The following is a 54,462-nucleotide window of genomic DNA, read 5'->3' as shown; positions in this document are numbered from 1 at the left end:
TGGCCCAGGTGGTAGTCGCCGTGGACCCGCTGCACCGGCAGGTCGGCGCCCAGGGCGCCCAGCTCCTCGAAGGCCGCGTGCGCGATGCTCTCGTAGACCGCCTGGGCGATGTCGTCGTACAGCTCGATGAGCAGCGAGTTGTGCGGGGCCGCCACCACCGTGTCACGGGTGGCCTGCGCGAGCTTGGACTCCGGGGACGTGCGGATGACGATGTCGGTGCCCAGCATGGTGAAGTTGACGGGCTGGACCGCGGGGAGCGCATGGTCGGTGAAGACGATGCGGCCGATCGGGGCCTGGGCCAGCAGCCGCAGGCACTCCTCCCGGGTGAGCACCTCCAGCCCGGCCTTGTCGGTGACCGCCGTGTCATGCCCATCCACGTTCATGCGCCTCTCTCCTGGACGTTTCGCTTCCTCCCGGGAAGGGTCAGATCTGGCTCTTCGCGCGCAGTTGCGCGACGAGCACCGCCGCCTGGGTGCGGCGCTTGAGGTCGAGTTTCCCCAGCAGGCTGGAGACGTAGTTCTTCACGGTCTTCTCCGCCAGGAAGAGCCGCTCCCCGATCTGCCGGTTGGTCAGCCCCTCCCCGATCAGGTCGAGGATCTGCCGTTCCTGCGGGGTGAGCGCGGCCAGCGGGTCGGGCTTGCCGCCGTTGCCCCGCAGCCGCTCCAGCATGCGCCCGGTGCTGCGCGGGTCGAGCAGGGAGCCGCCCGCCGCGACCGTGCGCACCGCGCCCACCAGGTCGGAGCCGTGGATCTGCTTGAGCACGTATCCGGCGGCACCCGCCATGACCGCTTCGAAGAGCGCCTCGTCGTCGGCGAAGGAGGTGAGCATCAGGCAGGCCACCTCGGGATGGGAGGACCGGATCTCCCGGCACACCTCCACCCCCGAGCGGTCGGGCAGCCGCACGTCGAGCACGGCCACGTCCGGCTTGACCGCGGGGATGCGGCTGAGCGCCTGCTCCGCGGTGCCGGCCTCGCCGACGACCTTCAGGTCGTCTTCGTCCTCCAGAAGCGCGGCGACCCCCCGGCGCACCACCTCGTGGTCGTCGACCAGAAACACCCTGATCGGGCCGGGCGCGTCCGCCTGCGGCATGTCAGCCTCCCTGCTTCTCTCTCCTCTCTTCGACCGTAACGGCCGCGCTGTCGGGGCGCCTCGCCGAACGGCTCGATTACCCCTGCCGAAAGTCCCGAATCCGACGGGCTGCGGAAGCCTTCGCCCCTCCCGGCGGAGTCCGTGGGGGCGGCGAGAAAAGAGAGAAAAAATCCACTCAACGGGAATCCTGCCGGGGCGCCCTCCGTTATACAGGGTGTGGATCGGTGCGGTAGCAAGTGTCCCCCGGGCTCCACTCATAGCCTTCGCGGAATACCGCGCTCGGACACCACCTCGGTGGTGGCCCGGGCGGTCCCGGAGCCGCGTTGCGCACCGCGCCGTGAGGCGACCGCCGTACCGCTCCGCAGACGTCGAAGCCCTCGCCGGGCCCGCCCCGGCGGGGGCTTCTGCGTCGCCGCAACGGATCAGAACCCGCCGATGCCGACGTACTTGACCTCCAGGTACTCGTCGATGCCCACGCTGCCGCCCTCACGGCCCAGCCCGGACTGCTTGACCCCGCCGAACGGCGCCGCCGGGTTGGAGACGACGCCCTGGTTGAGGCCGACCATGCCGCTCTCCAGGTTCTCCGCCATGCGCAGCGCCCGCCCCAGGTTCTCCGTGAACACGTAGCTGACCAGGCCGTACTCGGTGTTGTTGGCTTCGGTGAGCACCTCCTCCTCGGTGCGGAAGGAGATCACCGGGGCCACCGGCCCGAAGATCTCGGTGCGGGACACCTCGCTGTCCTTGGGCACGTCGGCAAGCACGGTGGGCTGGTAGAAGTAGCCGGGGCCGTCCCCGGCCTCCCCGCCGAGCAGCACCCGCGCCCCGCGGGTCACCGCGTCGTCGACCAGTTCCTGCACCTTGCCGCGGGCCTTGTCGTCGATGAGCGGCCCCACGTCCACCCCCGCCTCCGTGCCGCGGCCCACGCGCAGCGCCGCCATGCGCTCGGCGAGCCGGGCCGTGAACTCCTCGGCCACCCCGGCCTGCACGTACAGGCGGTTGGCCGCGGTGCACGCCTCGCCGATGTTGCGCATCTTCGCCTGCATCGCCCCGGTCACGGCGGCGTCCAGGTCGGCGTCGTCGAACACGATGAACGGCGCGTTGCCGCCCAGCTCCATGGAGGTGCGCAGCACCTGGTCGGCGCTCTGCTTGATGAGCGCGCGGCCCACCGGGGTGGACCCGGTGAACGACAGCTTGCGCAGCCGGCCGTCGCCCAGCAGCGGCCCGGTCAGCCCGCCCGCGTCGGTGGTGGGCAGCACGCTGAGCACCCCGTCGGGCAGCCCCGCCTCCTGGAGGACGTCGGCGAGCGCCAGCGCCGACAGCGGAGTCTGCTGCGCGGGTTTGAGGATCACGGTGCAGCCCGCCGCCACCGCCGGACCGATCTTGCGGGTGCCCATCGCCATCGGGAAGTTCCACGGGGTGATGAGCAGCGACGGCCCCACCGGCTGCCGCATGACGACCAGGCGGCTCTGCCCGTTCGGCGCGACCGAGTAGCCGCCGCCGATGCGCACCGCCTCCTCGGAGAACCAGCGGAAGAACTCGGCGGCGTAGGCGATCTCCGCCTTGGACTCGCCCACCGGCTTGCCCATCTCCAGGGTCATCAGCAGCGCCAGGTCGTCCTGGCGATCCACGAGCAGCTCGTAGGCGCGCCGCAGGATCTCCCCGCGGTCGCGCGGCGGGTACCCCGCCCAGAAGGGCTGCGCGGCGGCCGCCGCCTCCAGCGCGTCCAGCCCGTCGGCCCGCCCCGCGTCGGCCACCTCGCACAGCACCGACCCGGTCGCCGGATCCTCCACCTTGAACGTCGCCCCCGACCGGGCGTCCCGCCAGTGCCCTCCGACACACAACTGCTTGGGCACCCGCTCGACAACCCGCGCCTCGCGTTCCGTCGTGGCCATGACCGGACTCCTCTCGGTCGCGTCGGTCCTGCTCACCGTCTCGCGGTACGCCTGCCCTCCAGTCCTCACGGCTAACGGCCGCCCGGGACGGTCCCGGATTAATCGGTCCAGGCCATCCCCGGCGCTGTGCTACAGTTTTTCGTGTCGGCGAGCGGAGCAGCGCAGCCACACACAACCCAGCACTCGTAGCTCAACGGATAGAGCATCTGACTACGGATCAGAAGGTTGGGGGTTCGAGTCCCTCCGAGTGCGCGCACGTCAAAGGGCCGTTCCTCATCGAGGAGCGGCCCTTGTGCTAACGCTCTTGCTCACAGCTCTCCCGCACCGCCTGGGCGAAGGCGTCGGCCACCGCGGCCATCTGCTCCCGGACCACGTGCGCGTACACCCGCAGGGTCACCGACGGGTCGGCGTGCCCGAGGCGAGCGGCGACCAGGTGCACGGGCACCCCGGCCAGCAGCAGCGTGGTCGCGTGGACGTGCCGGAGATCATGCAGCCGTGCCGGCGGAAGCCGCTCAGCCGGTCCCGGTCCCTGCGCCGGTTCGTTGTACCTGCGGATCAACTGCCTCATCAATGAGGACACCGTGTCGGGGTGAATCGGCTCACCCCATGCCGTGGTGAACACGTAGCCGTCGGGGTCGCCTTTCCACGCCTCTCCCAGGACCTGACGTTCTCTGTCCTGTTCGGCACGGTGACGACGGAGCACGCCCACCGTCTCCGCGTCGAGGCCCACCACCCGGGACCGCCCGCTCTTGGGTGGAGCCTTCCACTCGCCTGCCGTCGATGACGGAGACCGAACGGGCGATGCGGACCTCCGCGGAGTCGAGGTCGACGTCCGGCCAGCGCAGGCACAGCAGTTCCCCGCGCCGAGCCCCCGTGTAGGCAGCCACGTGGAAGAACGCCCACAGCCGGTGGCTGCGTGCCGCCTCTTCCAAGAACACCTTCAGTTGGGCAGGTGTCCACACCTCCCCCGGCTCCGAACGCTTCTTACGAGGCCGCTTGGCCCGCTCCACGGGGTTGCTGGGGAGGAGCTGTTCAATCTCCACGGCGTCGCGGAACGCCTTGCGCAGCACGGCATGGACGTACTCGACCGTACGCGGCGACAGTCCTTTGCCGTCGCGCCCACCACTTGCCGAAAGATCTCGGTAGAGCTTGGTGATGGTTGCCGGACGGACCGCTTGCAACCGCATCTCCCCGATGCGGGGAACGACGTACCGATCAACGAGGAACCGGTACATCTGCAACGTTTTCGGCTTGATCTGCACAGAGTGCGTGTCCAGCCATTCGGTCAGATAGTCGGTCACGGTGACCTGGTTGCGTTCGATGTATTCGCCGCGTCGGGCTTTGACTCGTGCTTCGTCGCGGGCGGCTTTGGCTTCGTCTTCGGTGGCGAAGCCGCCGACCCACTTGGGTTTGCTCACTCCGGTTTCCGGGGCGGGGACGCGGATGACGTAGGACCAGGTCTTGCCGCGTTTCATCACGCCGTCGCGGAGCTTGCCCATCAGGCTGCCTCCTCCTGGTCGAGGAGGCCGGAGACGTAGTCGTCCAGTGCGGAGACGGGGATGCGGCGGGAACCGCCGATGCGCAGCGAGCGCACTGCCCCGGAGGCGAGCAGTTCGTAGAGCTTGCTTCGGGAGATCGCCAGCACGCGTGCGGCTTCGGGAACGGTCAGGAGGAGGCGTGGGGGGGTGGTCATGCTGCCCTCTGTTCAGTTGCTGAAAGAGTGGTCTGTTGTGCCGCGTGGAGTGCTGCGCGGCGTTTCAGCGTCTCGCCGACGGCCCGCAACAGGCGGTGTTCGCGGGGTGGCACGTCCGGGTCGGTGGGTCGGGCCAGTTCCCAGGCGATGCGGTCGCCGTCGCCGAGGAAGCGCAGCGGGAAGGCTGCGGGGTGGGTGTTCTCTCGGTCGTTGGTGGGGTCGAGGCCGAGGGTGCGCAGGACCCAGGCCAGGCGGTCGGCCTTGTGGTCGGCCAGGGTCTTGCCGGACCACTTGCGCGAGACCAGGACGCGCCGGCCCGCATAGCCCAGGTACTCGCGCCGGTGGGCTTTGGAGGCACAAAACCCCGGGCGCAGTCCTGGTTTGGCTGCTTGGGGTTGGATGCCGTAGCGCAGCCAGTTCGCACACCTCGGCGAACACGGCTCGAACCGCAGCGCGTCCAGGAGGCGTTCGACGTGCTGTTCCTGCGCCACGGTTTCGACGGTGTGGCATTCGGCGATGTCCTTGGTCAGGTACTTGGCCAGGTACCGGATGCACCGGTCGGCGTCGGGTGATCCGGCGAGCACGCCTTTGGCGTCGACTTGGGGGCCGAAGCGGACCACGTGCAGGGGTTGGGCGTGGGGGTCGGCGTCCAGGGCGTCGAGGGCTTGGTCCCAGGTGGGCAGGATTTCCCCCGTGGCCGGGTCGAGGTAGGAGCTGGTTGCTTCGTCCCAGATGGGCAGGTGGTCGCCGTCGAAGACCACCCGATCAGTCGGAGGCCACCACACCTGGTGGTAGGTGGCCGCCGCGATCTGCCGCAGCTCCGCACGCGGGATGGTGCCGCGGATCGCCATGTGCAGATGCGGAGCAAGACGCCGTTGCGGCTCCACGGTGGCGAAGTACTGCACCTCGAACCCGGCCACCCGGCGGAGGTTCTGCACGAACCGGTCCACCAGCTTGGAAAAGTGCAGTGCGTCGCGTGCGGCCCGCCGGTAGTCGTAGGAGGCCGGGTCCACCGGTGTGCCGTCGGAGCGCACCCGCCCGTAGGAGTCACAGGTCAGCGTGAGGAACAGCGACGGCCGAAACACCCTGCCCGACTCCGGGTCGGTGAAGGCCCGGCCCACGGTGCGGCGCACCATCGGACGCTTGGGCAGGTCGGGCGCGTCTTGGCGTCGCCGGGTCGAGCGCACCCGCCGAGGCCTGGTCTTGGCCACCGCCGAGGCAGGGGGTGGGGCGATTCGGCCGCGTAGCCCCGAGGCAGCGATCTCCTCATCCAGATCAGCAATGGCCTGGTCCAACTCGGCCAGGACCCTCGGGTCAGCGCCGAGGGCGGCCAGCCGGTCGCGTTCAGCCGTGACCACGGCCCGCTGTTCGACCCAGGCCCGCTGCACCGTGGTCGGTTCGTTGGGGGTGATGACGGGTTCTTCGGTCAGGTGCCAGCCTTCTTCGCACTGAGTGCGGCGCAGGGACCGCTTGCGGCGCGCACACGCCGGGCAGCGAGACTCCAGTGTTGCCCCGCACGGCACGTCGACGACCTCGCTGGCCCCGGTGACGGTGTCGATACGCCGCAGGGCCACCGGGCGGATGCACACCCCGTGGTCGGCGGCGACCTGTTCGGCCACCACCCGCGCCAACGGCTGGGCCAGGCGTTCAGCGCGGGTGGTCTTACCGGTCGGCGTGGGCATCTACGCGGCCTCTCCCACCACGTGGAGTTCCACTGTCGCGGCCGAGGTGTGGTCGGCAGTCATGGCGTCAATGTCGGCATCGGACACATACGCCGCCCGCACCCGTACCGGCATGGGCGAGCCCTCCAACCGGACGAACGCCACCCCAGGAAGGGCCGGATCGATCAGGTGAGCATTGGCGCCGCGGTCGCGTGCGCCTTCGCCGAGCACCATGTCGACCTGGGCGGCCTCATCCAGGCGCAGGGCGATCTTGTCGGGAAACAGGTTGCGCAGGTTCATGACCTCCTTGCGCGGATCCTGTAACGCGGCCAGGACGCAGAACCCCACCGAACGCCCCTGGGATGTGAGCGTGGCGATCGCGTTCTCCGCGCGACGCCGCACGTCCCGGTCGGGGTGGTAGGCGGTCAGGAACGCCACCTCATCCAACACCATCACCACGAACGGGTCCTCCGTGGTCGGGGTGTGGGAGCGTCGGTGTCCGGCGTAGCGTTCGGCCCGGTTCTGCATCTCGGCCACCGCGTCTTCCAGCAGGGCCACCGCCGCTTCTCCCGTGTCGGCATACCGGGCGAACAGGGAGCGGCCGTAGGACAGTTCCATCCGCTTGGGATCCACCGCCCACACCTGCACCGTCCCGTCTTCCAAGGCGGGAAGCATGGCGCGAATCGCCGACCACAGCACCGAGCCCTTACCCGAGCCGGTCACCCCCACCACCAGCACATGCGTGCCATGCAACCTGAGCCGCCACGGCGTGCCGTCCTCCTGAAGCCCCACCGGCAGCGCTCCCAGATCGACCGCCTCGGGCACGTCCAGGGCGTCGATGGGGGTGGCGAGGGTGTCCCAGCGCGGGAACTCGCACACGATGTCACGCGGGCCGAGCACCACCACCCGGCAGGAGGGCGCGCCGAACCCGTGCGCCAACTCCACCACGCGATTCTCAAAATCCGCCGGAGTCGTCCCGGCGACCAGGCGCACGCGCACCCGGTCGGCCCACTCCGAACACGTCACCCGCCGAATCCGGGGCAGGTACTGGCGCTCTTGGTAGGTCTCAGCCAACCCCGCCACCACGAGCACCGGCTGCCACTGACGGGCATACACCCACCACCACCGCCAAGCGGCCAGCATGCGCAGCCCCACCCAGCGGCGAAACGAGGAAGGCCAGCGCCGCCACCACACCAACAACCCCACATCCACCAGCGACCAAGCCACCGCCACGACCACCCAGCCGAAGAGGTGCCACACCGCCAGGGAAGCGGCGAGGAGAGCACAGGCGATGGGGAAGCGGAACGGCAGCCCCACCACCAGCACCAAGGCGCGGGCCAGCCAGCGGGCCACGATCAACGCCACCGGCGTGGGCAGCACCGGAGCGGCGAACCGGAACGCCTGCGCCGGAACCGGCGTGGTCACCGACACCTGCTGGGCGGCCGGGCGAGGAGACCACCACATCAGCACCCACCCCCCGCCGAGTCGGCCAGGCGGGAGCGGGCCGCGTCGAGCTGGGCCCGGGCGATCGCCGCCACCTCCACCGCCTCGGGGTCGAAGGAGTGCACGGCGATCCGGGACAGCAGGTCCGCCTTGCGCTCGAAGAACACCACGTCCTCGGCCGGAGTCGACGGGACGCGGTTCGTGGAGCGTTCACGGACCAGGGCCAGGAACTCGGAGATCTCCCGGGGTGAGACGGGAGGCGGCTGGTCAGCCATAATCAGACACACCTCTTCTGTGGTTCATCGGTTGGCAAGCCGAACGGAAATACGGAGGGGTTGAAGGGGCGGCTCGGTGTTGCAGCACCAGGCCGCCCCGCTTGCTTGTCAGGAGCTAGGCGGCGTCCTTGGCCGCACCACGGCGCGCACCAGCGCCGGGAGCCTTCAGGCCGCGCGCCCGCAGCGAGTAGGCCACCCGAGGACGACGGCCGTTGTCGTCCACGTAGGGCATGACCGACATGCCCTCGAACTCCACCGGCCGGAACGGCAGCCCCGCCACCTCATCGGGCAGGGTCGGGCAGACCTCGGCCGCCACCTTGACCTTCACCGACTTGGCCTTGCCCCGCGCGTTGGGGTCGGCGTCGATCACCTCCACCGCCCACAACGGCAACCCGGTCTCCCGGTCCACCTCCGGCCGCTTGGTCTCGAAGTTCGTCACCGCCTCCACCCCCAACGCGAACGCCCCATGCGGAAACACCGTCCCGAACTCCACCGGCAACGCACCCTGAATCGCCATCTAGCAGCACCTCTCCAGGACATCCACTCGATCACTTAGCCACTTGTTTGACTAAGTTGAAGCCAGGATAGCCCGCTCAACTTGACCAAACAAGTGGCTAAGTGATCGAGCTTCCCTGGCCCCTACACAGCCGAGTAGGAGTCTTCCAGTTCATGCAGGTCACCGGGGAGAACTACTTCGGCGACGGCAAGCACTTCTCCCGAGGTGTCCACTATCCGCGCGACGATCCCGAGCACTGGGGTCCCCTTTTCGAGTCCGAGGAGTTCATTCTCCTCATCGGTGGCCAGTCGTGCGCTGAGCCGCTCGAAGACCAGTGAAGGACGGAGTTGCTTGACACGCTGGATGTGTTCACGGGCACCGATGCTGATCGGGGTGGGGTCCCCAAGGTCCGTTCCTTCTGCCACGTCCAGAGGAAACCACAGCGTCACCAACTCGCTTGGTTCGTCGTCGACGAGCACCAAGCGCCGCCGCATGATCGCCGGAGCGTTCTCGGGTAGGCCGATCGTCTCAGCGATGGTCGCGGGAACGGACATCCGTCCCGCACAGACGATCTGGTCGCTCTTGGAGTTCTCCGGAGCTTCAAAGGCACTCGCCCCGGCATGCGAACGTTCGACAGCCTGGTGAGGAACGCCCTTGACGAACGAACCGCGCCCGTGTTCGCGTTCGATCCATCCCTGCATGCTGAGGATCTGGAGAGCACGAACAACCGTAGACCGACCCGCGCCGAACTCACGCACCAAACGCGTCTCGGAGGGCAGCTTCTCGCCCACCGGGTAGGTACCGTCTTCGATCCGCTCTTGGAGCGTTCGGACGATCTGCGCGTATTTAGGAGGCGTAAACTCCAGACCTGACATGTCGACCATCCGGTTGGTCCATCGCTCGTTTGGTCAAGTTTACCTGCGAACTTGATCCAAGTTGATCTAACCCACTCGCGTTTATGACTCTGTGCCTCGACAAGCGTCAGAGGGCTTGCCAGTCCACCGCGCGTTCCACCGTGTAGACCTGCAGACTGTCCACAGTAGCCCCGCAGGTCGCGCGCCGTTCCATGTCGACCAAGGCACGAGCGACCAGCACCGCATCATCACGTGCTGCTTCGTCACCAGACGACAGGATCGGAGAGACAACCTGGCGGACGTGGTAGCACGACGCTCCGTCGACTTCGTGCCACAAGCCCACGATGTAGGTCGCCCTGAGCCGTCGTAAGGCTATGGCCTTGGGCAAGGCGCACTGATAACGCCTGACCACACGTTCACCGTTCGACTGGGTGAACTCCGCCTCGTAGGTGATGGATCGCCAGTCCTCAGCGACGACACGAACCCGCGCTTCCCCTGGACGCATTCATTCCCCCCGACAACTCCGGTCTTGGCTCTGAGGCCCATACCTGGTCACGACTGAGGAAGTTGGGCGATCCCCGTCACCGCAACACACCCTTTCCTCGACACGCGGAGCAAGAGACGACGCGCGTCAACGGCTTGCGGGTGGTGGACGAACGTACGACGACCAGTCGTCGAGGGCGGACGGTCTTCCAGCCACGACCCCGGCAGGCCCGGCAGTGTTGCGGAGCGGAGGCAGTCACGGAATTGCTCCTCGGGGGACTGTGGTGGTGCCCTTTGCCAAGGGATCGAGGGCACCACCACACCAGCAAACCCAGAAAGCAGCTCATCAACATGAGATGAGCTCATCTACTCATGTACATGAGTTGCATGGACAAGGGTGCCCCACCTATGTACATAAGTCAATCCTCCTGAGGGGAAGGAGAAGAGAACCCGCCGGTTAGTCCGTCGCAGGAATCCGGTAGTCGAGCACGAACTGATCAGCTGCCATGATCGTGTCGCAGACCTCCACCACGCGTCCTGTCGTGGTCACCGCGTTGCGGGTGAGGTGGATGACCGGGGAGCCGGGACTCAGTCTCAGCGCGGTGGCCTCCTGCTTGGTCGCGATACGCGCTCGAATGGTCTCGGTGTACTCCGCGAACTCGTGCCCGTGGTCCTCCAGTCGCGCGTAGATACCGCCGCCACCCGGATTCTCCTCGAACAGCTCGGGGATGTCCCGAGCCACGTCCCACGGCAGATACGACGTCGCTTCCTCGGTCGGGGTCCCGTCACTGAAGTACAGGCGGCGCCGGGCCAGTACCTTGGCCCCTTCCTCCACACCCAGGCGGTCGGCGATCTCCTGTGGAGCAGGAACCGGACCGATCGAGAGCACCTGGACTGTGGGCTTCACTCCCGCCTGTTCGGTCTCCGCGATGTAGGCGGCCTTGCCGGCCCGCCGGTGCGAACGCCGGAAGCGATCCGAGGACTTGCGTGTCACCGGAGGACGCGACTTCACAAACGAGCCCTTGCCCTGGTAGGTCACCACCAGGCCAGCCGTGCGCAGTTCTGCGACGGCCTTGCGGACCGTTCCCGAGGAGACGCCGTAACGCTCCATCAGCGCCGCCTCGCTGGGGATCTCCTCACCCGGAGCCAGACGGTCGGACTTGATCTGCTCCTCGATGTCGTCAGCGATCTGGAGGTACATCGGCTTCGCCGACCTTGCCCCTACTGTGCTCGCCATAGTCCTTGGGTACCTCCTATGCTCCTGTACATGGGTAACAGCACCGGAGAGGCCCCGTCAACGCCGCTGCATTCAGTGTCAGTGGCGGGAGCCGTCATCCGAGACGACGGGCGGTTTCTGGCCATCCGCCGCCGGGACAACGGAACGTGGGAACTTCCCGGCGGCGTCCTGGAGCTGGACGAGACCCCCGAGGACGGCGTCGTCCGCGAAGTGCGGGAAGAGACTGGCGTCCTGGTGAAAGTGGACCGCCTGACCGGCGTCTACAAGAACATGGCCCGCGGAATCGTCGCCCTGGTCTTCCGCTGCCACCCCTCCGGAGGCCGGGAGCACCCTTCCTCAGAGTCGACCGCCGTCGCCTGGCTCACCCCCGAAGAAGTGAAGGAACGGATGACCGAGGTCTACTCGGTCCGCCTCCTCGACGCCCTGGACAGCGACGCACCCCACGTCCGCGTCCACGACGGCAAACACCTCCACCGAGCACGCTAGTCAGAGACTTCGCCTTCCGGCATCGACTGCCGAATCTGGCTGTATGGGATCAAGGCGACGGCGCTGCGCGCCGTCGCGGCGTCTGGGGGTGGCCCCGGCTGCGGGCTGCCGCCCGGTCCGGGGCCACCCCCAGACGGCTCCTGATTCCGCTTGCCGCAGGCGACCGCCCACCGGCCGTAGTCACCGAGCCGTGGTTCCTGACGTCCTCGGTTCCCGTGGCACTCGATCGCGCGACTCTGCCTGTCTGTGGCTGAGGACTCCGGCGCGATCGAGCACCACGACCGAGGACCGTGGTCGCCCGCCGCTGTGGTTGCCGAAATCCCGGGTGGCGCAGGGCTGACCCGATCCCGTAGCGTCGCCGCCCCCGTGCTAACACGGCTGCTCACAACGGCTCCGAACAGGGCTGGACAGCTCCGGAATCATCGCCCTCCCTGAAAGGCGTCCACCCAGGTCAGACGCCGTTTCCGGACCTCCACGGACATCCCGCACACGACTACGGATCAGAAGGTTGGGGGTTCGAGTCCCTCCGAGTGCGCACGTCAAAGGGCCGTTCCTCATCGAGGAGCGGCCCTTGTGCTAACGCTCTTGCTCACAGCTCTCCCGCACCGCCCGGGCGAAGGCGTCGGCCACCGCGGTCATCCGCTCCCGGACCACGTGCGCGTACACCCGCAGGGTCACCGACGGGTCGGCGTGCCCGAGGCGAGCGGCGACCAGGTGCACGGGCACTGGGCGAGGAGGCCGGAGACGCAGTCGTTCAGCGCCGAGACAGGGATGCGCCGAGAGCCGCCGATGCGCAGCGCGCGCACCGCCCCGGAGGCGAGCAGTTCGTAGAGCTTGCTTCGGGAGATCGCCAGCACGCGCGCGGCTTCGGGAACGGTCAGGAGGAGGCGTGGGGGGTTGGATGCAGCCAGTTCGCGCACCGCGGCGAGCACGGCTCATAGCGCAGCGCCTCCAGGAGGCGCTCGACGTGCTGTTCCTGCGCCACCGTCTGGACGGTGTGGCATTCGGCGACGTCCTTGGCCGCCCGACGCCCACCGGCACCAGGAGCCTTCAGGCCGCGGGCACGCAGCGAGTAGGCCACCCGGGGCCGCCGCCCCGAGTCGTCCACGTAGGGCATGACCGACATGCCCTCGAACTCCACCGGCAACGCACCCTGAATCGCCATGAAGAATCCTGCTCATCTGCGTTGATCTGGCCCACGCCAGACCACTCCCTGAAATCGCTACATGTATAACATGTATCGATTCTTGGTGCCAGAGGCTAAGCCTCGATCCGTCGAGGGCGGCAGTTCGGCCGGTCGAGGCCGAACCGCCGATTCCTGCGGGCAAGTAGCAGGATGCGCAAGGAACACGGGACGGGACTACTACATGGCTGGACGTGTTCAGGACGTCTCGATAATGTGAGCGCGTCCCCCGACGTCCCGCGAACACGGATTCCATGCCGAACGAGAGACTGCGCGCTGCACTGCTGAAGCAGGGACTGACCCCGGCCAGTCTCGCCGAGGCCGTCGGCGTGGACACCAAGAGTGTCGAGCGCTGGATCACCCTCGGCCGCGTTCCCTACCGCCGCCACCGCTACGCGGTCGCCGCACGTCTAGGCGTAGACGAGACGTACCTGTGGCCGCAGGCCCTGACCAAGGACCAGCAGAAGGCGGCTTCCGAGGGCGAGATCATCGCGATTCATCCGCACCGCTGGACCGTTCCCAGCGATGCATGGAAGCGTCTTTTCGAGTCTGCCGAGCGCGAGATCGGCATTCTCGTCTACAGCGGTTTCTTCCTGGCCGAGGACGTCAGCGTGTCCAGGATTCTCGCCGCCAAGGCCGAAGCCGGGGTGCGGGTGCGCATCCTGCTCGGCGACCCTGAGTGCGAGGCGGTCGCCCAGCGCGGCGCTGACGAGGGCATTGACGACGCCATGGCCGCCAAGATCCGCAACGTCATCGTGTTGTACCGGCCGCTGCGTGCCGTGGAGGGTGTGGAGTTCCGGCTGCACCGCACGGTCCTGTACAACTCGATCTACCGCGCCGACGACCAGATGCTCGTGAACACACACGTCTACGGCGTGCCAGCGGCGAACGCGCCCGTGCTCCACTTGCGTAAGGTGGCTGGCGGCAGCATGGTGACCACCTACCTGGAAAGCTTCGAACGGGTCTGGGACGAGGCCACGCCCCTCGACTGAAAGAGAGCCCATGGCACGGCGGATCGACTACTACGACGACCCCCACGCCCCCAAAGCCAACAGCCTGGTCCCCTCGGTCAACGTGATCGTGACCAACGACCGCGACGAGATCCTCCTGATCCGCCGCTCCGACAACGGCAACTGGGCCGTCCCCGGCGGAGCCGTCGACCTCGGCGAGTCCGTCCCCCAGGCAGCCGTACGCGAAACCCTCGAAGAAACCGGGATCACCTGCGAGATCACCGGAATCTCCGGCATCTACAGCGACCCCAGGCACGTCATCTACTACACCAGCAACGGCGAGTGCCGCCAGGAGTTCTCCATCGTCCTGACCGCCCGCCCCCTCACCGGAACCCCCACCCCCAGCAGCGAGTCCAGAGAAGTCCGCTGGGTCCCCAAGACCGAACTCACCGACTACCGGATGGACCACTCCATGCGACTGCGCCTCACCCACCACCTCAACGGAGACCAGCAACCCCACATCGGCTAGCCGAGCGCGTTCAACCGGTCCTCCACTGCCCGAACCGCCTTCACCAGTTCGGGTGAGGAGCGGGTGATGGAGCGGTGCACGATGTGACCGGGTTCGTAGCGGGTGAGGATCTCCGCCAGGCGCTGTTCCACCGGAAGGTGTGTCCCGTCAGGGCCGGTCGTCATGTCGCAGTAGGTCAGCGCCTCCAACAGGTCAGGACGTGGGAACCCGAACTCGCCCGTCAACTCGGCTGCGAGTCCTCGCTCCTCGGCCTCGACCACGGCACCGGAATGGTGCGCCACCAGCGCGCACAGCCGCTCGTCCGCCTGCTTGACCCGGCGCAGGTAGCGGGCGCCGTCCAGCGGATGGAACCCCGTCACCGCCAGGGCGGGCGAGTACCCGATGTCGTGCAGCCACGCCGCGGCAACGACGAGGTCGGCGTCCTCACCGAGCACCCCGGCCAGGGTCTCGGCCTGTCCGGCCACGCCCTGAGTGTGCGCCCACCTGCGCGGCAGCGGCTCTTGCAGAAGCTTTCGCGCCAGGGCGCGCGCCCAGAGAACATGACCCACACGGACAGACTAACGTGAGGGCTTTGCCACCCCCAGGACAAAGCGGCCCTTGCCGTGCACCGAGCGGATCAGGCCCGCCCCTTCCAGATCCGACAGCGCCTGACGTGCGGTCCCCCGAGAAACCCCGTACTGCTGGACGATCGCCGCCTCACTAGGTAACGGAGCACCAGGGGCAAGCTCCCCCCGCATGATCCTGTCACGCAGATCAGCGGCAATCCTCCGGTACTGGGGCTGTCCGGAATGCTCCCCGTCGTTACTCGCTGACGGGTCGAGCACGACGCGTCCAGTGCCCGGAAGAGCCCGGATCAGCCGTTCCTTCTCCAGAACCGCCAGTGCCCGCCGCAATGTCGTACGCGCAACCCCGAACTCCTGACTCAGCTCCGACTCCGAGGGAAGAGGGGCATCGGGAGGACACGTCCCGTCAGCGATGCGTTGACGCAACTCGTCCGCGATGCGCACATAGGTTCCCCACGGGGTCGAGCGTGGGACCACAGGCATTCCTTCCGAGTCTTGTTGAGCAGTACAGCTCAATGATTCCAGACGGTGCTTTCCTGCCCCGGGCACGCAGTGAGGAAGCACCGTGTCCCGACATGTGGAAGCCGCGCGACCGATGAGGGGAAGGACGCTCTCACCGGCCGCGCGGCGGTCTGGTCACACCAAGGAACCCCTGCCGTCCGGTTCGGGGAGGGCGTGGACCCTGGCCGGAGGGTCTTCCAACTGCGCAACGAAGCGCTCAACGTCGGACTCGATGATGGTCGGCGCGTACTCGCTGTCGGGCTTGCGGGTGCTTGCGATCCACAGGGTCTGGCTGCGGCGGATGTTCCACTCCTCCCCGTAGGTCTTCCGGAGCAGCTTCAGCAGCGGGTTCGTGGTCTCGCTCATGCGGCCACCACCAACGACCGAGGCCGAGCCATGCCCAGCAGGACCGCCAAGCCCTGGCGACTCTGTTCGTCCCGCTGCCTTTGCCGTCGCCGTTCGTGATGCAGGACGTAGGGACGGACCACGGCCACCTTTGGCGTCACCGGGTAGGCCGGCGGCGGTGGGGTGAACGGAATCGGTGCGTACGGTCGGGGACGCGCCACCGTTCGGGGGTGGATATGGGAGGAATCGGTAAAGTTTGACATGTTCCACCTGGGTTCTTCAGGTTGGGACCACGCCCCCGGAGTGTTCGCCGCACTCGCGGGGGTTTCACATGCCAAAACCCTCGCTTGAGCACGCGGACATGTGTACCTCGTATCGGACTTCTTGAGGGACGTCTTGGGACGTCTTCTGTTATCGTCGGTCCCCCACTCTGAGGAGGACCTGTCGTGAACGAGCCCCTACGCCGCGCCCTGGCCGCTTCACGCCTCACAGACACCGACGTTGCCGCACGCCTTGGCGTGGACCCTAAGACCGTCCGCCGCTGGATTGCCGGAACCAGGCCCTACCCCCGCCACCGCTGGGCCCTCGCCGGCCTCGTGGGAGTGCCAGAACACCAACTCTGGCCCGACACCAAGGCCACCACCGAACTCCCAGCCCAAGCACCGCCAGGAGTCCGCACTGTCTACCCCCACCGCTGGCAGATCCCGCGAGAGACATGGCGCGCATTCTTCGAATCCGCCAAGTACGAGATCGACATCCTCGTCTACAGCGGATTCTTCCTTGCCGACGACACCGGAATGCTCAAAATCCTCGAACGCAAAGCCCGCGCAGGCGTCGCAGTCCGCATCCTGCTTGGCGACCCCGACTGCCCCAACGTCAAACAGCGCGGCATCGAGGAAGGCATCGGCGACGCCATGGTCGCCAAAATCCGCAACGTTCTCGTTCTCTACCGCCCTTTAGCCGACGTCGAGGGCGTCCAGATCCGGCTTCATCAAACCGTGCTGTACAACTCGATCTACCGCGCAGACGAACACTTACTCGTCAACCACCACGTCTACGGAGTCCCCGCAGCAAACGCACCCGTCACCCGTATCGACAACACCATCAATCCGGAACTAACGAAGACTTATCTGAGCAGCTTCGAATTCATCTGGAAAACCAACAGCGCCAGGCGATTTCAATAAGCAGACCCCCAAGGGAACTCAATACAAAGAAGCGTCTTGGTGGCGCTTCTGGTTGCATATTGTCAATTTTAGCAACTCCCACCCGAGTGGCCGACCGCGCAGATATGTCCAATCCAAAGCTTCATCACTATGTGCCACAGTTCTATCTACGTCGTTTTACCGACCCATCTGGACGAATTTGGGCATGGGACAAAATATTCGATAGGGCATTCCACACAAATCCAAGATCGGTTGCAAAGGCGTCGGCACTGCACGCCGCCGCAACGTCTGGGGGTGGCTCCGGCTGCGGGCTGCCGCCCGGTCCGGAGCCACCCCCAGAGGGCTCTTGATTGGACCTGCCGTAGTAGGCAACCGTCCAATGGCCGTAGTCACCGAGCTGTGGTCCCTGGCGTCCTCGGTTCCCGTGGCACTCGATCCGCGACTCTGCCTGTCTGTGGCTGAGGACTCCGGCGCGATCGAGCACCACGACCGAGGACCGTGGTCGCCCGCCGTTGTGGTTGCCGAAATCTCGGGTGGCGCAGGGCTGCCCCGATCCCGTAACGTTGCCGCCCTCGTGCCAACACGGCTGCTCACAACGGCTTCGAACAGGGCTGGACAGCTCCGGAATCATCGCCCTCCCTGAAAGGCGTCCGCCCAGCTCAGACGCCGTTTCCGGACCTCCACGGACATCCCGCACACGACACCAGCTCAGGCGGCGTCCTTGGCTGCCCGACGCCCACCGGCACCGGGAGCCTTGATGCCGCGGGCGCGCAGCGAGTAGGCCACCCGGGGCCGCCGCCCCGAGTCGTCCACGTAGGGCATGACCGTCATGCCCTCGAACTCCACCGGCCGGAACGGCAACCCGGTCTCCCGGTCCCCCTCCGGCCGCTTGGTCTCGAAGTTCGCCACCGCCTCCACCCCCAGCGCGAACGCCCCGTGCGGGAACACCGTCCCGAACTCCACCGGAAACGCACCCTGAATCGCCGTACGTACCCCTTTGCTGGTGACAGACATGAAGAAAGCGTGGGGCTGTCGCCCCTTCCACACACGGAAGGAGTGCAGCGACAACCACACGCCAACCCGTACTTTTTCTATTGCCTGACACTTTGAGTACTAGCTTGCACTCAGAGTACGCCCGCTCTCCGAGCTAGTCCTTGGAGTTCAGGACTGGCCGGGTCCTGAATGATCAGCAGGTCCCCGATCGCCTGACGTGCCAGAGGATGACTGCGTACCTGTTCAGGAGTGATCGTTTCGGCCTGTTCCAGCACCGCCACGGCCTCGTCGATGTTGCGCCGCTGGAGGTGAGCACGTGCCACGTCGATGAGGAACCGTCCCCGCCGCTCCGCCGACAGGCCCGAAGCATCCACCGTCGCCGCCGCACGCAGCGCCACTCCGGCATCGCCCAGGTCCACCGCGGCCGACACCTCATGAAGACCCAGGTTGGTCGGACCGAACTCGGTGTTGAAGTCGTTGCGGTCTGCGCCGAGCCGTTCGGCCAGTGACCGAGCCGAGGCGATGTGCTTGTACGCGGCGGTCGCGTCGTTGCTGCGTGCGGCAGCGATCGCCCGTTGCAGGGTCAGCGCCCCCATCAACGACAGCACCTCCGGACGGCCGTCGGCAGCCAGAGAGGACAGCGCTTCCACCGAGGTGCGCGCCACTGTCTCGACCTGGTTGAAGTGTTTGGCCCCCTGGAAGGTCAGGCACAACCGGAACTCACCAGCCGCCATCAACAGCGGGTCGTCAGCCCGCTCCGCCGCGACGATCGCCCGGTCAGCGGCGATCCAGGCCGCCTCGAACTCGCCCAGCTTGCTCAGTGCCGACGAGCACGCCTGGTAGACCGAGGCCAGCAGTCGGAAACACTCCGCGCGCTGCCCGTTGTCCACCGACCGTGCCGCTGCCTCCAGTTGCGACACCAGGGATTCCAGCAGGTCCGTCAGTTCCAGGTAGCGGCCCTCATGCGTCAGTTTCCACGTCTGTTCTGCACGAGGCCGCAACTCCGCAGGGTCAGCCGGTTGCTTCTGGCCGAGTAGTGCGTTCAGGGCGTGCGCGGCACTGAGCACCAGGCGCAGCCGAGTGCTGCCCGGCGCCTCTTCGACCGTGGCCGCGACGATGGGTGCCTCGGCCGCAAGATCCGCAATCGGCACCTCCAACACCTCGGCCACGGCTTCCAGCACCGACATCCGGTCGACCTTGCGCACCCCGCGTTCCACCTGGGAGACCCAGGCTTCGGAGCGGTTGATCAGACCGGCGAACTCCCGCTGCGACAGGCCCCGCCTGCGCCGGTACCGGGCGATCTTGCGGCCCAGCGCTTTCTGGTACTCCGTGCTCACTTCGTCACGCCCTTGGCATCCCGCAGGCTCAGGAAGTCCACCGAGAAGGACTCCAGGTACTGGCCGCGTTCCTGGAGGAAGCGCCGCACGTGCGGCTGCTCCTCGTGGGCCTCGAAGGCTGCCCGGTCGGCGTACATCTCGTAGAAGACCCGATGCAGCGGCTCGCCGTCCACCTCGTGCACCGCATAGACCAGGGTCCCCGGTTCGCTCTGACGGATCTTGGGCAGTGTCTCGGCCACAAGCGCGTCGAACCCCTGTGCGCTGGCTTCGTCTTTCAGGACGAACTTGACCACCAGACCGAACACGGCGACTCCCTCAGTCGGCTCTATGCGTTTCGCTGTCCGTACTCATCGTGCGGCAAGCACATTCCAAGTAACAGTTACCTGTTGTGCTGCATCTGTACTTTGAGTACTGGTCACGCAGTTCATTCTGGCTGTGGACTGCCCGACGAGAGGGCACATCGCAATGAGCCTGCACGCTGCCCACCCCCTCCAGCCGACGCCGCCGGCCCGCGCCCGCTGGTTCCCCGGCCACCCCGAGTCCCTCAGCGAAGTCCGCCGCTTCATCGCCGAGGAACTTCCCGATCACCCCCGCCAGGACGACGCGATCCTGCTCACCAGCGAACTGGCCACCAACGCCGTCGAACACACCCGCTCCGGCCAGCAGGACGGCGGCTTCCTCGTCGTAGTGGAGCGCACCTACACCGAAGTGGTCCGCATCACCGTCCACGACAGCGGAAGCCGCCAAGAAACCCCTACGTGGCCAAACCCGGAGCTGACGACGAACACAGCCGAGGGCTCTTCATCGTTGACGCTCTCGCCGACTGCTGGGGAAGCCGCAACGGATGGCACGGCCGAGAAACCTGGTTCGAGATCTGAGTGATCTCCACAAGCTTGTGCCGAATCAGGTCCTGGCAGCTCAAGGAGACGGTGTTGCACACCGTTGGGGTGGGGTGTGGCTCGGGTGCAGGATGTCCTATTTCGAGCTATATCCGCACCGCCGCAGAGGCCGAACTGCGCTGGCCGGTATCCCCAACACAGCACGATCCAAGACGTCAGATCACCACGTGGACCGACGGAATTCGGCCACCTCGCCCTTCAAGCCTGCCTGGAGCTGCCGTTTCGTCATAGTGACGCCATTCTTGGCTGTCTCCCTCTTCTCCTGGGATCAGAATGTTCGTCCGTTACGTCCCATGCACCGGGGAGGGAATGGCAAGCTGGCGTGGCGGAGGTGTGGGCATGCGGCGACGTTCGCTCTGGGCATTTCTCATAGCAGGCTTTCTCGCGCTCCTGGCAGTGGCTCCGGAACTGCTGGCCGCCTACCAGATCGAGGTGCCCTGGGCCATCACCGCGGCCACCGCGGCGGCCGCGGTGGCCGCAGTCGCACTGGGAGTGTGGCAGGCCCGCTACGAGCGGGAGGCGGAGCGTCGCGATCAGCAGGCCCTTGCTGTTGCCGAGGGCTGTCTGAGCCTGCCTTCGGGGAAACTCCCCAGGGTCCGCCAGCTCGACGACCCCCGGGACTGGGGCGTGCACCCGGCCGCCGCCAGCAGTAGTGCCGACCCGGTGCCGCCGTTCGTGCCGCGTGACGTCGACGAGGAACTGCGCGCCCGACTCGCCGAGAACACGTTCGTGCTGGTGGTGGGGGACTCCACGGCGGGCAAGACCCGGTGCGCCTTCGAAGCGGTCCGCGCTGTCCTGCCCGACCACACCCTGATCATCCCCGCCACCGCTGGAGGGATCGGGGCCGCGCTGCGCGCCGCCAACGAACAGCGCAGGTGTGTGCTGTGGCTTGACGACCTCAACACCTGGTTCTCCTCGCCCGAGCTGACCCGGGATGCCCTCTCCCGCCTGCTCGCCCTCGGCCGTCGCCGTCACCGGGTCGTGGTGGCCACCCTGCGCGCGGCCGAGGAGAACCGGTGGCGCAGTGTTCCTGAGGACGGTGCGGCCGCCGACACCTGTCACAGGGTCCAGGCCCTGCTGGGGCGTGCCCACCGGATCTTCCTGCCCCGCCTGTTCAGTCCTGCCGAGCGCGAACGCGCCCGGCTTCGTGCCCATGATCGGCGTATCGCCGATGCCCTGGAGCATGCGGAGGAGTACGGGGTGGCCGAGTACCTGGCCAACGGGCCGCAACTGCTGGCCGAGTGGGAGAACGCGTGGAGCGCCAACACCGACCCGCGGGCTCCCAGCCGGCCCCGTGGCGCCTGCCTGGTCGCCGCCGCCGTGGACCTGCGCCGTGCGGGTTACGCCTCCCCCCTGTCTCGGAAGCTCATCACAGAGGTGCACGGTTACTACCTCGACCACCGCGGCGGGGAACGTCTCAACCCCGAACCCCCGGAAGCCGCCTGGGAGTGGGCTGTGCGGCCGCGTCGCGGCACCACCCGTCTGCTCACCCCCCACGGTCCCGACCGCGTGGACGTGTTCGACTACCTGGTGGATGCGGTCCAACGCCGTACGCCTGCGGGCGAGCACGTGCCCGAGCCCGTCGTCACCGCCGCCCTGGCCCATGCGGGCGCGGCCGACGCCCACGCCATCGGCACCACCGCGCATGCCCAGGGCCGCTACCGGCTGGCCGAACGCGCCTACCGCCAGGCCCTCACCGCCCACACCGCCACCCTCGGCCCCACCCACCCCCACACCCTGGCCAGCCGGGGCAACCTCGCCCTCGTCCTGCAAGCCCTGGGGCGCCTGGAGGATGCCGAGGCCGAACACCGCGCTGAGCTGGAGATCTGCCGTCGTGTTCTGGGCGAGGACCACCCCGACACCCTCACCAGCCGCAACAACCTCGCCTCGGTCCTGTGGGCGTTGGGCCGCCTCGAGGAAGCCGAGGCCGAACACCGCGCAGTCCTGGAAGCCAGTCGCCGCCTCCTGGGTGAGGACCACCCCTTCACCCTGAGCAGCCGCAGCAACCTCGCCTCGGTCCTGCAAGACCTGGGGCGCCTGGAGGAGGCCGAGGCCGAACACCGCGCAGTCCTGGATGCTTGCTGTCGTGTTCTGGGCGAGGAACATCCTGCCACTCTGACCAGCCGGAACAATCTCGCCTCGGTCCTGCAAGACCTGGGGCGCCTGGAGGAGGCCGAAGCCGAACACCGTGCAGTCCTGGAAACCCGCCGCCGCATCCTCGGCGAAGAACACCCCCACACCCTGACCAGTCGCAGCAACCTCGCCTTGGCCCTGCGGGCGCTGGGGCGTTTGGGGGAGGCCGAGGCCGAGCACCGTGCAGTCCTGGAGGTTCGCCGTCGCCTTCTGGGTGAGGACCACCCGGACACCCTTATCAGCCGCAGCAACCTCGCCTCGGTCCTGCAAGACCTGGGCCGTCTGGAGGAGGCCGAGGCCGAACACCGTGCAGTCCTGGAAGCCCGCCGCCGAGTCTTGGGCGAAGACCACCCCACTACTCTGACCAGCCGTAACAACCTCGCCTCGGTCCTGTGGGCGTTGGGCTGCCTGGAGGAGGCCAAGGCCGAGCACCGTGCAGTCCTGGAAGCCCGCCGCCGAGTCTTGGGCGAAGACCACCCCGACACCCTGAGCAGCCGCAGCAACCTCGCCCTGGTCCTGCGGGCGCTGGGGCGTCTGGAGGAGGCCGAGGCCGAGCACCGTGCAGTCCTGGAGGTTCGCCGTCGCCTTCTGGGTGAGGACCACCCGGACACCCTTATCAGCCGCAGCAACCTCGCCTCGGTCCTGTGGGCGTTGGGGCGTCTGGAGGAGGCCGAGGCCGAGCACCGTGCAGTCCTGGAAGCCCGCCGCCGAGTCTTGGGCGAAGACCACCCCACTACTCTGACCAGCCGTAACAACCTCGCCTCGGTCCTGCAAGACCTGGGACGCCTGGAGGAAGCCGAGGCCGAGCACCGTGCAGTCCTGGATGCTTGCTGTCGTGTTCTGGGCGAGGAACATCCTGCCACTCTGACCAGCCGGAACAATCTCGCCTCAGTGCTTCGGGCCTTGGGACGCTCCGAGGAAGCCGACAGACTTCTGGACGATGGCGCCGACAGCAGCGGCGAATAACCGCAGTTCCCAGTCGATCGAGCATTCCGGGTGTTCTCTCGGCCGGGCAGGGGGCAGTCTCCAACGGGTTGGGCTTGCCGACCGCGAGCGCTGACAACGGTTCCGGGCAAGGGGCGGTCAGCTCCGGGCCGCCGACCTTCCGCACACGATCCACGGGTCGGAAGATCGGCTGCCGGACCCCGCCGAGCGCGCCTGTGTCGAAGGGCCGTTCCGCACCGAGGAGCGGCCCTTGTGCCGACGCTCTTGCCTGCTGTCCTCTCGCACCGCCCCGGGTGCCGGACGGCTCCCGGTCCCATTCAGTCGTCGAGGTCGATCCCGGCGGCCTGGGCGTCCGCGACGAGCGTCCGGACCCGGTCCTCGTCCCGGGTGACAGCGCTCAGCAGCGCGCCGAGCTCTTCGAGTGCTGCCCGGTCCTTGCCGTAGGCGCAGAACATGCCGGCCTCGGGGTCGTACGAGAAGCGCCCTTCGAGGGAGGCCGCCTCCGTGCTCACGAGGAAGCGCGCGATGCCCGTCCAGAAGTAGCCGTGCGGTTCGTGGCCGAGCTGCCTGACGGCCTCGTCCACCTGCGTCGTCCCCGCGTCCAGCAGCAGCGAGAACGACCCCGGCACGGTCTCAACCAGTTTCAGAGGAGTCATGGGCCGCGCATGGCACCCGGGTACGACAGGACACCATGCCTACCTGCGGCGGTCGTGGCCCCGGTGCCGGGCTCGACTTCCTCGCGGTGCCGAGGCCGGGAGCGTCGGTGCGCGACCGCGCCGACCGCTAGGCGCTGTTCTGCTTCAGGGCCTTGCTGATCCTGTTGCGGTCCAGGGGGACGTCGCCGGGGATGTCCAGGGTGCGCCACAGCATGGTGAACGGGGCCTCCAGGGCGGCGTACGCCTCGTCCGGCGTGGGGACGCCGAACCGCCACAGCCAGTGGAACTGGTGCTGGATGCTCAGGGAGAAGAACTCCAGCATCTCCCTGGGGTGGGTCACCGGGCGCAGTCGGCCCTCCTCGACGTCGGCCTCGTAGAGCTTGAGGGCCTGTTCGGTCCACGACTGGGTGATGTTCTCGTTCCACGCCCGCGCGAACAGCGGGTCCCGGGCGTAGATCTCCAGCATGGTGACGTAGACGACGTGGTGCTCCGCCCACTGCTCGAACAGGGTCACGATCCCGTGCAGGGCGTAGGACGCCAGGTCCGGCGCGTTGTCGAGGTACACCCGGTGCAGGACCGGCGCGGTGCTGCGGTCGACCAGCGCCAGGCACATCTCGTCCACGTTCTTGAAGTGGTTGTAGACGCTGGACCTGCGCAGTCCTGCCCTGGCGGCCACGTCGGCCATGCTCAGCTTCGCCGCGGGGGACGTTCGGAGCAGCTCGTAGAGAGCGTCGAGGATACGCTCCCGCGTCTCCTGCCCTTTGTAGGAGGGATCTGGAGGACCGAAGCGAGCTGCCATACCTCTCAGAATATCGAGAAACGTGACGATGTTTTTCCTCTTTGCTCACGCCCCGCAGTCGCCCGAGCCGCCGGGTGGCCGCCCCGGCCGCTGACGCGCTCGCCCCGCGCGGTCCTGCCGGTGCCACGGTCGGCGGGAGTGTCGGTGACGCCCGGGAGAATTCCCGGTCCGGTGTCGATTCCGGTCGTTCCCGTTCGACGCCGGGGTAGAGGGACGCGAACGGCGTCCCGACGACCCGCGGAAGGAACGATGAAGTACATGCTCGTCATGCGCACCACCGAGGAGGCCGTGCAGGCCGCGAAGGAGCAGGACTTCGAGCAGGTCATCAACGCGATGGGCGCCTACAACGAGGCGATGATCAAGGCGGGCGTGCTGCTGGCCGGCGAGGGCCTGGCCGACCCCGCCGAGGGCGTGGTCGTCGACTTCGACGCCGAGGAGCCCGTCGTCACCGACGGCCCCTACGGCGAGACCCACGAACTGTTCAACGGCTTCTGGATCATCCAGGTCTCCAGCCGGGAGGAGGCCGTGGAGTGGGCCCGCCGCGCCCCGCTGGGCCCCGGCTCCACGCTGGAGGTGCGCCGCGTGCAGGAGGCGGAGGACTTCGCCGACTACGCCGACAACGAGTACATCAGGAAGGAGGCCGAGTGGCGCCGGCAGCTCGGCACCGAGTGACCCCGGCGCCGTCCTCCCGGAGGGCGGACCCGCGGCGCACCGTCGACGCCGTGTGGCGCATCGAGGGCGCGCGCGTGATCGCCACGCTGGCCCGGATGACCGGGGACGTGGGGTTCGCCGAGGAGCTGGCGCAGGAGGCGGTCGTCGAGGCGCTCCAGTCATGGCCGCAACAGGGCGTCCCGCGCAACGCGGGCTCCTGGCTCACCACGGTGGCCAAGCGCCGCGCGATCGACGCCTGGCGGCGCCGTGAACGCCTCGACGAGCGGTACCGGCTGCTCGCCCGCGGCCTGGCGGAGAGCGGCGAGGACGAGTGGCAGCCCATCGACGACGACGTGCTGCGCCTGGTGTTCACGGCGTGCCATCCGGTGCTGTCGCGCCCGGCGCAGATCGCGCTGACCCTGCGGGTCGTCGGGGGCCTCACCACGGCTGAGATCGCCCGGATGCTGCTCGTGCCGGTCGCCACGGTGCAGGCGCGCATCACCCGGGCGAAGAAGACGCTGGCGGCGGCCCGGGTGCGGTTCGAGGCGCCGGACCCGAACGAGTGGGGCGAGCGGCTGGGCGCGGTGCTCAGCGTGGTCTACCTCGTCTTCACCGAGGGGTACGCGGCGACGTCGGGGGACCGCTGGATCCGCCCGGACCTGGCGAACGAGGCGCTCCGACTGGGGCGGGTCCTCGCGGGCCTGCTGCCCCGGGAGCCGGAGGTGCACGGGCTGCTCGCCCTCATGGAGTTTCAGGCGTCCCGGTTCGCGGCGCGGGTGCGCCCGGACGGCACCCCGGTCCTGCTGGCCGACCAGGATCGCACCCGCTGGGACCGCGCGCAGATCGCACGCGGCAGGGCGGCGCTGCGGCGGGCCGGGAGCACGGGCCGGGGCCTGGGGCCGTACGGGCTACAGGCGGCGATCGCCGAGTGCCACGCGGTGGCGCCCAGCGTGGCGGAGACCGACTGGCGCAGGATCGTGCTGCTGTACGAGGCGCTGGGGCGGATCGCGCCCAGCCCGGTGGTGGAGCTCAACCGCGCGGTCGCGGTGTCGATGGCGGTGGGTCCCGCGGAGGCGCTGCGGATCGTCGACCGGCTCGCCGGTGAGCAGGCGCTGCGCGGCTCCCACCTGCTGCCGAGCGTGCGCGGGGAGCTGCTGGCCCGGCTGGGCCGTGTCGAGGAGGCGCGCGCCGAGCTGCTCGCCGCGGCGGAGTTGGCGGCCAACCGGCGCGAACGGTCGGTGCTGCTGGAGAAGGCCGCGGGTCTGTGAGGGCGGCCCGGGCGGCGGGAGTGTCGGACTGTCGCCGGTTCCGGGCCGTCCGTTTCTCCCGTGGCGGGCGACCGCTGCGAGGCCCCTCCGCGGATCGGCCCGGGAAGAACAGCCGTTGGGGACAGGCCGTTTCCCGAGGGAGGGGTGCGGGGAGCAGCACCGTCGGCCTCGCCGCGGGCTCCCGAACACTTCCGAACGGTCCGCGTGGAGATACGGAACGTAGTCGTACCACTTCCAGGGAAAGCCTTCGGTGTTGCGACAGTCGCCGTGCGTCCTCGCCGCGCCCGTGACGCACGGCCGGACCCTGGAAGCGCCATGACTCTTTCCGCCCGTGACCGGATCGTCCGCTCCGCCGCCGCGGCCGGTGCCGCGGCCGTCCTCGCCTGCGGCTGCGCCGGGCCTCCGCGGCTGCCCGGGGAGCGGGGGGAGCCGGGCACGCCCGCGTCGCCCGCCCGCTCCTCCTCCCCGAGCCGGGGGCTGCCCGCGGCCGCCGACGGCACCGACCTGGCCGCCTGCGCCGATGCCGTGTGCGAGGTCGAGGTGGCCGAGGGCGACGAGTTCCCCGTGTCGGGTCCGCACGGCCTGGAGCGGATCGTGGTCGAGAGGGTCGCCCCGGGGGAGGTGACCGTCACCGGGTACGGCGACGGCGGCGGCAGCATGGTGTCGGGCACCACCGGGGCGCCGTTCGGCGACCGGCCGTCCATCGTGCTCAACGGCGTCACCATTGCCGTGCTCGCCGTCGCGGACGGCCGCGCGGTCGTCCGGTTCGACTACGAGGAGGGCGCCCTGCCCGTCCCGTGGGGGTTCTGAGGGGCCGGTCCCGCCCCGGCGGGGCGGGACCGGCGCGGTCCGCCTGGGGTCAGGCGCGGTGGCAGGGGGTGCCGTTGAGGGTGATGTCTCCCGTCGGCTGGGGGTTGCTGCTGTCGGTGATGAAGCCGAAGTCCACCGAGCCGTTGGAGGGGATCGTGCTGTTCCAGCTCAGGTTGCGGGCGGTCACCCGGCCGCTCGCGTCCTGGGTGAGGTCGGTGTTCCAGGACTGGGTGACCCGCGCCCCGTCCAGGGTGAACTCCACGGTCCACTGCGGGATGGACACGGTCGCGGTCACGATCACCTGCACCACCGAGCCGGAGTCCCAGGAGGCGGTCACCCGGTAGTCGACCGTGCAGACGGCGGGGTCGTCGGGGCCTCCGGGGTCGCCGGGGCCTCCGGGGCTGCCCGGGGCGCCGCCGAGGGCGTAGCGCAGGGAGTAGTAGGCGCCGGTGGGCTGGTAGTTCTCGTCCCACAGGTGGGCGTTGCCGTAGCCGGGGAAGACGTCGGGGATCCACGAGCAGCAGTTGCTCACCCCCCAGACCGTGACGCCCACGCAGCCGTCCACGCTCAGGCAGGCCTGGGCGACGGCGGCGTAGTCGGCGGCCTGCTGGGCGAGTTCGTCCTCGTCCGCGGGCAGGGGAATGCGCACGTCCAGTTCGGTGACGGCCACTTCGAGGCCCAGGTCCACGAAGCGCTGGATGTTCTGCGCCATGGTGCCGGGAACCATGCCGACGATGAGGTGGCTCTGCAGGCCGACGCCGTGCAGCGGCACGCCCCGGTCCAGCAGGTCGCGGGCGAGGTTGTACAGGGCGTCGCTCTTCGCGCCGAGGCCCTCGACGTTGTAGTCGTTGATGTAGAGCTTGGCGTCGGGGTCGGCGGCGTGGGCGGCGCGCAGGGCCTCCTCGATGTAGGAGGGGCCGATCTCGCGGAGGAAGACCGTGTCGCGCAGGCTGCCGTCCTCGTTGAACGGCTCGTTGACCACGTCCCAGCGGGCGATGTCCCCGGCGTAGCGGCCGACGGTCGTGGTGATGTGGCGGCGCATCTCGTCCAGCAGTTCCCCGGGGGCGAAGTCGCCGTTCTCCACCCAGTAGGGGAGCTGGTAGTGCCAGACCAGGGTGTGGCCGTGGATCTCCTGGCCGTGCTGCTGGGCGAAGGCGACCATGCTGTCGGCCGGACCCCAGTTGTAGTTGCCCCGGGTGGGCTCCAGGGAGCCCCACTTCATCTCGTTTCCGGGGGTGATGCTGCTGAACTCGCGCGCTGCGAGCTGCGGATACTCGGTGCTGAGCCCTTCGGCGGTGGCGCCGAGACCGGCGAACCGCCCGCTGAGCGCGGCCGCCCCGCGCAGGGTGTCGGGCAGGGGGTCGTCGGCTTGGGCTGGGGAGGTCAGTGCGAACGAGCCGACCACGGCAGCGGCAAGCACCGCGGCGACTCGTGACAGCGGGGACCGCCCCTTGGCGGGGGAGGTGGGCACCACTTCACTCCTTCGGTATGGGATCACTGGTTGGGAGCGCTCTCAGACGGACGAGAGTCACCACTCGTTCACGGGGAGCAACACCTCTCCCAGTATCGACACAAACCCCTCCAATCACCACCCCAGGGTGAAAGGTCGGACACCTAGCGCAACCATTCGGCGCGGTCGGACCGGAAACGAGGTGGGCGGCCGAGTGCCCCCGTGCCATGCTCGGGGCATGGACCTTGCCGTGCTCCCCGCGTTCCTGCTCGCCGTGGTGCTGATCTCGGCCTCCCCCGGCCCGGCCATGGCGCTCGTCTTCCGCCGGGCCGCCCTGGAGGGGTTCCGGCCGACCGTGGCGACCGTCCTGGGCCTGGAGGCGGGCCTGTACCTGTGGGCGCTGGCCGCCGGGGCGGGGCTGGCCGCGCTGGTGGCCGCCTCGGAGACCGCCTACCTGGTACTGCGCGTCGTCGGCGCGGCCTTCCTCGTCTACCTGGGGGTGCGGTCGTGGGCGGCGGCCCTGCGGTCCCGGGACGCCGGTGACGGCGCGGACGCCCCCGACACGCGGCAGCCGCGCGGCCGGTGGCCGTCCCTGCGGGCGTTCGGCGAGGCCGCGGCAGTGCAGTTGGCCAACCCGAAGGCCGCGGTGTTCATGTTCGCCTTCTACCCGCAGTTCGTCTCCCCCGACCAGCCGCTGTTGCAGACCACGGCGCTGCTGGCGCTGCTCCAGGTGGCCGTGGAGACCGTGCTCTACCTCGGGCTGGCCGCGGGCGTGGCGCGCGTCGGCGCGTGGTTCCGCCGCCCGGCCGTCCGCCGCCGCCTCGAAGCGATCACCGGCACGGTGCTGATCGCGCTCGCCGGACGGGTCGCGTTCAGCCCGCGCTGACCGCCCCGCCGTCCGGCACCGGAGTGCGGAGGCCGCCCCCGCGCCGCGGGGGCGGCCTCCTTCTCTCTCCTCTCCCAGGATGGTCTGTCACCAGGGCAGCGGTCGGCGCAGGGCGTCCAGGCGGGCGCGCCACTGCGGCGCCCGCTGCCCGGCTCCCGCGCGCACCGGGGCCCCGACCCACTCGGTGACCACGCGGATGCCGTGGAGCGCGTTCACCAGCCAGGTCTCGCGGCCGTCCAGGCGGGACGGGGTCGCCCTGCGGTGCCTGACCGCCACCCCCAGCTCGCGGGCGTGCTCGACGATCAGCCCCGCGGTGACGCTGGGCAGGACGTCCAGGTCGGGGGGCGGGACGCACAGGTCGTCCCCCTCCCACCACAGCAGCGCGCTGGTCGTCGACTCGGTCAGCACGCCGTCGTCCGTGGTCAGCAGCGCGTCGTCGGCTCCGCTGCGGATCGCCCGCTCCCGCACCTCCGCCAGTGCCGACAGGTCCGGCCCCTTCACCCGGGGGTGCCGGCGCGGGTCGGGGCCGTCCCAGCACAGGACGCGGATGCGGGTGCCGCGGGCTGGGGCCGGGCGGAGGAGCAGGCCCAGGCGGGGCCGCTCCCCGCGGACCAGCTCGACCCGGGGGAACCAGTCGCCCTGCCGGGGCAGCGCGGCGACCACGTCCGCCCAGAACCCGTCGAAGGTCCGCGGGTCGAGCCCGCCCCGCTCCGCGCAGGCCCGGGCGAACCGGGACCGGTGCCGGTCGAGGGCCCGCACCTCGCCGTCGGCCACGAGCCAGGAGTCGGCGGCGAGCAGGGGCAGCCCGTGCTCGTTCTCCTCCCGCAGCCCCGTGCCGGGGGACCACGCCAGGCGGCGGGCCAGTGCGATGTTCGCCGCCATGGTCAGTACCGCCCGCTCGCGACGGCGGCCCCGGTGCGGGGGCCGTAGGGCGCGTACTCCAGCCAGGCGCCGCACGCCGGCACCAGGGGGGCCAGCCGGGCCGCCACCGACTGCCCGAGCCGGCGGGTGCGGCTCTTGGGCCGCAGGTGGTCCAGTGCCGCCCCGGCCGCCCGGCAGTTGAAGAGCGCCGCCTCGCGGCGCCGCCGGGCGAAGTCGTCGACGGGGAGCTCCCGGGCGTCGGACCGTCCCAGCGCCTCGGCGACCGCCGAGGCCGCCGCCACCGCGTCGGCGATCCCGCTGTTCAGGCCGCGCGCCCCGAACGGCGGGAAGAGGTGGCAGGACTCGCCGACCAGCAGTACCCGCCGGTTCCGGTCGGTGAACGACTCGGCGACCACCTTGAGGAACCGGTACCGGGACACCCACAGCAGGCGGTCGGCGTACCTGTCGGGGACGACGCGCGTCATCCACCGGCGCACCGCGTCCTCGTCCGCGTACTCGTCGGGATCGTCGTCGTCCTTGCACTGCAGGTCGAGCTGGAAGCCGCCCGCGAACGGCACCCGCATCACGCTCCGCCCGTCCAGGCCGGGGTGCTCGTAGTGGAAGACGCGCTCCAGCGGAAGCGGGTCCGCCGGGTCCTCCTCGACGTCCACCACGACGTGGAAGGCGTTGGACCGCTCGCCCTGGAGCTCGATGCCGAGGGAGCGGCGCACCCCCGACCGGGCCCCGTCGGCGGCGACCACGTACTCGGCCCGCCACTGCGCGCCCGCCGCGGTCCTCAGCCGCACCTCCTCGGGCGTGCTCTCGACGTCCACGACCTCGGAGTCCCAGACGAACTCCACCCCCGCGGCGCGGCACTCGCGCATCAGGTACCGCTCGGTCTCCACCTGGCGGAGGCTGGTGAAGGGGGGCAGGCTCCCCCGGGGCGGCGACGGGTAGGTCCGGCTGAAGACCTCCCGTCCCCGGTACAGGGTGCGCCTGGTCGACCAGACCACCCCGTGGTCGATGATGCTGCGCGCCGCCTCCGGGCAGATCTGTCCGAGCAACTGGAGCGACTCCCGGTGCAGGTAGAGCGCCCGGCTCCCGGGGCGGACCCGGTCCTCGGACTCGGCTTCCAGCACGGTGACCGGCAGGCCCGAGCTCCGCAGCGCCAGCGCCGCCGTGAGCCCCACCGGCCCGGCCCCGACCACCAGGACGGGGCGGCGTTGCGCACTCTCCTTCTCAGTGTCCATGTCTGCCTTTCTCACGCGGCCTTCCGGTGGGATGGGCCGGGAGGGAGGGCCGCCCTCCCTCCCGGGCGGGGTCAGTCGACCGGCGTCTCCCGGTTGATGACGGGGAGGGTCCCCTCCTCGAACATCCTGCGGATCTGGACCCGCTGGACCTTCCACGTCGACGTGCGCGGCAGGTCGGTGAACCGTACCTGCACCGGCTCGGTCAGGGGCGGCAGGTCGCGGACGGCCTCCTTCCAGCGGTCCATGTCGATGGGCGCGTCCCGGCGGGTGGCCACGACGGGGACGGGCTCGCCGGAGGGGGAGGCGACGATCACGATCTCCAGCAGCTCCTCCAGCCGGGACAGCAGCACGTCCTCCACTTCGAGGTTGCTGTCGACGCTGTCGATCTTGTCGATGTCGCGGTCGGTCAGGAAGAGCAGACCCCACCGGTTGAGGTAGCCCATGTCGCCCAGGCGCCACCAGGAGCCGGTGAGCTGGCTGCGGTAGCGCTCGTCCTCCCCGAGGTAGGTGAGCACCCGGCCGCGGCTGCGCACCTCCAGGTGGCCGATGCGCCCTCTGCGTACGGGCTTGCCGTCCGGTCCGACGACCCGGACCCTGATGAAGCCGGGGAGGGGGATGCCGACGCAGCGGCCGTCGGTGGTCTGTGCGCTCTTGGTCGTGTACCACCACCCGGAGATCGGGCCGGTCTCGCTCTGCCCGTAGAGCTGCACCATGAGCGGGCTCTTGCGGCGGGAGGCGCCCAGCAGCCGCTGGATGGTGCGCGGGTGGATGGCGTCGAAGGTGGTGCTGTAGTAGCGGACGCTGGCCAGGGGCGAGCCGGGGGCGTCGACCAGGTCCTCCCACTGGATGAAGTTGTTGGGGTGGGTCTCGACCAGGCCGGGTCGGGTGCGGGTGAAGATCGGCCCGACGGAGTCGGGGTCGGGGTCGACGAGGATGTCCATCGGGTTGCCGTAGTTGACGAACACCCCCAGGGAGTGGAAGAAGCGGGAGTGCACGAACGACATGCACAGCGCCACCCGCTCCTTGCCGCGCACCGGCCAGGCGATGACCTGCTGGGGCAGCAGGCGGTGGAAGAGGGTCTGGGCGGTGTGCACCATGAGCTTGGAGACGCCGGTCGTCCCGGAGGTGTGGGTGATGAGCGCCGGCTGGGTCGGGTGCATCCGCACCGGGGCGCGGCGGGGGGCTCCGGCCAGGTCGACCAGGGAGCGGCCGGCCTCGTGCGGCCTGGTCCCGGCGAGCAGCACACCCGAGGTCAGCCCGGTCACGTCCACGCCCCGCAGGTCCCCGTCGAGCTTGTCGGCGTCGGTGACCAGCCACGGGCGGTCCAGCCGGTGCAGGAGCTCGTTGATGATCTCCCCGCTCAGCGCGGGGGACAGCGGCACCGGGACGGCGCCGATCCGGGCGGCGGCGCACACGGTCAGGGAGATGTCGAAGTTCGCGCTCTTGTAGACCGCGATCCGCTCCGTGGGGCGGACCCCCGCCGCCCAGAGGCGGGCCGCGAGGTCGTCGATGACGTCGGCGAGGTCGACGTAGGTGAGGTTGGTGCCGCGCTCGGGGAAGGTGTCGAGCGGCCGGTCCAGGGTGACGGGGACGCCGCCGTGGCGGGCCGCCGCCTTCTCGAAGAGCAGGCCGAGGAAGAAGGCACGTTCGGGGAGGAGTTTCTGGAGCATGTCGGTCCTCACTCGGTAGGGGTCGGGGAGGGGGAGGGGAGCGTGGTCCGGAGTCCGTCACCAGGTGCCCTGGCGGAGCCGGAAGCGCTGGATCTTGCCGGTCGGGGTGCGCGGCAGCGCGTCGACCACCTGGACGCTGCGCGGCACCTTGAACGCGGCGAGTTCGGCCCTGGCCCGGCCGATCAGTTCGGCGGAGAGCGTCTCGGCGGGGGGCGCCGACGGCTTGGGGACGACGAACGCGCGGAGCTTGCTCGCGCCCCGCTCGTCGGCGACCGCGGCGACGGCCACCTCCTGCACGCCCGGGTGGGCGGCCAGGACCTGCTCGACCTCCAGCGGGGAGACGGTGATCCCGCCGACCATCTCCAGGTCGTCCGTGCGCCCCAGGTGGGTGTAGGTGCCGTCCGGGTTGCGCACCGCCCGGTCGCGGGTGGCCAGCCAGCCGTCGACCAGGGTCTTCGCGGTCTCCTCGGGGCGGTTGAGGTATCCGGCCATGACGCTGGGGCCGCGCGCCCACAGCTCGCCCGCCTCGCCGTCGGGGAGCGGGGTGCCGTCCTTGTCGCGCACCTGGAGCTCGAAGCCGGGGACGGGCCTGCCGATCGTCCCCGGGGTGTCGGAGTCGAGCCCGTTGGCGCACATGGCGTGCCCGGCCTCGGTCGACCCCAACTGGTCGAGGACGGGCACACCGAGGAAGGCGGTGAACCGCTCGTGGAAGGGGAGGGTGAGCTTCTCCCCCGCCGACACGGCCGCCCGGAGGCCGGCGAAGGCGGACGGGTCGGTCTCGGCGGCCAGGTTGCCGTAGGCGGACGGCACCCCGTACAGGACGGTGACGCCGTGCCGCTCCACCAGTTCGGCCACCAGGGCGGGCTTGGGGCGTTCGGGGGTGAGCACCGCGGAGCCGCCCGAGAACAGGGGGAAGACGAAGGCGTTGCCGAACCCGTAGGCGAAGAACAGCTTGGAGACGGACAGGGTGACGTCGTCGGCCCGCAGTCCCAGCCGCGGCCGTCCGAACGCCTCGTAGTAGCAGGAGAGGTCGCGGTGCCGGTGGACCGCGCCCTTGGGCCGTCCCGTGGTCCCCGAGGTGTACTGGACGTACAGCGGGGTGTCCCCGGCGACGTCGAGCGCGGGCCCGGGGCTGTGGCGGCGTGCCGCGTCGACGAGCTCCCCGCCGCGCAGCACCGTGGCGTCGGCGAACCGGTCGGCGGTCTCCTCCCCGGTCACGACGTGGGTGACCCGCGCGTCGGCCGCGATGAACTCGTGGTCGGCCGCGGGCAGGGCGGGGTTGGTCAGCACCGCGGTGGCGCCGAGCCGCGCGACCGCGAGGAAGGCGACGGCCCAGGCGATCCCGTCGGGGAGGACCAGGAGCACCCGGGTCCCCGCGGACACCCCCCGGTCGGCGAGGACGGTGGCCGCCCGGGCCGCCAGGTCGTGCACCTCGCCGTGGCTCCAGACGCGGTCGCCTTCCAGGAAGGCCGGGCGCGCCGACCAGTCGCGTGCGCGGGCCTCCAGCTCCGCGGAGACGTTCACCGTGCTTCTCCTCTCGTGTGGGCCGCAGGGGACGGTTCGGTGGGACGGGGGGTGTGCGGGCTCACCGGTGCACCGCCGCGGAGGGCCGGTAGGCGCGCAGGGGGGGCGTTGGCCTTGAGGAGCATCTCCTCGTACTCCTCCTGGGGGTCGGAGTCGAGGACGATCGCGCCGCCCGCGCCGACCCGCCAGCGGTCCCCGATCCGCACGGCCGTGCGGATGACGATGTTGAGGTCGGCTGCGCCGTTGCAGGAGAGGTAGCCGATGGAGCCGGAGTAGACGCCGCGCGCCTCGGTCTCCAGCTCGTCGATGATCTCCATGGTCCGCAGCTTGGGCGCCCCGGTCATGGACCCGCCGGGGAAGCAGGCGCGCACGCAGTCGACCGCGTCGGTGTCCGCGCGCAGCCGCCCGCGGATCGTCGAGACCAGTTGGTGGACGGTGGTGTAGGACTCGGTGGCCATGAGGCGGGGGACGTGGACGCTGCCCACCTCGCACACGCGCCCCAGGTCGTTGCGGAGCAGGTCCACGATCATGAGGTTCTCCGCGCGCGTCTTGGCGCTGGAGGTGAGCGCGTCCCGCAGCCGCGCGTCCTCCTCCGGGGTGGCGCCGCGGGGGGCGGTGCCCTTGATGGGCTTGGTCTCCACGCCGCCGTCGCGGGTGACGGTGAGGAAGCGCTCGGGCGAGGAGCAGGCCACCTCCAGGTCCTCGCCGAGACGCAGGTAGGCGCTGTAGGGGGCGGGGTTGACCGCGCGCAGGCGGGTGTAGAGCTGGTAGCCGTCCTCGACGACGGGCAGCCACACCGAGTTGGTCAGGCAGATCTCGTAGCTCTCCCCCTCCAGGAGCTTGGCCTGGCAGGTGCCGATGTCGGCGACGTAGCGGTCCCAGCCGACCGTGAGGTGGGCCTCGACGTCCACGGGGGGCGCGGTGTCGTCCACGGCGGGCCGCGGCTCCGGCGCGGAGCGGATGAGGAACTGCACCACGGAGGCGGTCTTCTCCAGCCAGTCGACGGCCTGGGCGACGCTGTCGGCGCTCCCGTCGCTCATGGCGACGAGGTAGGTGGCGTCCTCCTGGTGGTCGACCGCGACGAACCGGTCCGCGAACACCCACACCGCGTCCGGCGCCGGCGAGCGGTGGCGGTTCGGGGAGCCGCAGTCCGCCTTCGTCTCGTAGCCGAAGTAGCCCACGTAGCCGCAGGTGAGGTCGAACGGGAGCTCGGTGTGGTCCACGCGGCGCCGGGCGAGCTCCCGTTTGAGGTAGTCGAAGACGGTCCCCGGAATCCGGCGGGGGGCCTCCCCGGTGCGGGTGACCTCCACCTCCCGCTCCTCGACGCGGTAGCGGACGACCTCCGACAGCGGTCCGGAGGCGTCGCCGAGGAAGGAGAACCGGGACAGGCCGGGGTCGACCCGGGAGCTGTCCAGCCAGAAGGACGGCTCCGGGGAGTCGGCGTACAGGCGGGTGAACAGCGCCTGCGTGTCGACGGCCGCCTCGACCACCCGGACGTGCAGTTGGGGGTGGTCCGCGGTCCGCTCCGGCTGTCCCGTCCGGGCCGTCCGGCGCCCGCTGCGGCGTCCGACGGCCGTGTTGTGCGCGGCGGCGAGCCTGCGGAAGTTCTCCAGCAGGCGGTGGCCGTGGGCGGTCTCGATGGACTCGGGGTGGAACTGCACGCCCCACAGGGGCCGGTTCCGGTGCCGCAGCGCCATCAGGGTGCCGTCCTCGGCCCAGGCGAGCGCCTCCAGGGCCTCGGGCAGCGGCTCGGCGACGGCGAGCGAGTGGTACCGGACGGCGGTGAACTCGGGCGGGATGCCCTCGAACAGCCCCTCCCCCGTGTGGGTGACCCGGGTCAGGTAGCCGTGCCGGGCCTGCTTGGCGGGGAGCACGGCCGCCCCCTCGCTCGCGGCGATGCCCTGGTGGCCCAGGCAGACCCCCAGCACCGGCACGGAGGCCCGGGCGATCGCCTCCGCGGAGATGCCGAAGTCCCGGGGGCGCTCGGGGCGTCCGGGGCCGGGCGAGACGACGATGCTGTCGAACCCGTCGAAGTCGAGGTCGGCGGCGGGGGCGTCGTTGGTGACGACCGTCGGTTCCTCGCCGTTGACCTCGGCGATCATCTGGAACAGGTTGTAGGTGTAGGAGTCGTAGTTGTCGATCAGGAGGGTTCTCATCGCGAGGCTCTCTTCCTACGGCTCGCTACGGCCGTGTCCACACCGCTTCGTCCGCTGCCGGCCCAAAACCGCCTTCCTCTCCGGCGAGGAGTCGGCCCACCAGGTCGGCGATCGTGATCGACTGCTTCTCGTTCAGCCTCGGGTCGCACAGGGTCCGGTAGCCGTCGCCGATCTCCTCGGCGCTCGCCGGACCGCCCTCGCCGAGGCACTCGGCGCTGTCCCCGTCGGCCACCTCCAGGTGCAGGCCGCCCGGCCACTCCCCGGCGTCGCGCAGGACCTCGAAGAACCCCCTGATCTCGGCGGCGATCCGCGCCACCCGGCGGGTCTTGCGGCCGTCGGGCAGCAGCTCGGTGTTGCCGTGCATCGGGTCGCACACCCACACCACGGGGTGTCCGGCTGCCCGGACCGCGCGGACCAGTCCGGGCAGCCGGTCGCGGACGGCGTCGGCGCCCATGCGGGAGATCAGGGTGAGCCGTCCCGGCTTGCGGGAGGGGTTGAGGACCTCGCAGAGCCGGACGACCTCCTCGGGGGTGGTGGTCGGGCCGATCTTGCAGCCGACGGGGTTGGCGATGCCCGCGTGGAACGCGACGTGCGCCTCGTCGAGCCGGCGGGTGCGCTCCCCGATCCACGGCAGGTGGGTGGAGAGCAGGAACCACTCCCCGGTCTGGGGGTCGCGGCGGACCAGCGCTTCTTCGTAGTCGAGGACGAGCGCCTCGTGGCTGGTCCACAGGCCCGTGTGCGCCCACCCGCCGTCGGGGTCGCGGCGGGTCTCCCCGTAGCCGCCGAGGAGGGAGCGGAGGGACCCGTCCCAGGAGCGCACCGGGGCGGCCTCGTCGTCGGGGGCGGTGGGGGCCGGGGTCGGCCACGCGTCCGGCAGCCGCCGGGCCGCCGTCTCGTGGGCGATGATGTACAGCTCGTTGAGCACGGCCTTGGCGGCCCGGTAGGCGCCGAGGAGGCGGTGCGGGTCGGGGGTGCGCAGCCTCGCGTCGGGGCGCGGGTCGTTGACCATCTCGCCGCGGAAGGCGGGCAGTTCGCGGCCGTCGACGGTCTCCGTGGGGCGGGACCGGGGCTTGGCGAACTGGCCGCCGATCCTGCCGACGGTGACCGTCGGCAGGCCGGTGTGCTCGCTGATGGCCTCGGCCATGGCCCCGATCAGCCGGTTCTTGCCCCGGACCGCGGCGGTTCCGGAGGCGTCCATGGGTTCGGCGCAGTCGCCCGCCTGGAGCAGGAAGGCCCGGCCGGCCGCGGCCTTGGCCAGGGACACCTCCAGTCGGCGGACGTCGGCGACCGAGGTCAGCGGGGGAAGGGTGGCCAGCCGGTTCCGGACCGCGTCCAGGGCCGCGGGGTCCGGCCACGAGGGCTGCTGGCTGATCGGAAGCCGCCGCCAGTCGTCCCGGCGCCAGACGAGGGACTCGCTGTGCCGCCCGGGCAGTGTCGCGGCGGTCGGTGGTGCTGCCGTGTGCATGGGGATCGGTGCTCCTATCCGGAGGAGGGCTTGTCGGTTCCGGACTCCGGCGCGGTCCCGGGGCCGGGGTCGGCGCCCGGGACCGGTGGTCGCGGAGGGTTCGCGGAGCGGCGGTCCTTCCTCCCTGTGGCGGGTTCAGGCAGTGGCCGCGACGTTCACGTACGCCTTCGGCTCCATGAGGAAGCCGGCGAGGCTGCCGTCGTGCGGGAGTTCGGGCAGGGAGGTCCACGGGCGGGTGCGCCCCACCACGACCTTGCGCACGCTCGGTTCCAGGACCAGCGCCTCGACGAGGTCCTGCCGTTCGCTGAGCACGCTCACCACCAGCGAGTCGCGCAGGACGGCGACGCCGTCCTCCTCCCGCCACGGCGCCACCACGACGAACGGGAACGGCAGCTCCGTGCCGACCAGGGGATGGGACGGGTCGTCGACGGACACGACGAGGGGCCGCATCAGGACGGTGCCGTCGACGGTCTCGGCCACCGGGCCGTCCGCGTAGTGGCGGGCGGAGTGGTCGACCGCCTCCCGCGTCAGGTCCCGCAGGTACTCGCGCATCGCGTCGGCGTCGTGCAGGCTGATCGCGGGGAGCACCGCCTCCGGGTCCCGGGGGTGCAGCAGCGGCAGTTTGGCGAGCCGCTCCGCCAACTGGTCGGCGAGCGCGGTGTGGTCGCCGTGGACCAGCACCGCCGAGGTGTTGTTGCACCGCACCCCGGCGTCGTCGGCGATCCAGTCCACGAGGTCGTCGACGAGGTCCCCGGTCACCGGCACGTCGACCAGCGCCTTGCTGCGGCCGGGGCCCCGCACCAGCACGTCGCTGCGGGTCCGCCAGCGCTCCACCGCGTCCGGGCCGCCGTAGAACAGCCCCAGGTCGGCCTGGGCGAGCAGGTGCTCCCCCAGGTCGTGGCTTCCGGGCAGCAGGCTCACCCGCTGCGGGGGCAGCCCGGCGGCGAGCAGCGCCGACACGAGCCGGCGCGGGGTGAACGGGTCGCGGCTGCCCGGCCGGACGGCCACGCTGTAGCCGAGGGCGAGCGCGCGCACCCAGGAGACGTTGGGCTCGGGGTGGTTGTTGGGCACGATGGCGGCCAGCAGCAGGCCCCGGGGCACCCAGCGCGTCTCGAAACCGGGCACGGCGAACGGCTGGGGCAGCTCGGCGCTGTTCAGCCGCTCGACCTGGCCGAGGCTGTCCCTGATCCCCTCGATGGCCCGGTCGACGACGGCGACCGGCGCGCCCGTGGCGGCGCTGACCCGGCGCCGGTAGTCCGCGGGGGTCTCGCCGTCCAGTTCCGACTCCGCGAAGAACCGTCCGGCCTCGGCGAAGACCTCGGGTCCCGGTGTCGCGCCGCGGGAGGAGCGGCGCATCCGGTTGACGGCGGCCTGCGCCAGGAGCCGGGGCGCGGTGCCGATGTCGGCGAGCGGGGTGCCGTCGACGCCGTCCAGCCGGGTCCGGTCCCTGCTGGGCACGGCCTCCCCGCAGACGACGGGGTCGATCCGCAGTGGTGCCGTCGGTGCTGCCATCAGTAGACCCCCTCGATGACCTTGGTTCCGGTTCCGTCCTGGTAGGGGGCGATGTCGGCGAGGCCGTCCACCGTCGTCCCCGCGCCCGGCGCGACCCGGACGGCCGTGTCGCGCTCCAGGACGTTGGGGAGGAACATGTCCCTGCTGAGCAGGTGCATGAGCACCCGGCCGCGTTCCCCGTAGCCGACCTGCTCGCGGGTCTCGGAGTCGACGACCTCCACGACGGACTGGGGGAAGAAGGGCGTGAACACGCAGTGGTGGGCGTCCCCCTCCTCCCGCGGGCGCTGCGGCGCGATGCCCATCAGGGTGTTGCCGTAGATGGCGGCCACGGCCGCGTCGGGGAAGAAGGTGTGCTCGATCTGCCAGAGGGTCTCGGCGCTGACGCTGGTCCCCGCCCACAGCAGGCCGCGCAGGCGTTCGGCGACCTTCTCGTACAGCGCGGTCCGGGTGCACAGGGACTCCAGGACCGGCGGGGTGATGAAGAGCACCCGGACGTCCTGGGAGCTGACGATCAGCTCCACCTGGTCGAGGAGGTACTCGCGGTACTCGTTGGCGAGGTCGGTCCGGCCCGCGGCGAGCAGCCGCTTGACCCAGCGCGGGTCGAAGTCGACGGTGAAGCACAGGGCGCCGCGCTCGGCGGCCAGGTGTTTGACGGTGCGTCCGACCACGTGGGGGCCGCTGGGGCCGACGTGCAGCCAGTGCCCCTGGTCGGGGAAGCCGTACTCCCGCAGCGCCCGGCTGACCCAGAGGACGTTCTGGCTGCGGGAGGCGCTGTCCACCACGCGCTTGGGCGCGCCCGTGGTGCCGCCCGACTCGAACACCTCGAAGGTGTCGCCCCGGGCGCCCGCCGGGATCAGGTCCTCCGCCGGGACGGTGCGCAGGTCGTCGCTGAGGTCGGGGAAGCGGCGCAGGTCACTGATCCGCGTGATGTCGGTGAGCGGGTCGAAGTCCAGCCTCGCGGCCCGTTCCCGCCAGAAGCGGGACCCGGTCTCGGGGGAGAAGTGCCATTTCAGGACCTCGCGCAGGTAGCCGTCCGGATCTTTGGCGGCCTCCTCGTGGGAGATCCCGTGCAACAGGTTGTCCATGTCCACCTCTGCATTCGCTGCGTCGTCGCGGTGTGCCCGTGGGTCGGCCCCGGCCGCGGCGCCGGCCCGGTAGGGCTTGGGTTCCGGGGTCGGGGCCGGCCGTGCGTCGGCGGCCGGTGTGGAAGGTCCGGCGCGCGGGCCCGTGCGCCGGCACGCGCCGGACCGGTCCGGGGGGTCGGGGCCGTCTCCGGCCTGTCGGCGGGTCAGGAGACGGACTGCTCGAAGGTGAAGAAGCCGTGGGGGTCGTACTTCTTCTTCACCTGGCTGAGCCGGCGGCGGTTGTCCCCGTAGTAGGCGTCCCGCCAGTTCTCCAGGTAGGGGTCGGTGAAGTTCTGGAGCGTGTGGCCGTTGGAGTAGGCGTCGAACACGTCGAACCCGTCGTGGAGGTGGCCGAGCACCGTCTGCTTCTCCTCCTCGGAGGCGTCGGTGCTGGTGAGGCCGAAGCTGAACGAGAGGTTGAACGCGGCGGTGCGGTGGAAGAACGCGGTGTCGCGGGGGGCGAGGGCGTTGACCTGCCCGCCCATGACGCGCAGCGACATGACGCGGACCTGGCCTGCGGCGTGCCCGTTCTCGAACGCTGCCAGGATGTCCTCGACGCCGGTCTCGGGAATGGGGTCGTCGACGAGGCGGGAGCGGGTGAGGCGGAAGGCGTCCCTGGGGAGGGTCCCCTCCGGGGTGGTGCCGGTCCGGTGGCACTGCTCGACCGTCTTGTCCGAGCAGCTCCACACGCGCATCATCGCGTCGCGGTAGGGCAGGTCGACCGCGGTGCGCTCCGTCGGCTGCCTGCCCGTGAGGCCGATGAGCCGGTCGAGTTCGGCGTCGAGGGTCTCCAGGCTGCCCAGGGAGGTGCCCACGAGCTGCACGAGCGGCGCGGTCCCGGGGGTGGCGGGGGCGATGACCAGCAGGTCGGCGGCGATCTCCTCGGGCAGGTCGGCGATCCACTCCTGGAGGCCCGTGATCAGGCGGACCGTGTCGTTCCAGTGCCACACGAGCCGGTACTGGCACATCCGGGTGATCGGGACCTGGTCGAGGGTGTACTGGGTGATGATGCCGAAGTTGCCTCCCCCGCCGCCGCGCAGGGCCCACAGCAGGTCGGAGCGCTGGCGTTCGTCGCAGACGACGGTCCGGCCGTCGGCGAGGACCACCCGCGCGGCCCGGATCCGGTCGGAGGCGACGCCGTACTTCCGGCTGAAGGGGCCGGTGCCGCCGCCGGTGACGAAGCCCGCCACGGACACGGTCGGGCAGGTGCCGTTGGGCAGCGCGATGCCGCGGTGGGCCAGCGCGTCCAGGACGTCGACGGCCTGCAAGCCCGTCTCGATCTTGGTGGTCGTCGGGCCCGCCAGCACCTTCTTCCTCCGGGACACGTCGATGACGAGGCCCTCGGTCGTGGAGTATCCGGCGTTGCTGTGCCCGCCGCTGCGGGCCACCGCGTGCAGGCCGTGGTCCTGGGCGAACAGGATGCCGGTGCGGACGTCGTGCTCGCTCTCGCAGTAGAGGACGGCGGCGGGGCGGATCCTGTCGTACTCGGCGACCTGGAGCTGGATTGCCTGCTCGTAGGTGGGGTCGCCGGGCAGGACGACGTCGCCGTGGACGTGTCGGCGCAACTGGTCCCACTTGTTGCCGCCGCGGGGGCCTCTGCCGTGGGCGAGCGCGGGGGCGGCCGACGACCCGCCGACCCCCGCGGTCACGGAGGCTGCGGCGGCGACGGCACCGATACGCAGGAGACTTCTTCTGTCGATAGCCACAACTAGCCCTTGTCTGGGTTGTCGGAGACGGAGGGAGCCGGAGGGCGCGTCAGGCGGGCGTCCTCGGGGTGCCGCGGCGCCGGCCGGGGCGTCCCGTCCGCACCCGACTCCTTTCTCTCCTCCGGTCGGACGTCCTTCGGATCATTCGGAAAAGGGTCCCCGTACCGTCAGCAGAAAAAATGTCCGGCGGGGCGGCGGAAGGAAAACCTCTTCTTTTTCTGCGGGGACCGCGGGGCGTCTCCGCACCGTACCGGCGCGGACCGCCGGGGATACCGGCCTGCGGAAGACGACAGAACAGCCACCTCCAAGCATTCACTGAATTCACAGGGGCACCACCGCACCCCGGCATTCACAATCGAGCAAACCACCGGAAGCGTACCCGTACGGAATGCCCGATATAAATAACAATTCACTGGCTGTTCTCTGCTATATGGACCATGGCAAGACATTGCCATCCCGGCTTTCCGGAACCGTCCCGTCCTTCTTTCCAGGGCGTCAGATGCGGCGAAGTACGAGGCCAGAGCGGGTTCTGCGCCCCGGGAGCCGGGGGGCGGCGCCCCGCCGCTGCCCCGGCCGGAGCCGCCTCCGCCGCCGGGGTCCGCCGCGGCGCACGGGCGAGAAAGTGACCTGGGACATAGCAATTCATTGCCATTTCCAACGCCCACGCCAGCCGTTATCGTCTGCTCCTTGGAATGCCATGGCAGCGAAGCCGTGTGGAGGAGACAACTTTATGGCCGGCAACCGGGTCCAAGCCGCGAAGCAGCTTCCCGACGCGTACGCGAAACTCGCCGAAATCAACGGGATCATCGAAGGAGTTCTCGACCAGGAGCTCTACGAACTGGTCAAGCTCCGCGCCTCGTTTCTGAACGGGTGCGCTTTCTGCGTCGACCTGCACGCGCACACCGCGCTGAAGGCGGGCGAGTCGGTGCAGCGGCTCCTCCTCGTCGGGGCGTGGCGGGAGGCGGGCGACCACTTCACCGACGCCGAGCGCGCCGCCCTGGCCCTGGTCGACGAGGTGACCAGGCTCGGCGACCACGGCGTGTCGGACGAGGTCTACGACGAGGCCGCCAGGCACTTCTCCGAGAAGGAGATCGCCGCGCTGATCATGGCGATCGGGCTGATCAACCTGTACAACCGCCTCGGGGTCACCACGGCGATGAAGCCGCCCAAGCGCTGAGGCGGCTCGGCAGGCGTCCCCTCGGGGCGGCCGGGAGGAGGGCACCCGGCCGCCCTCTCGCCGTGCCCGCACCCCCGGCCGCGCCGCCCCGTCCCCGGCCGGGCCGGTGCGCTCCCGGCCGGGGACGGTCAGTACCGGACCTTCCGCAGCGGGGGGCCGAACGGCGCCGAGTCGAGCCACCGTCCCGCCGGTTCCCAGAACGGGGCGAGCAGCGCGGCTCCCCGCTGGCGCAGCCGGTCCCGCCGCCCGCGGGCCAGCAGGTGCGCGCACGCGGCGCCGGCGGCCCGGCAGTTCTGCCACGCCGCGGCCCGCCGCTCCCGGTCGTAGCGGCCGACGTCGCCGTCGGCCACGGCGTCCACCGCCGCGACGGCGTCGGCGATCCCCGAGTTCATCCCCCGGGCCCCGAAAGGCGGGAACAGGTGGGCGGCCTCTCCGGCGAGGAGCACCCGGTGGCGGCCGTCGACCAGCCGCTCGGCGACCCGCTGGTGGAAGCGGTACCGGGACACCCACGTGACCTCGTGGCCGGGGAGCACGTCCGCCAGCCATCCGTCGGGGTCGCCCGCGAAGTCGGCCGCCTCCTCCTCGTCGGCGCACTGGAGGTCGACGCGCCACCCCCCGCGGAACGGGACCAGCAGCACGTTGCGTCCGCCGACGCCCGGGTGCCGGTAGTGGAACACCCGCTCGGGAGGCAGCGGGTGCGCCGCGTCGGCGACGTCCACGACGACGAAGTCGCTGCCCGACGTCGTCCCGGCGAGGGGGATGCCGAGGGACCTGCGCACCGCCGAGCGGGCGCCGTCGGCGGCGACCACGTGGGAGGCGTCCGTCCCGCCGCCGTCCGCCGTGCGCACCCGCACCCCGTCCGGGCCGGGGTCGACCCCCGTGACGGGGGTGTTCCAGACGATCCGGCCCCCGGCCTCCTCGTAGGCGCGGCGCAGCCGCTCCTCCAGCAGGGTCTGCGGCAGGCTGGTGAACGGCGGGAGGTCGGCCGCCGGCCTCCGGCCGTAGGTGCGGGCGTAGACCTGCCGTCCCGCCCACAGCGTCCGTCTGGTGCTCCAGACCAGGCCGTCGGCGGCCAGTTGCCGTCCCAGGCCGGGCCGGAGCCGCTCGAACGTCCGCAGGGACGCCTGGTGGACGAAGATGGCCCTGCTGCCGGGGCGGACCCGGGTCGGGGGCTCCGCCTCCAGCACGGTGACCGGCGTGCCGCGGCTGAGGGCGGCGAGTCCGGCGGTGAGCCCGACGGGCCCCGCCCCGACGACGACGAGCCCGCTCATGAGGCGTCGACCAGGCTCGGGTCGAAGCGCTCTTCGACGTAGGCCACGGGCACTCCCCGGGAGCGGAGGAGGTAGCCGCGCCACACCGCCCGCCCCCGGTCGGCGCGGCGGCCCCCGGTCTCCCGGTGCCACGGGGAGCGGCCGGACGCCACGAGCTCCCGCGCGAAGTCGGCCGCGTGCGGCGCCAGGGTCCGCCCCAGCGGCTGGGCGAGGTCCGCCAGGGCCGCGGCCAGCCGGGGATCGGCCGGGAGGCCGGCCACGACGGTGTTGCGCGAGACGGGTGCGCCGTTCGGGGCCGCGAGCTCGGAGCGGCGGACGACGAGCTGCGCGTCCCGGTCCAGGCGGAGGAGGTCGGCGACGCTGCGGCAGAACGCCGGGGCGGGGTGCCGGGACTGCCGGAGCACCCGCACCGTGAGGGGCTGTCCGGTCCACTGCTCCAGGAGCTCGGTGGTGGAGCCGGTGTGCTCGACCAGCCGCCGGGTGGCCGGATCGGCGAACTCCGCCGGGCCGCTCCGGGAGCACAGGTCCAGGGCGCACCGCGGCGGGGTCCCTGCGGCGGGGCCGGGGTGCCGCCGACCGGCCGGGGCCGGCCGCAGGCCGGTCATGCCGCTCCTCCCTCCGGTCCGGCGAGCGCGGTGCGCAGCCGCGCGAGGTGGGCGACGAGCTGCTCCCTGGCGTGGTCGTGGACGAAGGGCCCCCAGGAGATCCGCGCCACCCCGAGGTCGGCCAGCTCCCGGACGGACAGCCCGCCGGGGCGGCACAGGATGTTGACGGGGCCGGGGATCCGCTTGACGAGCGCGCCGACGGTCTCGCGGCCGGAGGCGAGGATGGGGAAGACGCAGTCGGCCCCGGCCTCGAGGTAGGCCGCGGCCCGCCGCACCGTCTCCTCGACCAGCTCCGCTTCGGGGGTCTTCCCGCCGTCGATCCTGTCGCGCAGGAAGGTGTCGATCCGGGCGTTGACCACGGGGGCGTCTCCGGCGGCCGCCCGGATGCCGGCGATGCGCTCGGCCTGCTCCGCCGGGTCGGCGAGGGTTCCCTCCGCGTGGCGGCTGTCCTCGATGTTGCACCCGGCGGCGCCGGTCTCGACCAGCCAGCGGCCGATCTCCTCGGGCGCGAGCCCGTAGCCGCCCTCCAGGTCGACGCTGACGGGCAGCGCCACCGAGCGGACGATGCGGGCGGCGGCGGCCAGCATCTCGTCCCGGGGCGCGCTCTCCCGCCCGCCGTAGCCCAGCGCGGAGGCGACGCCGTCGCTGGTGGTGCCCACGGCGGGGAAGCCCGCGGCCTCGGCGGCGCGGGCCGAGGTCGCGTCCCACACGGTGGGCAGCAGCAGGGGGCCGTTCCCCTCGCCGTGGAGCCTTCTCAGTTCCCGGGCTTTCTCGTTCATCCGTGGAGTTTCTCCAGATTCCGGTTCACCCAGTTCGCGACCTGGATGCGGGAGGTGCACTGCAATCTGCGCATGACCTCGCGCACGTGGTTGATCGCCGTCCACTCGGCGATCCCCAGGTGTTTCGAGATCTCCCGGTTGGTCAGTCCGTCCGCGACCAGTTCGGCCACCTGCCGCTGTCGCGGGGTCAGGATGGAGGGGTGGTCGTGCATCACCGAACCCCGGTGAAAGGAAAGTCCTCCCCGTACGTTCCGTTCGGCCACTTTCTCTCTGACGAAGCTGCGCATGGTATTGAGAAAGGTGAACGTGGGGCGGTGCTGCGGATCGTGGCTGACCCGGAGGAAATTCCGCTCTATCAGCATCAGCAGGAAGTGGTCGACCCGCTCCGAGGACTCCCCGATGATTTCCCGTGCGCCGTCGAAGGTGAATTCTTCGTGGTCGCCCAGGCGCAGCAGGATTCTGCGCGCCTCGACCGGGAGCGCGCGGTAGTGCCCCTCCAGCGCCTCGCGCATGCTGCTGTGCCGCAGGGACACCGAGCCCGAGCCGCTGCTGAGGATCCCCAGGCCGCTGCGGACGCGCCGGTGCAGCGGTTCGGCGCCCAGGATCCGCAGCAGCGGGGCCGCGAACTCGATGGCCAGCGGCAGCCCGTCCAGGTCGTGCAGGAGTTCGGTGACCGCCGCCCGGTCCTCGTCGGTCACCACCGGGAGGGGGAAGCTGCACGCCCGCTGCATGAGGAGCTGGGTCGCGGGGGCGGCGAAGAACTCCTCGGCGGTCGCGTCCGGCCCCTTCGGGGGGAGGGCGAGCGGTTGCAGCTCGTAGATCCGCCCCTGGTAGAGGCTGGTCGTCTCCCGGCTCGTCACCAGCAGGCTGAGGTCCGGGTCGCGCGCGAGGAGCCCGGTGAGGACCTGCGTGACCCGCTGGTCGGCGGAGTCGTAGTTGTCGATCAGGAGGAGCGCGCGCCGTCCGGCGCCGTCCGGCGCCGACGGTACGGGGTGCTGGTCGGCGAGGGCGGCGAACGCCCGGAGCCGCTCCTGGGAGTCGGCCACGGAGGCGCAGTCGAAGAGGTGGACGCCCCGGGGGAAGACCTCCTCCAGTTCGTGCGCCACTGCCAGGGCCAGTCGGCTCTTGCCGCAGCCGATCGGACCGGTGACGACCGTGGGATCCTTCCCTGAGGCGATACTTCGGGAAAGCTCGTCCAGTTCCTTTTCACGCCCGACCATGGGGGGGAGGGCGTCGATCAGTTTTTTCATGTCACCAGAAGCCAATGGTCGGAGAACAGGGGGAACGGATCCGTCAAAAGCACTCGTCATCCGGTCGGCATGACTCTCCCAGGAAATTACGGCACGCCGAAGGAGCGCTTTCGCAAGCGCTTGGACCTCTCCGACGTAGAACACCGCTCCAATACTGGCCGCTGCGCATCTTACACGCCGGAAACAAGGAAAAGAATTGTTGTTTACACTAAAACAACCGACACCCTGGGTGACGTGTCGGCTACGCGCGGATCACGAATCCGATCCGAAGGCGCCGCGGAGATCTTGACAAAGAAAAGCATGAATGCCCGGTTTGTTGCACGTGAGAAGTCTGATGCTTTTCTCGGTGGCCGCTTCCGGCCAGATGTGGCCGGTTACGGTCTGCCGGGTGGAAACGATTGCTCCCCACCGAATAAGGGACGGGCGGCACGGCCGGACGACCGCCCCCGCGGCCGCACCGCCCCCGCCGGTCAGCGCGTGACCATGGTCAGTTGCGCGGCGATCTCCTCGGCCCACTCCTCGATCCGCGCCCAGTCGCGGAAGTCGCCGTAGCGCCCGCCCATCGCCCGGTAGACGAACCGGCCGAACAGCGGAAGGTGCTCGGGGCGGATGGCCCCGGCGAACAACCGGTGCTCGCGGGCCCTGAGGGCCCGCATGACCTCCGGGACGTTCTTCGGCGTCTGTCCCGCCCGCTCGAACCTCCCGCCGAGGACCTGGGCCAGGCCCACGCTGAACAGCCAGACGGGCCGCCGTGCCAGGGTGTCCGCCTCGCGGAGCGCGAAGTCGGCGGCGCCCCCGATCCAGGAGCCCTCGTGGACCGCGCTGCCGAGCACGAACGCGTCGTAGAGTCCGAGCGCCTCCACCGGCTGGTCCAGCGGCCGGACGTCGACGCTGTGGTCGTGGGCGCGGAGCCGGTCGCCCAGGCGCTGGGCGATCCCCCGCGTGGAGCCGTGCGCGCTCGCGTATCCGATCATCACCAGCATTCCGGCACCTCCTCGAAGCCGCATCGCCCCTCCCCCCTACCCGCGTCCGCCCGCCGCTCTCCCGGCGTCCGGAACTCCCCGCACCCCGCGGGTCAGGAGGTGTCCGTGTGCCCCAGGGAACGCAGCACGCCCAGGCGGTGCCGGTACTCCTCCTCGTCGATCTCGCCGCGGGCGAACCGCTCCGCCAGGGCCTGCTCGGCGCCGCTCGGCCGGGCGGCGCTCCGGCCGCCGCGGAACCGCTCTCCCCTGGCGACCGAGCGGAACAGGGCGACGATGGCCGCGATGAGCAGCAGCCAGAACAGGATCACGGTGACCGTCATGGACACGGCGGCCCAGCCGCCCATCCCGTACTCCCAGTACATCCCGATCCCTCCTTTTCGGCTTCGCGGTTCCGCTGCCCGAAGAAGCGCGCTCCACCGCTCGGCGTGACCCGCGCCCGGCCCGGGCGGAGCAGGCCGCCGCGGCGGTCCCGGGTAGTCGGGGCGGTCCCGGGTAGCCGCGGCGGTACGGCACGCATCCGAGGAGGTGACCGGGATGTCAGAGTCCTCAGTTCCCGTCCGGCGCCACCCGCTCCACGTCAGCGGCACCCTCGACCCGGGGGTGAGCCGCTGGCTGTGGCTGGTCAAGTGGCTGCTGGCGATCCCGCACTACATCGTGCTGCTCTTCCTGTGGATCGCGTTCTTCGTGCTGACCGTGGTCGCGTTCTTCGCGATCCTGTTCACCGGCCGCTACCCGCGCGGCATCTTCGACTTCAACGTCGGGGTGCTGCGGTGGAGCTGGCGGGTCACCTTCTACGCCTACGGGGTGCTGGGCACCGACCGCTACCCGCCGTTCTCGCTGTCGGCGGACGTGGACTACCCGGCGCGGCTGGACGTGGACTACCCGCAGCACCTGTCGCGGGGCCTGGTCCTGGTCAAGTGGTGGCTGCTGGCGATCCCGCACTACCTGCTGGTGTCGGCGTTCACCACCGGCAGCTACCGCATGTCCACCAGGATGGACTGGGCCTCCGGGGGCGCAACGGACGGCGGCCAGTGGGCGGACGGCGGCCAGTGGATGGCGCAGGGCGGAACCCCCAGCCTGCTGAGCCTGCTGGTGCTGTTCGCGGCGATCGCGCTGCTGTTCACCGGCGGCTACCCGCGCGGCATCTTCGACTTCGTCCTGGGACTGCACCGCTGGGGGCTGCGGGTGGTCGCCTACGCGACGCTGATGACCGACCACTACCCGCCGTTCCGGCTCGACCAGGGCGGCCCCGACCCGGACGCGCCCGCCACCGCCCAGCCGCCCGGACCGACCGTGTGACCAGCGCATACCCTGCGGGGTCGCGGGTAGCCGAGCCGCACTCCGACATCGACCGGCGAGGAGGACGCGGTGAAAGCGGTGGTCTACAAGGAGCCCTACAACGTGGCCGTCGAGGAGGTGGACGACCCGCGGATCGAGGCGCCCACCGACGTGGTCGTCCGGGTCACCACGGCGGCGATCTGCGGCTCCGACCTGCACATGTACGAGGGGCGCACCGGCGCCGCCCCGGGCATGGTGTTCGGCCACGAGAACATGGGGATCGTCGAGGAGGTCGGCTCGGGCGTGGTGAGCGTGCGCCCGGGCGACCGGGTGGTGCTGCCGTTCAACGTGGCGTGCGGGTTCTGCAAGAACTGCCTGGCGGGCCGGACCGGGTTCTGTCTCACCGTGAACCCGGACTTCGCGGGCGGCGCGTACGGCTACGTGTCCATGGGCCCCTACCGGGGCGGGCAGGCCGAGTACCTGAGGGTGCCCTTCGCCGACTTCAACTGCCTGAAGCTGCCCCCGGGCAACGAGCACGAGGACGACTTCGCGCTGCTCGCCGACATCTTCCCCACCGGCTACCACGCCACCGAGCTGGCGCAGGTCAGCCCGGGTGAGACGGTGTGCGTGTTCGGCGCGGGACCGGTCGGGCTGATGGCCGCCTACTCGGCGCTGCTGCGCGGCGCCTCCCGGGTGTTCGTGGTGGACCGGGTGCCCAGCCGGCTGGCGCTGGCCGAACGGATCGGCGCGATCCCCGTCGACTACACCGAAGGGGACGCCGCGATCCAGATCAGGGAGCACACCGGCGGCGAGGGCGCCGACAAGGGCATCGACGCGGTCGGCTACCAGGCCACCGCGGCCGAGGGCGAGGAGCAGCCCGCGGTGGTGCTCAACACGCTCGTCGACGCGGTGCGCCCCACCGGCATGCTCGGGGTGGTGGGGCTGTACGTCACCCAGGACCCGGGCGCCCCGTCGGAGAACGCCCAGCGCGGCGACCTGCTGTTCGCGATGGGCAAGCTCTTCGAGAAGGGCCTGCGGATGGGGACCGGCCAGGCCGACGTCAAGGCCTACAACCGGCAGTTGCGCGACCTGATCATCGCCGGGCGGGCCCGGCCGAGCTTCGTGGTCTCCCACCGGATCCCGCTGCAACGGGCGCCCGAGGCGTACCGGAAGTTCGACCGGCGGGAGGAGGGCTGGACCAAGGTCCTGCTCAAACCCCGCCTGGGCGACTGAGGGAGGACACGGTGAGCGTGACACTGGCGCAGGCCCGCCGGGTCATCGAGGCGGGCGAGGCCAAGGCCGCCGAGATCGGCCAGCCGATGAACATCGCCGTGGTGGACGCGGGCGGCAACCTCGTCGCGCACGCCCGGATGGACGGGGCGTGGATCGGCAGCATCGACATCTCGATCAACAAGGCGTACACGTCGCGGGCGTTCGACATCGCCACCAAGGACCTGGCCGAGCACTCCCAGAGCGGCGGCCAGTTCTTCGGCATCCACGTGTCGAACGGCGGCCGGGTGATGGTCTTCGCGGGCGGGGTCCCGCTGCGCCGCGGCGGCGCGGTCGTGGGCGCGGTCGGGGTGAGCGGCGGCACCGGGGAGCAGGACCAGGCGGTGGCCGAGGCGGCCGCCGCGGCCTTCGGGTAGCGCGCGGCCCGGCCGGGGCCGCCGTCCGGATGCACTGCGGGCGGCGGCCCCGGCCGGGCGCGGGGTCAGGCCGGGGTGAGGATCTTCAGCCCGGTGTTCCAGTTGAAGTCCCGCCGGGCGGGGTCGGCCTGCAACGTCATCATCAGGAACTGGAACCCCTCCAGTTCCCGGGCGCGGCGCAGCGGTCCCACGTCGACGGGGTGCAGGCCCATGGCGGTCGCCAGGTCCGCGACCGCCTTCTTGGCGTCGGCGGAGTCGCCCGCGATGAGGACGTCCAGCGGCTGGCCCGCCACCCTCCCCTCGGTCAGGGTCGCGGCGAAGGTGGTGTTGAACGCCTTGACCACGGAGACGCCCGCGGGGGCGAGGCCGGCGATGGTCTCGGCCGCGGAGGTGTCCGGCGGCACGACCAGGGAGTCGAAGGTCGAGAGGTCGACGGGGTTGGTGATGTCCACGACGGTCCGGCCGGACAGGGCGTCCCCGTAGGAGGAGACGACCTCCTTGGCGGCCTCGAAGGGCAGGGCGAGCACGACGATGTCCCCGTCGGGGGTGTCGCCGAGGGTTCCGGTGAGGATGTCCCCGCCCAGCTGGTCGGCGAGCTCGCGCGCCTTGTCCGGGTCCCGGTCGAGGATCTGGATTCTGCTGCCCGCCGCGACGGCGCGGGCGCCGATCGCCCGGCCCATGTTGCCGGTGCCGATGATCGTGATGCCGGTCATGGTGACCTTCCTCGGAAGTGGTGGTCAGGCCCGGTCGGCTGTTCCGCGCACCAGTGCGGCGCGGCGGAACCGCGGCCGTGACCGCCGACTACCCGGGAAGTCCGGCCGGTAACGGCGGAGCGCCCGCCGGTCCGGTCAGCGCGCGGCGGCCGGGCCGTCGGCGTCCGGTGCGGCGGAGGGCCGGTCGGCGAGCTCCTCCTCGTCGCGCGCCAGGTGGGCGAGCACGGTCTCGCTGATCTCGGCGAGCGCGTCGAGCTGGGCGGGGGTGAGCAGGTCGAGGAAGTCGGCGCGCAGCCGCGCGGTGTACTCGGGCGCGGCCCGCTCGATGGCCCGGCGGCCCCGGTCGAGCAGGCAGACCACGGCGCTGCGGGCGTCGGCGGGGTTGGGCTCGCGGCACAGCAGCCCGCGCTCGGCCATGCGGCGGACCTGGTGGGACAGGCGGCTCTTCTCCCAGCCCAGGGCGCAGCGCAGGTCCAGCGAACGCAGCCGTCCCCCGGGACTGGAGTGCAGGGCGAACAGCACCTCGTAGTCGGCCCAGGACAGCCCGGAGTCGCGCTGGAGGCTCTGTTGCAGGCGCGCCTGCAACGCCGAGCTCATGCGCTGGTAGCCGGTCCAGGCACGCAGTTCACGCGGTTCGAGGGGGGTGCCGTCGCCCATGCCCCCAGAGTAGTTGACGGGTCATCCAAGTTCCCGTGTCCGCCCGCGGGCGCGGGGTCGGGCCGGGGCCGGGAACGTGAAACCCCGGACGCGCCCGGGGCCCGGCTCCTAGGCTGGAAGCGCGATCCACCAGCGGCAGAAAGCAGACCCCCATGAACGACGCTGCCCGCGAGTCCATCGGTGTGCGCATCGCCCGCGCCAGGAAGCGCCGCGGCCTCACCCAGCACGGCCTGGCCGCCCGCTGCCACTACTCCCGCTCCCACATCGCCCAGGTGGAAAAGGGCCACAAGGTCGCCACCCCCGCCTTCGTCGCCGCCGCCGCGGCCGCCCTCGCCGTCGACCCCTCCGAGCTGTACGGGCAGCCCTACCGCGGCGACACCCCCCGCGACGACCAGGTCCACGCCGCCATCCCGGAACTCCGCCGGGTGCTCGCCTGCGCCGGGGTCGGCCCCGACCTCCCCGCGCCGCCCCGCGACCTCGACCAGCTCGCCGCCGAGGTCGCCGCCATCCGCGACCTGCTGCCCGAGGCGAAGCTCACCCGGATCGGCGCCGCCCTGCCCGCGGTGTACGAAGAGCTCGCATGGCACGCCTCCACCACCGGCACGCCCCGCGTCTGGACGCTGCTCAGCCGTGCCCTGTACGCCGGGGTCAGCCTGACCCGCCGCCTCGGCTACGCGGGCGACGCCCTGGCGCTCCTGGACCGCGCCGAGGAGGCCGCGCGCCGCTCCCAGGACCCGCACCTGCCGCTGGTCACCCGCCTGCCCCGCGCGCTGCTGCTGATGAACGCGGACCAGTACACGCCGGCGCTGACCCTGCTGGACCGCGCCGCCGCCCAGGTCGACGACAGCAGGCAGGACGCGGGCGAGGTCGCCGGAGCACTGGCGCTGCGCTCCGCGATCGTCGCCGCCCGCGCCGGAGACGCCCACACGGCGTGGGAGCAGTTCGCCCGCGCCGAGGACCTGGTCAAGACGGGCCGGGCGGGCAGCAACGTGCACGGGACCCAGTTCGGTGCGGCCAACGTCGCGATCCACGGGGCCGCGGTCGCGGTCGAACTCGGCGACCTCGACGAGGCCGCGCGCCGCGACAGGCGGATCGGCGAACGCACTCTCGCCGATCTGGTCCCGGAGCGGCGCGCCCACCACGAGATCGACATGTCCCGGGCCTT

General features: G+C 70.7%; 56 protein-coding genes, 1 tRNA gene and 1 pseudogene. 17 read left to right on the top strand and 41 right to left on the bottom strand.

The window, feature by feature from the left end; all coding sequences use genetic code 11:
- From AC529_RS19850 to AC529_RS18705, 3 genes are all read right to left on the bottom strand, one after another.
- The coding region (locus AC529_RS19850; protein WP_198156489.1) for a pyridoxamine 5'-phosphate oxidase family protein at window positions 1-383 on the bottom strand (383 nt) is incomplete at its 3' end.
- Between the two features lie 40 nt (window positions 384-423).
- Window positions 424-1,089: a response regulator gene (locus AC529_RS18710; RefSeq protein WP_068756021.1), complete on the bottom strand. Its 666-nt coding sequence runs from the start codon at window positions 1,087-1,089 to the stop codon at window positions 424-426.
- A gap of 422 nt (window positions 1,090-1,511) precedes the next feature.
- Window positions 1,512-2,981, bottom strand: coding sequence for an NAD-dependent succinate-semialdehyde dehydrogenase (locus AC529_RS18705; RefSeq protein WP_068756019.1), 1,470 nt, complete (start codon window positions 2,979-2,981; stop codon window positions 1,512-1,514).
- 179 nt (window positions 2,982-3,160) lie between these two features.
- On the opposite strand from AC529_RS18705, the gene AC529_RS18700 reads away from it, so the two are divergent.
- A tRNA-Arg gene (locus tag AC529_RS18700) sits at window positions 3,161-3,233 on the top strand.
- A gap of 43 nt (window positions 3,234-3,276) precedes the next feature.
- On the opposite strand, the gene AC529_RS18695 is transcribed toward AC529_RS18700, so the two are convergent.
- The 10 genes from AC529_RS18695 to AC529_RS18655 form a co-directional block, all read right to left on the bottom strand.
- A complete protein-coding gene (locus AC529_RS18695) occupies window positions 3,277-3,684 on the bottom strand; it encodes a tyrosine-type recombinase/integrase (RefSeq protein ID WP_232306682.1) in 408 nt (135 codons plus the stop codon).
- Entirely contained in the window at window positions 3,581-4,480 is a 900-nt protein-coding gene (locus tag AC529_RS21080; protein WP_232306681.1) for a site-specific integrase, read from the bottom strand. Before AC529_RS21080 ends, AC529_RS18695 begins: the two co-directional genes overlap by 104 nt.
- Complete coding sequence (locus tag AC529_RS18690; protein ID WP_068756014.1) at window positions 4,480-4,674, bottom strand: helix-turn-helix domain-containing protein; 195 nt, start codon at window positions 4,672-4,674, stop codon at window positions 4,480-4,482. The genes AC529_RS21080 and AC529_RS18690 overlap by 1 nt, the downstream gene beginning before the upstream one ends.
- Window positions 4,671-6,356 (bottom strand): replication initiator, encoded by a 1,686-nt coding sequence (locus tag AC529_RS18685; RefSeq protein WP_068758655.1) that lies wholly within the window; start codon window positions 6,354-6,356, stop codon window positions 4,671-4,673. The genes AC529_RS18690 and AC529_RS18685 overlap by 4 nt, the downstream gene beginning before the upstream one ends.
- Window positions 6,357-7,760 (bottom strand): FtsK/SpoIIIE domain-containing protein, encoded by a 1,404-nt coding sequence (locus tag AC529_RS18680; RefSeq protein WP_394326460.1) that lies wholly within the window; start codon window positions 7,758-7,760, stop codon window positions 6,357-6,359.
- Window positions 7,761-7,798: 38 nt separating this feature from the next.
- A complete protein-coding gene (locus AC529_RS18675; RefSeq protein ID WP_068758654.1) occupies window positions 7,799-8,053 on the bottom strand; it encodes a hypothetical protein in 255 nt (84 codons plus the stop codon).
- A gap of 115 nt (window positions 8,054-8,168) precedes the next feature.
- Window positions 8,169-8,570, bottom strand: coding sequence for a plasmid replication, integration and excision activator (locus AC529_RS18670; RefSeq protein ID WP_068758653.1), 402 nt, complete (start codon window positions 8,568-8,570; stop codon window positions 8,169-8,171).
- A 122-nt stretch (window positions 8,571-8,692) separates the two neighbouring features.
- Window positions 8,693-9,433 carry a GntR family transcriptional regulator gene (locus tag AC529_RS18665; RefSeq protein WP_068758652.1) on the bottom strand — a complete coding sequence of 247 codons (741 nt, stop codon included), beginning with the start codon at window positions 9,431-9,433 and terminating at the stop codon, window positions 8,693-8,695.
- A gap of 97 nt (window positions 9,434-9,530) precedes the next feature.
- Complete coding sequence (locus AC529_RS18660; RefSeq protein WP_068758651.1) at window positions 9,531-9,908, bottom strand: hypothetical protein; 378 nt, start codon at window positions 9,906-9,908, stop codon at window positions 9,531-9,533.
- 435 nt (window positions 9,909-10,343) lie between these two features.
- Window positions 10,344-11,123 carry a GntR family transcriptional regulator gene (locus AC529_RS18655; protein ID WP_068758650.1) on the bottom strand — a complete coding sequence of 260 codons (780 nt, stop codon included), beginning with the start codon at window positions 11,121-11,123 and terminating at the stop codon, window positions 10,344-10,346.
- Window positions 11,124-11,141: 18 nt separating this feature from the next.
- Between AC529_RS18655 and AC529_RS18650 the strand changes: the two genes are divergently transcribed.
- Window positions 11,142-11,609 (top strand): NUDIX hydrolase, encoded by a 468-nt coding sequence (locus AC529_RS18650; protein WP_068758649.1) that lies wholly within the window; start codon window positions 11,142-11,144, stop codon window positions 11,607-11,609.
- Window positions 11,610-12,283: 674 nt separating this feature from the next.
- On the opposite strand, the gene AC529_RS18645 is transcribed toward AC529_RS18650, so the two are convergent.
- Both AC529_RS18645 and AC529_RS21075 read right to left on the bottom strand, forming a co-directional pair.
- Window positions 12,284-12,466: an excisionase family DNA-binding protein gene (locus tag AC529_RS18645; RefSeq protein ID WP_232306829.1), complete on the bottom strand. Its 183-nt coding sequence runs from the start codon at window positions 12,464-12,466 to the stop codon at window positions 12,284-12,286.
- Window positions 12,467-12,615: 149 nt separating this feature from the next.
- A pseudogene (locus tag AC529_RS21075) lies at window positions 12,616-12,753 on the bottom strand (plasmid replication, integration and excision activator); the annotation flags it as partial.
- Between the two features lie 293 nt (window positions 12,754-13,046).
- Here AC529_RS21075 and AC529_RS18630 point away from each other — a divergent pair.
- Both AC529_RS18630 and AC529_RS18625 read left to right on the top strand, forming a co-directional pair.
- The gene (locus AC529_RS18630) at window positions 13,047-13,784 is read left to right on the top strand and encodes an XRE family transcriptional regulator (RefSeq protein ID WP_068758648.1); all 738 of its coding nucleotides are present in this window, start codon (window positions 13,047-13,049) and stop codon (window positions 13,782-13,784) included.
- A gap of 10 nt (window positions 13,785-13,794) precedes the next feature.
- Window positions 13,795-14,271, top strand: coding sequence for an NUDIX domain-containing protein (locus AC529_RS18625; protein ID WP_068758647.1), 477 nt, complete (start codon window positions 13,795-13,797; stop codon window positions 14,269-14,271).
- Here AC529_RS18625 and AC529_RS18620 read toward each other — a convergent pair.
- The 3 genes from AC529_RS18620 to AC529_RS18615 all read right to left on the bottom strand — a co-directional run bounded on the left by AC529_RS18620 (window position 14,268) and on the right by AC529_RS18615 (window position 15,701).
- Window positions 14,268-14,765: an HD domain-containing protein gene (locus AC529_RS18620; protein WP_083948461.1), complete on the bottom strand. Its 498-nt coding sequence runs from the start codon at window positions 14,763-14,765 to the stop codon at window positions 14,268-14,270. The genes AC529_RS18625 and AC529_RS18620 overlap by 4 nt on opposite strands.
- A gap of 63 nt (window positions 14,766-14,828) precedes the next feature.
- On the bottom strand, window positions 14,829-15,317 hold the full coding sequence (locus AC529_RS19840; RefSeq protein WP_332307082.1) for a GntR family transcriptional regulator: 489 nt from the start codon (window positions 15,315-15,317) through the stop codon (window positions 14,829-14,831).
- A 153-nt stretch (window positions 15,318-15,470) separates the two neighbouring features.
- Window positions 15,471-15,701 carry a hypothetical protein gene (locus tag AC529_RS18615; RefSeq protein ID WP_068758646.1) on the bottom strand — a complete coding sequence of 77 codons (231 nt, stop codon included), beginning with the start codon at window positions 15,699-15,701 and terminating at the stop codon, window positions 15,471-15,473.
- A 425-nt stretch (window positions 15,702-16,126) separates the two neighbouring features.
- Here AC529_RS18615 and AC529_RS18610 point away from each other — a divergent pair, with 425 nt between their 5' ends.
- Together AC529_RS18610 and AC529_RS21380 are read left to right on the top strand one after the other, a co-directional pair.
- Entirely contained in the window at window positions 16,127-16,864 is a 738-nt protein-coding gene (locus tag AC529_RS18610; protein WP_232306827.1) for an XRE family transcriptional regulator, read from the top strand.
- A gap of 104 nt (window positions 16,865-16,968) precedes the next feature.
- Window positions 16,969-17,193 carry a DUF4238 domain-containing protein gene (locus tag AC529_RS21380; RefSeq protein ID WP_083948449.1) on the top strand — a complete coding sequence of 75 codons (225 nt, stop codon included), beginning with the start codon at window positions 16,969-16,971 and terminating at the stop codon, window positions 17,191-17,193.
- A 358-nt stretch (window positions 17,194-17,551) separates the two neighbouring features.
- Here AC529_RS21380 and AC529_RS18605 read toward each other — a convergent pair whose 3' ends face one another.
- From AC529_RS18605 to AC529_RS18595, 3 genes are all read right to left on the bottom strand, one after another.
- Entirely contained in the window at window positions 17,552-17,857 is a 306-nt protein-coding gene (locus AC529_RS18605; protein ID WP_068758662.1) for a hypothetical protein, read from the bottom strand.
- Window positions 17,858-17,967: 110 nt separating this feature from the next.
- Window positions 17,968-19,173, bottom strand: a complete 1,206-nt coding sequence (locus tag AC529_RS18600; RefSeq protein WP_068758645.1) for a helix-turn-helix domain-containing protein — start codon at window positions 19,171-19,173, stop codon at window positions 17,968-17,970.
- The gene (locus AC529_RS18595; protein ID WP_068758644.1) at window positions 19,170-19,478 is read right to left on the bottom strand and encodes a putative quinol monooxygenase; all 309 of its coding nucleotides are present in this window, start codon (window positions 19,476-19,478) and stop codon (window positions 19,170-19,172) included. The genes AC529_RS18600 and AC529_RS18595 overlap by 4 nt, the downstream gene beginning before the upstream one ends.
- A gap of 160 nt (window positions 19,479-19,638) precedes the next feature.
- Between AC529_RS18595 and AC529_RS18590 the strand changes: the two genes are divergently transcribed.
- Both AC529_RS18590 and AC529_RS19825 read left to right on the top strand, forming a co-directional pair.
- Complete coding sequence (locus AC529_RS18590) at window positions 19,639-20,055, top strand: ATP-binding protein (protein WP_232306826.1); 417 nt, start codon at window positions 19,639-19,641, stop codon at window positions 20,053-20,055.
- Between the two features lie 413 nt (window positions 20,056-20,468).
- Complete coding sequence (locus AC529_RS19825) at window positions 20,469-23,171, top strand: tetratricopeptide repeat protein (RefSeq protein WP_198156487.1); 2,703 nt, start codon at window positions 20,469-20,471, stop codon at window positions 23,169-23,171.
- Between the two features lie 296 nt (window positions 23,172-23,467).
- On the opposite strand, the gene AC529_RS18580 is transcribed toward AC529_RS19825, so the two are convergent.
- A complete protein-coding gene (locus AC529_RS18580) occupies window positions 23,468-23,806 on the bottom strand; it encodes an Imm51 family immunity protein (RefSeq protein WP_068758643.1) in 339 nt (112 codons plus the stop codon).
- 127 nt (window positions 23,807-23,933) lie between these two features.
- A complete protein-coding gene (locus AC529_RS18575) occupies window positions 23,934-24,605 on the bottom strand; it encodes a TetR/AcrR family transcriptional regulator (protein ID WP_083948445.1) in 672 nt (223 codons plus the stop codon).
- A 249-nt stretch (window positions 24,606-24,854) separates the two neighbouring features.
- On the opposite strand from AC529_RS18575, the gene AC529_RS18570 reads away from it, so the two are divergent.
- From AC529_RS18570 to AC529_RS18560, 3 genes are all read left to right on the top strand, one after another.
- A complete protein-coding gene (locus AC529_RS18570; RefSeq protein WP_068758641.1) occupies window positions 24,855-25,277 on the top strand; it encodes a YciI family protein in 423 nt (140 codons plus the stop codon).
- A 50-nt stretch (window positions 25,278-25,327) separates the two neighbouring features.
- Complete coding sequence (locus AC529_RS18565) at window positions 25,328-26,524, top strand: RNA polymerase sigma factor (protein WP_269745559.1); 1,197 nt, start codon at window positions 25,328-25,330, stop codon at window positions 26,522-26,524.
- Window positions 26,525-26,839: 315 nt separating this feature from the next.
- Complete coding sequence (locus AC529_RS18560) at window positions 26,840-27,334, top strand: hypothetical protein (RefSeq protein ID WP_068758639.1); 495 nt, start codon at window positions 26,840-26,842, stop codon at window positions 27,332-27,334.
- A 49-nt stretch (window positions 27,335-27,383) separates the two neighbouring features.
- Here AC529_RS18560 and AC529_RS21210 read toward each other — a convergent pair whose 3' ends face one another.
- Window positions 27,384-28,805: an endo-1,4-beta-xylanase gene (locus AC529_RS21210; RefSeq protein ID WP_068758661.1), complete on the bottom strand. Its 1,422-nt coding sequence runs from the start codon at window positions 28,803-28,805 to the stop codon at window positions 27,384-27,386.
- 217 nt (window positions 28,806-29,022) lie between these two features.
- Here AC529_RS21210 and AC529_RS18550 point away from each other — a divergent pair, with 217 nt between their 5' ends.
- Window positions 29,023-29,670 (top strand): LysE family translocator, encoded by a 648-nt coding sequence (locus tag AC529_RS18550; RefSeq protein ID WP_068758638.1) that lies wholly within the window; start codon window positions 29,023-29,025, stop codon window positions 29,668-29,670.
- An 87-nt stretch (window positions 29,671-29,757) separates the two neighbouring features.
- Here AC529_RS18550 and AC529_RS18545 read toward each other — a convergent pair whose 3' ends face one another.
- The 9 genes from AC529_RS18545 to AC529_RS18505 all read right to left on the bottom strand — a co-directional run bounded on the left by AC529_RS18545 (window position 29,758) and on the right by AC529_RS18505 (window position 42,938).
- Entirely contained in the window at window positions 29,758-30,552 is a 795-nt protein-coding gene (locus tag AC529_RS18545; RefSeq protein WP_068758637.1) for an aminotransferase class IV, read from the bottom strand.
- A 2-nt stretch (window positions 30,553-30,554) separates the two neighbouring features.
- A complete protein-coding gene (locus AC529_RS18540) occupies window positions 30,555-31,781 on the bottom strand; it encodes an FAD-dependent oxidoreductase (protein ID WP_068758636.1) in 1,227 nt (408 codons plus the stop codon).
- Window positions 31,782-31,852: 71 nt separating this feature from the next.
- The gene (locus tag AC529_RS18535) at window positions 31,853-33,451 is read right to left on the bottom strand and encodes a class I adenylate-forming enzyme family protein (RefSeq protein ID WP_068758635.1); all 1,599 of its coding nucleotides are present in this window, start codon (window positions 33,449-33,451) and stop codon (window positions 31,853-31,855) included.
- Between the two features lie 57 nt (window positions 33,452-33,508).
- Window positions 33,509-34,975, bottom strand: a complete 1,467-nt coding sequence (locus AC529_RS18530; protein ID WP_068758634.1) for an AMP-binding protein — start codon at window positions 34,973-34,975, stop codon at window positions 33,509-33,511.
- On the bottom strand, window positions 34,972-37,131 hold the full coding sequence (gene pabB / locus AC529_RS18525; protein WP_083948441.1) for an aminodeoxychorismate synthase component I: 2,160 nt from the start codon (window positions 37,129-37,131) through the stop codon (window positions 34,972-34,974). The genes AC529_RS18530 and pabB overlap by 4 nt, the downstream gene beginning before the upstream one ends.
- Window positions 37,132-37,156: 25 nt before the next feature.
- Window positions 37,157-38,596: a 3-deoxy-7-phosphoheptulonate synthase gene (locus AC529_RS18520; protein WP_068758633.1), complete on the bottom strand. Its 1,440-nt coding sequence runs from the start codon at window positions 38,594-38,596 to the stop codon at window positions 37,157-37,159.
- A gap of 135 nt (window positions 38,597-38,731) precedes the next feature.
- Window positions 38,732-40,108: an aldehyde dehydrogenase family protein gene (locus AC529_RS18515; RefSeq protein WP_068758632.1), complete on the bottom strand. Its 1,377-nt coding sequence runs from the start codon at window positions 40,106-40,108 to the stop codon at window positions 38,732-38,734.
- On the bottom strand, window positions 40,108-41,193 hold the full coding sequence (locus AC529_RS18510) for a phenylacetate--CoA ligase family protein (RefSeq protein WP_068758631.1): 1,086 nt from the start codon (window positions 41,191-41,193) through the stop codon (window positions 40,108-40,110). Before AC529_RS18510 ends, AC529_RS18515 begins: the two co-directional genes overlap by 1 nt.
- Before the next feature lie 203 nt (window positions 41,194-41,396).
- Entirely contained in the window at window positions 41,397-42,938 is a 1,542-nt protein-coding gene (locus AC529_RS18505) for an FAD-binding oxidoreductase (RefSeq protein WP_083948439.1), read from the bottom strand.
- Window positions 42,939-43,668: 730 nt separating this feature from the next.
- On the opposite strand from AC529_RS18505, the gene AC529_RS18500 reads away from it, so the two are divergent.
- Window positions 43,669-44,115, top strand: a complete 447-nt coding sequence (locus AC529_RS18500; RefSeq protein ID WP_068758629.1) for a carboxymuconolactone decarboxylase family protein — start codon at window positions 43,669-43,671, stop codon at window positions 44,113-44,115.
- Window positions 44,116-44,243: 128 nt separating this feature from the next.
- On the opposite strand, the gene AC529_RS18495 is transcribed toward AC529_RS18500, so the two are convergent.
- From AC529_RS18495 to AC529_RS18470, 6 genes are all read right to left on the bottom strand, one after another.
- Window positions 44,244-45,386, bottom strand: coding sequence for an FAD-dependent monooxygenase (locus AC529_RS18495; RefSeq protein ID WP_068758628.1), 1,143 nt, complete (start codon window positions 45,384-45,386; stop codon window positions 44,244-44,246).
- Window positions 45,383-45,991: a hypothetical protein gene (locus AC529_RS18490; protein WP_068758627.1), complete on the bottom strand. Its 609-nt coding sequence runs from the start codon at window positions 45,989-45,991 to the stop codon at window positions 45,383-45,385. The genes AC529_RS18495 and AC529_RS18490 overlap by 4 nt, the downstream gene beginning before the upstream one ends.
- Window positions 45,988-46,770, bottom strand: coding sequence for an isocitrate lyase/PEP mutase family protein (locus AC529_RS18485; RefSeq protein WP_068758626.1), 783 nt, complete (start codon window positions 46,768-46,770; stop codon window positions 45,988-45,990). Before AC529_RS18485 ends, AC529_RS18490 begins: the two co-directional genes overlap by 4 nt.
- Entirely contained in the window at window positions 46,767-47,990 is a 1,224-nt protein-coding gene (locus tag AC529_RS18480; RefSeq protein WP_068758625.1) for a LuxR C-terminal-related transcriptional regulator, read from the bottom strand. The genes AC529_RS18485 and AC529_RS18480 overlap by 4 nt, the downstream gene beginning before the upstream one ends.
- Window positions 47,991-48,490: 500 nt before the next feature.
- Window positions 48,491-49,003, bottom strand: coding sequence for a flavodoxin domain-containing protein (locus tag AC529_RS18475; protein ID WP_068758624.1), 513 nt, complete (start codon window positions 49,001-49,003; stop codon window positions 48,491-48,493).
- 92 nt (window positions 49,004-49,095) lie between these two features.
- A complete protein-coding gene (locus AC529_RS18470) occupies window positions 49,096-49,365 on the bottom strand; it encodes an SHOCT domain-containing protein (protein ID WP_068758623.1) in 270 nt (89 codons plus the stop codon).
- Between the two features lie 172 nt (window positions 49,366-49,537).
- Here AC529_RS18470 and AC529_RS18465 point away from each other — a divergent pair, with 172 nt between their 5' ends.
- The 3 genes from AC529_RS18465 to AC529_RS18455 all read left to right on the top strand — a co-directional run bounded on the left by AC529_RS18465 (window position 49,538) and on the right by AC529_RS18455 (window position 51,927).
- On the top strand, window positions 49,538-50,302 hold the full coding sequence (locus tag AC529_RS18465; RefSeq protein WP_068758622.1) for a DUF4389 domain-containing protein: 765 nt from the start codon (window positions 49,538-49,540) through the stop codon (window positions 50,300-50,302).
- A gap of 69 nt (window positions 50,303-50,371) precedes the next feature.
- Entirely contained in the window at window positions 50,372-51,514 is a 1,143-nt protein-coding gene (locus AC529_RS18460) for a glutathione-independent formaldehyde dehydrogenase (RefSeq protein WP_068758621.1), read from the top strand.
- 11 nt (window positions 51,515-51,525) lie between these two features.
- Window positions 51,526-51,927 (top strand): GlcG/HbpS family heme-binding protein, encoded by a 402-nt coding sequence (locus tag AC529_RS18455; RefSeq protein ID WP_068758620.1) that lies wholly within the window; start codon window positions 51,526-51,528, stop codon window positions 51,925-51,927.
- Between the two features lie 65 nt (window positions 51,928-51,992).
- Here the strand turns inward: AC529_RS18455 and AC529_RS18450 are convergent, their stop codons facing one another.
- Together AC529_RS18450 and AC529_RS18445 are read right to left on the bottom strand one after the other, a co-directional pair.
- Window positions 51,993-52,640 carry an NADPH-dependent F420 reductase gene (locus tag AC529_RS18450; RefSeq protein WP_068758619.1) on the bottom strand — a complete coding sequence of 216 codons (648 nt, stop codon included), beginning with the start codon at window positions 52,638-52,640 and terminating at the stop codon, window positions 51,993-51,995.
- A gap of 135 nt (window positions 52,641-52,775) precedes the next feature.
- On the bottom strand, window positions 52,776-53,297 hold the full coding sequence (locus AC529_RS18445; RefSeq protein ID WP_068758618.1) for a MarR family winged helix-turn-helix transcriptional regulator: 522 nt from the start codon (window positions 53,295-53,297) through the stop codon (window positions 52,776-52,778).
- 152 nt (window positions 53,298-53,449) lie between these two features.
- On the opposite strand from AC529_RS18445, the gene AC529_RS18440 reads away from it, so the two are divergent.
- On the top strand, window positions 53,450-54,462 hold a 1,013-nt coding region (locus AC529_RS18440), incomplete at its 3' end, for a helix-turn-helix domain-containing protein (RefSeq protein ID WP_068758617.1).

The sequence above is a fragment of the Thermobifida cellulosilytica TB100 genome (assembly GCF_001517975.1).
Lineage (GTDB): Bacteria > Actinomycetota > Actinomycetes > Streptosporangiales > Streptosporangiaceae > Thermobifida > Thermobifida cellulosilytica.
The sequence above is the reverse complement of the archived record's forward strand: the minus strand, read 5'-3'. Positions and strand labels throughout refer to the sequence as shown.

Bases quoted from the DNA above. Each gene is read 5' to 3' on its own strand.
- AC529_RS18590 (WP_232306826.1), top strand. From the start codon at position 19,639: ATGAGCCTGCACGCTGCCCACCCCCTCCAGCCGACGCCGCCGGCCCGC.
- AC529_RS18520 (WP_068758633.1), bottom strand. From the start codon at position 38,596: ATGCACACGGCAGCACCACCGACCGCCGCGACACTGCCCGGGCGGCAC.
- AC529_RS18675 (WP_068758654.1), bottom strand. From the start codon at position 8,053: ATGGCTGACCAGCCGCCTCCCGTCTCACCCCGGGAGATCTCCGAGTTC.
- AC529_RS18535 (WP_068758635.1), bottom strand. From the start codon at position 33,451: ATGCTCCAGAAACTCCTCCCCGAACGTGCCTTCTTCCTCGGCCTGCTC.
- AC529_RS21080 (WP_232306681.1), bottom strand. From the start codon at position 4,480: ATGGGCAAGCTCCGCGACGGCGTGATGAAACGCGGCAAGACCTGGTCC.
- AC529_RS18655 (WP_068758650.1), bottom strand. From the start codon at position 11,123: ATGGCGAGCACAGTAGGGGCAAGGTCGGCGAAGCCGATGTACCTCCAG.
- AC529_RS18605 (WP_068758662.1), bottom strand. From the start codon at position 17,857: ATGTCTGTCACCAGCAAAGGGGTACGTACGGCGATTCAGGGTGCGTTT.
- AC529_RS18625 (WP_068758647.1), top strand. From the start codon at position 13,795: ATGGCACGGCGGATCGACTACTACGACGACCCCCACGCCCCCAAAGCC.
- AC529_RS19840 (WP_332307082.1), bottom strand. From the start codon at position 15,317: ATGCCTGTGGTCCCACGCTCGACCCCGTGGGGAACCTATGTGCGCATC.
- AC529_RS18500 (WP_068758629.1), top strand. From the start codon at position 43,669: ATGGCCGGCAACCGGGTCCAAGCCGCGAAGCAGCTTCCCGACGCGTAC.
- AC529_RS18685 (WP_068758655.1), bottom strand. From the start codon at position 6,356: ATGCCCACGCCGACCGGTAAGACCACCCGCGCTGAACGCCTGGCCCAG.
- AC529_RS18650 (WP_068758649.1), top strand. From the start codon at position 11,142: ATGCTCCTGTACATGGGTAACAGCACCGGAGAGGCCCCGTCAACGCCG.
- AC529_RS18575 (WP_083948445.1), bottom strand. From the start codon at position 24,605: ATGGCAGCTCGCTTCGGTCCTCCAGATCCCTCCTACAAAGGGCAGGAG.
- AC529_RS18450 (WP_068758619.1), bottom strand. From the start codon at position 52,640: ATGACCGGCATCACGATCATCGGCACCGGCAACATGGGCCGGGCGATC.
- pabB (WP_083948441.1), bottom strand. From the start codon at position 37,131: ATGAGAACCCTCCTGATCGACAACTACGACTCCTACACCTACAACCTG.
- AC529_RS18480 (WP_068758625.1), bottom strand. From the start codon at position 47,990: ATGGTCGGGCGTGAAAAGGAACTGGACGAGCTTTCCCGAAGTATCGCC.
- AC529_RS18495 (WP_068758628.1), bottom strand. From the start codon at position 45,386: ATGAGCGGGCTCGTCGTCGTCGGGGCGGGGCCCGTCGGGCTCACCGCC.
- AC529_RS18510 (WP_068758631.1), bottom strand. From the start codon at position 41,193: ATGGACAACCTGTTGCACGGGATCTCCCACGAGGAGGCCGCCAAAGAT.
- AC529_RS18545 (WP_068758637.1), bottom strand. From the start codon at position 30,552: ATGGCGGCGAACATCGCACTGGCCCGCCGCCTGGCGTGGTCCCCCGGC.
- AC529_RS18580 (WP_068758643.1), bottom strand. From the start codon at position 23,806: ATGACTCCTCTGAAACTGGTTGAGACCGTGCCGGGGTCGTTCTCGCTG.
- AC529_RS18710 (WP_068756021.1), bottom strand. From the start codon at position 1,089: ATGCCGCAGGCGGACGCGCCCGGCCCGATCAGGGTGTTTCTGGTCGAC.
- AC529_RS18445 (WP_068758618.1), bottom strand. From the start codon at position 53,297: ATGGGCGACGGCACCCCCCTCGAACCGCGTGAACTGCGTGCCTGGACC.
- AC529_RS18570 (WP_068758641.1), top strand. From the start codon at position 24,855: ATGAAGTACATGCTCGTCATGCGCACCACCGAGGAGGCCGTGCAGGCC.
- AC529_RS18485 (WP_068758626.1), bottom strand. From the start codon at position 46,770: ATGAACGAGAAAGCCCGGGAACTGAGAAGGCTCCACGGCGAGGGGAAC.
- AC529_RS18705 (WP_068756019.1), bottom strand. From the start codon at position 2,981: ATGGCCACGACGGAACGCGAGGCGCGGGTTGTCGAGCGGGTGCCCAAG.
- AC529_RS18665 (WP_068758652.1), bottom strand. From the start codon at position 9,433: ATGGTCGACATGTCAGGTCTGGAGTTTACGCCTCCTAAATACGCGCAG.
- AC529_RS18690 (WP_068756014.1), bottom strand. From the start codon at position 4,674: ATGACCACCCCCCCACGCCTCCTCCTGACCGTTCCCGAAGCCGCACGC.
- AC529_RS18475 (WP_068758624.1), bottom strand. From the start codon at position 49,003: ATGCTGGTGATGATCGGATACGCGAGCGCGCACGGCTCCACGCGGGGG.
- AC529_RS18660 (WP_068758651.1), bottom strand. From the start codon at position 9,908: ATGCGTCCAGGGGAAGCGCGGGTTCGTGTCGTCGCTGAGGACTGGCGA.
- AC529_RS18470 (WP_068758623.1), bottom strand. From the start codon at position 49,365: ATGTACTGGGAGTACGGGATGGGCGGCTGGGCCGCCGTGTCCATGACG.
- AC529_RS18615 (WP_068758646.1), bottom strand. From the start codon at position 15,701: ATGAGCGAGACCACGAACCCGCTGCTGAAGCTGCTCCGGAAGACCTAC.
- AC529_RS18540 (WP_068758636.1), bottom strand. From the start codon at position 31,781: ATGGACACTGAGAAGGAGAGTGCGCAACGCCGCCCCGTCCTGGTGGTC.
- AC529_RS18490 (WP_068758627.1), bottom strand. From the start codon at position 45,991: ATGACCGGCCTGCGGCCGGCCCCGGCCGGTCGGCGGCACCCCGGCCCC.
- AC529_RS18550 (WP_068758638.1), top strand. From the start codon at position 29,023: ATGGACCTTGCCGTGCTCCCCGCGTTCCTGCTCGCCGTGGTGCTGATC.
- AC529_RS18670 (WP_068758653.1), bottom strand. From the start codon at position 8,570: ATGGCGATTCAGGGTGCGTTGCCGGTGGAGTTCGGGACGGTGTTTCCG.
- AC529_RS18560 (WP_068758639.1), top strand. From the start codon at position 26,840: ATGACTCTTTCCGCCCGTGACCGGATCGTCCGCTCCGCCGCCGCGGCC.
- AC529_RS18515 (WP_068758632.1), bottom strand. From the start codon at position 40,108: ATGGCAGCACCGACGGCACCACTGCGGATCGACCCCGTCGTCTGCGGG.
- AC529_RS18630 (WP_068758648.1), top strand. From the start codon at position 13,047: ATGCCGAACGAGAGACTGCGCGCTGCACTGCTGAAGCAGGGACTGACC.
- AC529_RS21380 (WP_083948449.1), top strand. From the start codon at position 16,969: ATGTCCAATCCAAAGCTTCATCACTATGTGCCACAGTTCTATCTACGT.
- AC529_RS18465 (WP_068758622.1), top strand. From the start codon at position 49,538: ATGTCAGAGTCCTCAGTTCCCGTCCGGCGCCACCCGCTCCACGTCAGC.